This is a genomic window from Psychrobacter sp. AOP7-B1-25 (assembly GCF_052376195.1).
Lineage (GTDB): Bacteria > Pseudomonadota > Gammaproteobacteria > Pseudomonadales > Moraxellaceae > Psychrobacter.
Window position 1 is genome coordinate 1 of sequence record NZ_JBQSVK010000018.1, and the last position, 57,671, is coordinate 57,671.

50 protein-coding genes (1 of these 50 running past the window's edge) are annotated in these 57,671 nt (G+C 43.1%); 26 read left to right on the forward strand and 24 right to left on the reverse strand.

The features are described from left to right. Positions 1 to 219: 219 nt before the first annotated feature. Positions 220 to 858 carry a DNA glycosylase gene (locus ACT3QR_RS11930; protein WP_444521594.1) on the reverse strand — a complete coding sequence of 213 codons (639 nt, stop codon included), beginning with the start codon at positions 856 to 858 and terminating at the stop codon, positions 220 to 222. A 409-nt stretch (positions 859 to 1,267) separates the two neighbouring features. Between ACT3QR_RS11930 and upp the strand changes: the two genes are divergently transcribed. Both upp and ACT3QR_RS11940 read left to right on the forward strand, forming a co-directional pair. Continuing rightward, entirely contained in the window at positions 1,268 to 1,927 is a 660-nt protein-coding gene (gene upp, locus ACT3QR_RS11935) for a uracil phosphoribosyltransferase (protein WP_201600324.1), read from the forward strand. A gap of 73 nt (positions 1,928 to 2,000) precedes the next feature. Further along, positions 2,001 to 2,750: an SDR family NAD(P)-dependent oxidoreductase gene (locus tag ACT3QR_RS11940; RefSeq protein ID WP_444521549.1), complete on the forward strand. Its 750-nt coding sequence runs from the start codon at positions 2,001 to 2,003 to the stop codon at positions 2,748 to 2,750. A 69-nt stretch (positions 2,751 to 2,819) separates the two neighbouring features. On the opposite strand, the gene ACT3QR_RS11945 is transcribed toward ACT3QR_RS11940, so the two are convergent. Then, entirely contained in the window at positions 2,820 to 3,488 is a 669-nt protein-coding gene (locus tag ACT3QR_RS11945) for a hypothetical protein (protein WP_444521550.1), read from the reverse strand. 220 nt (positions 3,489 to 3,708) lie between these two features. Here ACT3QR_RS11945 and ACT3QR_RS11950 point away from each other — a divergent pair, with 220 nt between their 5' ends. Then, positions 3,709 to 4,677 carry an alpha/beta fold hydrolase gene (locus tag ACT3QR_RS11950; protein ID WP_444521551.1) on the forward strand — a complete coding sequence of 323 codons (969 nt, stop codon included), beginning with the start codon at positions 3,709 to 3,711 and terminating at the stop codon, positions 4,675 to 4,677. A 97-nt stretch (positions 4,678 to 4,774) separates the two neighbouring features. On the opposite strand, the gene ACT3QR_RS11955 is transcribed toward ACT3QR_RS11950, so the two are convergent. Together ACT3QR_RS11955 and tyrS are read right to left on the reverse strand one after the other, a co-directional pair. Next, entirely contained in the window at positions 4,775 to 5,002 is a 228-nt protein-coding gene (locus ACT3QR_RS11955) for a DUF1653 domain-containing protein (protein WP_444521552.1), read from the reverse strand. 99 nt (positions 5,003 to 5,101) lie between these two features. Further along, complete coding sequence (tyrS, locus tag ACT3QR_RS11960) at positions 5,102 to 6,313, reverse strand: tyrosine--tRNA ligase (RefSeq protein WP_444521553.1); 1,212 nt, start codon at positions 6,311 to 6,313, stop codon at positions 5,102 to 5,104. Between the two features lie 142 nt (positions 6,314 to 6,455). Here tyrS and ACT3QR_RS11965 point away from each other — a divergent pair, with 142 nt between their 5' ends. The 3 genes from ACT3QR_RS11965 to ACT3QR_RS11975 all read left to right on the forward strand — a co-directional run bounded on the left by ACT3QR_RS11965 (position 6,456) and on the right by ACT3QR_RS11975 (position 10,242). Beyond that, positions 6,456 to 7,814: an anhydro-N-acetylmuramic acid kinase gene (locus ACT3QR_RS11965; RefSeq protein WP_444521554.1), complete on the forward strand. Its 1,359-nt coding sequence runs from the start codon at positions 6,456 to 6,458 to the stop codon at positions 7,812 to 7,814. 153 nt (positions 7,815 to 7,967) lie between these two features. Further along, positions 7,968 to 9,302 carry a beta-ketoacyl-ACP synthase II gene (fabF, locus tag ACT3QR_RS11970; protein WP_444521595.1) on the forward strand — a complete coding sequence of 445 codons (1,335 nt, stop codon included), beginning with the start codon at positions 7,968 to 7,970 and terminating at the stop codon, positions 9,300 to 9,302. 127 nt (positions 9,303 to 9,429) lie between these two features. Further along, on the forward strand, positions 9,430 to 10,242 hold the full coding sequence (locus ACT3QR_RS11975; protein WP_444521555.1) for a hypothetical protein: 813 nt from the start codon (positions 9,430 to 9,432) through the stop codon (positions 10,240 to 10,242). 141 nt (positions 10,243 to 10,383) lie between these two features. On the opposite strand, the gene ACT3QR_RS11980 is transcribed toward ACT3QR_RS11975, so the two are convergent. The 5 genes from ACT3QR_RS11980 to ACT3QR_RS12000 all read right to left on the reverse strand — a co-directional run bounded on the left by ACT3QR_RS11980 (position 10,384) and on the right by ACT3QR_RS12000 (position 17,889). Further along, on the reverse strand, positions 10,384 to 12,201 hold the full coding sequence (locus ACT3QR_RS11980) for an aminopeptidase P family protein (RefSeq protein ID WP_444521556.1): 1,818 nt from the start codon (positions 12,199 to 12,201) through the stop codon (positions 10,384 to 10,386). 406 nt (positions 12,202 to 12,607) lie between these two features. Then, on the reverse strand, positions 12,608 to 14,176 hold the full coding sequence (locus ACT3QR_RS11985; protein WP_444521557.1) for a peptide MFS transporter: 1,569 nt from the start codon (positions 14,174 to 14,176) through the stop codon (positions 12,608 to 12,610). Positions 14,177 to 14,476: 300 nt separating this feature from the next. Then, positions 14,477 to 14,932, reverse strand: a complete 456-nt coding sequence (locus tag ACT3QR_RS11990; RefSeq protein WP_444521558.1) for a hypothetical protein — start codon at positions 14,930 to 14,932, stop codon at positions 14,477 to 14,479. A gap of 192 nt (positions 14,933 to 15,124) precedes the next feature. Beyond that, complete coding sequence (gene lnt, locus ACT3QR_RS11995; RefSeq protein WP_444521559.1) at positions 15,125 to 16,699, reverse strand: apolipoprotein N-acyltransferase; 1,575 nt, start codon at positions 16,697 to 16,699, stop codon at positions 15,125 to 15,127. Between the two features lie 290 nt (positions 16,700 to 16,989). Then, positions 16,990 to 17,889 (reverse strand): CBS domain-containing protein, encoded by a 900-nt coding sequence (locus tag ACT3QR_RS12000; RefSeq protein ID WP_444521560.1) that lies wholly within the window; start codon positions 17,887 to 17,889, stop codon positions 16,990 to 16,992. Between the two features lie 454 nt (positions 17,890 to 18,343). Here ACT3QR_RS12000 and ACT3QR_RS12005 point away from each other — a divergent pair, with 454 nt between their 5' ends. Then, positions 18,344 to 19,510: an Lnb N-terminal periplasmic domain-containing protein gene (locus tag ACT3QR_RS12005; protein WP_444521561.1), complete on the forward strand. Its 1,167-nt coding sequence runs from the start codon at positions 18,344 to 18,346 to the stop codon at positions 19,508 to 19,510. Between the two features lie 51 nt (positions 19,511 to 19,561). On the opposite strand, the gene ACT3QR_RS12010 is transcribed toward ACT3QR_RS12005, so the two are convergent. After that, entirely contained in the window at positions 19,562 to 20,155 is a 594-nt protein-coding gene (locus ACT3QR_RS12010) for a YcgN family cysteine cluster protein (RefSeq protein ID WP_444521562.1), read from the reverse strand. 145 nt (positions 20,156 to 20,300) lie between these two features. On the opposite strand from ACT3QR_RS12010, the gene ACT3QR_RS12015 reads away from it, so the two are divergent. From ACT3QR_RS12015 to ACT3QR_RS12040, 6 genes are all read left to right on the forward strand, one after another. After that, positions 20,301 to 21,038: a dienelactone hydrolase family protein gene (locus ACT3QR_RS12015; protein ID WP_444521563.1), complete on the forward strand. Its 738-nt coding sequence runs from the start codon at positions 20,301 to 20,303 to the stop codon at positions 21,036 to 21,038. Positions 21,039 to 21,316: 278 nt separating this feature from the next. After that, positions 21,317 to 24,493: a DUF2339 domain-containing protein gene (locus tag ACT3QR_RS12020; RefSeq protein ID WP_444521564.1), complete on the forward strand. Its 3,177-nt coding sequence runs from the start codon at positions 21,317 to 21,319 to the stop codon at positions 24,491 to 24,493. A 125-nt stretch (positions 24,494 to 24,618) separates the two neighbouring features. Beyond that, complete coding sequence (gene ylqF, locus ACT3QR_RS12025; RefSeq protein ID WP_444521565.1) at positions 24,619 to 25,575, forward strand: ribosome biogenesis GTPase YlqF; 957 nt, start codon at positions 24,619 to 24,621, stop codon at positions 25,573 to 25,575. Positions 25,576 to 25,598: 23 nt separating this feature from the next. Next, positions 25,599 to 26,537 carry a GIY-YIG nuclease family protein gene (locus ACT3QR_RS12030; RefSeq protein WP_444521566.1) on the forward strand — a complete coding sequence of 313 codons (939 nt, stop codon included), beginning with the start codon at positions 25,599 to 25,601 and terminating at the stop codon, positions 26,535 to 26,537. A 153-nt stretch (positions 26,538 to 26,690) separates the two neighbouring features. After that, positions 26,691 to 27,938, forward strand: a complete 1,248-nt coding sequence (mutY, locus tag ACT3QR_RS12035; RefSeq protein ID WP_444521567.1) for an A/G-specific adenine glycosylase — start codon at positions 26,691 to 26,693, stop codon at positions 27,936 to 27,938. A gap of 46 nt (positions 27,939 to 27,984) precedes the next feature. Further along, a complete protein-coding gene (locus ACT3QR_RS12040) occupies positions 27,985 to 29,268 on the forward strand; it encodes a hypothetical protein (protein ID WP_444521568.1) in 1,284 nt (427 codons plus the stop codon). A gap of 100 nt (positions 29,269 to 29,368) precedes the next feature. Here ACT3QR_RS12040 and ACT3QR_RS12045 read toward each other — a convergent pair whose 3' ends face one another. Both ACT3QR_RS12045 and rapA read right to left on the reverse strand, forming a co-directional pair. Next, positions 29,369 to 30,271, reverse strand: a complete 903-nt coding sequence (locus tag ACT3QR_RS12045) for an acyl-CoA thioesterase (RefSeq protein WP_444521569.1) — start codon at positions 30,269 to 30,271, stop codon at positions 29,369 to 29,371. Between the two features lie 371 nt (positions 30,272 to 30,642). Next, entirely contained in the window at positions 30,643 to 33,531 is a 2,889-nt protein-coding gene (rapA, locus tag ACT3QR_RS12050) for an RNA polymerase-associated protein RapA (RefSeq protein ID WP_444521570.1), read from the reverse strand. 438 nt (positions 33,532 to 33,969) lie between these two features. Between rapA and ACT3QR_RS12055 the strand changes: the two genes are divergently transcribed. Further along, positions 33,970 to 34,917 carry a D-2-hydroxyacid dehydrogenase gene (locus tag ACT3QR_RS12055; RefSeq protein WP_444521571.1) on the forward strand — a complete coding sequence of 316 codons (948 nt, stop codon included), beginning with the start codon at positions 33,970 to 33,972 and terminating at the stop codon, positions 34,915 to 34,917. A gap of 8 nt (positions 34,918 to 34,925) precedes the next feature. Here ACT3QR_RS12055 and ACT3QR_RS12060 read toward each other — a convergent pair whose 3' ends face one another. Beyond that, a complete protein-coding gene (locus tag ACT3QR_RS12060) occupies positions 34,926 to 36,551 on the reverse strand; it encodes a flavin-containing monooxygenase (protein WP_444521572.1) in 1,626 nt (541 codons plus the stop codon). A gap of 94 nt (positions 36,552 to 36,645) precedes the next feature. After that, a complete protein-coding gene (locus ACT3QR_RS12065) occupies positions 36,646 to 37,359 on the reverse strand; it encodes an RluA family pseudouridine synthase (protein ID WP_444521573.1) in 714 nt (237 codons plus the stop codon). Positions 37,360 to 37,798: 439 nt separating this feature from the next. Between ACT3QR_RS12065 and trxA the strand changes: the two genes are divergently transcribed. From trxA to ACT3QR_RS12080, 3 genes are all read left to right on the forward strand, one after another. Continuing rightward, a complete protein-coding gene (gene trxA / locus ACT3QR_RS12070; RefSeq protein ID WP_025651527.1) occupies positions 37,799 to 38,125 on the forward strand; it encodes a thioredoxin in 327 nt (108 codons plus the stop codon). Positions 38,126 to 38,650: 525 nt separating this feature from the next. Further along, positions 38,651 to 39,919 (forward strand): transcription termination factor Rho, encoded by a 1,269-nt coding sequence (gene rho / locus ACT3QR_RS12075; protein WP_444521574.1) that lies wholly within the window; start codon positions 38,651 to 38,653, stop codon positions 39,917 to 39,919. Between the two features lie 319 nt (positions 39,920 to 40,238). Next, complete coding sequence (locus tag ACT3QR_RS12080) at positions 40,239 to 40,472, forward strand: hypothetical protein (RefSeq protein WP_444521575.1); 234 nt, start codon at positions 40,239 to 40,241, stop codon at positions 40,470 to 40,472. Positions 40,473 to 40,609: 137 nt separating this feature from the next. Here ACT3QR_RS12080 and ypfJ read toward each other — a convergent pair whose 3' ends face one another. Continuing rightward, on the reverse strand, positions 40,610 to 41,497 hold the full coding sequence (gene ypfJ, locus ACT3QR_RS12085; protein WP_444521576.1) for a KPN_02809 family neutral zinc metallopeptidase: 888 nt from the start codon (positions 41,495 to 41,497) through the stop codon (positions 40,610 to 40,612). A 527-nt stretch (positions 41,498 to 42,024) separates the two neighbouring features. Here ypfJ and ACT3QR_RS12090 point away from each other — a divergent pair. Further along, positions 42,025 to 42,378 carry a hypothetical protein gene (locus tag ACT3QR_RS12090; protein WP_444521577.1) on the forward strand — a complete coding sequence of 118 codons (354 nt, stop codon included), beginning with the start codon at positions 42,025 to 42,027 and terminating at the stop codon, positions 42,376 to 42,378. A gap of 246 nt (positions 42,379 to 42,624) precedes the next feature. Here the strand turns inward: ACT3QR_RS12090 and ACT3QR_RS12095 are convergent, their stop codons facing one another. From ACT3QR_RS12095 to rpmI, 5 genes are all read right to left on the reverse strand, one after another. Continuing rightward, positions 42,625 to 42,924 (reverse strand): integration host factor subunit alpha, encoded by a 300-nt coding sequence (locus ACT3QR_RS12095; RefSeq protein ID WP_444521578.1) that lies wholly within the window; start codon positions 42,922 to 42,924, stop codon positions 42,625 to 42,627. A 215-nt stretch (positions 42,925 to 43,139) separates the two neighbouring features. After that, positions 43,140 to 45,539, reverse strand: a complete 2,400-nt coding sequence (gene pheT / locus ACT3QR_RS12100) for a phenylalanine--tRNA ligase subunit beta (protein WP_444521579.1) — start codon at positions 45,537 to 45,539, stop codon at positions 43,140 to 43,142. Positions 45,540 to 45,643: 104 nt separating this feature from the next. Continuing rightward, a complete protein-coding gene (pheS, locus tag ACT3QR_RS12105; RefSeq protein ID WP_444521580.1) occupies positions 45,644 to 46,699 on the reverse strand; it encodes a phenylalanine--tRNA ligase subunit alpha in 1,056 nt (351 codons plus the stop codon). Between the two features lie 328 nt (positions 46,700 to 47,027). Continuing rightward, positions 47,028 to 47,384 (reverse strand): 50S ribosomal protein L20, encoded by a 357-nt coding sequence (gene rplT, locus ACT3QR_RS12110; RefSeq protein WP_011281252.1) that lies wholly within the window; start codon positions 47,382 to 47,384, stop codon positions 47,028 to 47,030. A 116-nt stretch (positions 47,385 to 47,500) separates the two neighbouring features. Next, a complete protein-coding gene (rpmI, locus tag ACT3QR_RS12115) occupies positions 47,501 to 47,698 on the reverse strand; it encodes a 50S ribosomal protein L35 (RefSeq protein WP_444521581.1) in 198 nt (65 codons plus the stop codon). 435 nt (positions 47,699 to 48,133) lie between these two features. On the opposite strand from rpmI, the gene ACT3QR_RS12120 reads away from it, so the two are divergent. From ACT3QR_RS12120 to ACT3QR_RS12150, 7 genes are all read left to right on the forward strand, one after another. After that, complete coding sequence (locus tag ACT3QR_RS12120; RefSeq protein ID WP_444521582.1) at positions 48,134 to 48,577, forward strand: acyl-CoA thioesterase; 444 nt, start codon at positions 48,134 to 48,136, stop codon at positions 48,575 to 48,577. Between the two features lie 188 nt (positions 48,578 to 48,765). After that, positions 48,766 to 49,623, forward strand: a complete 858-nt coding sequence (gene hisIE, locus ACT3QR_RS12125) for a bifunctional phosphoribosyl-AMP cyclohydrolase/phosphoribosyl-ATP diphosphatase HisIE (protein WP_444521583.1) — start codon at positions 48,766 to 48,768, stop codon at positions 49,621 to 49,623. Positions 49,624 to 49,826: 203 nt separating this feature from the next. Next, a complete protein-coding gene (gene tatA, locus ACT3QR_RS12130; protein WP_444521584.1) occupies positions 49,827 to 50,069 on the forward strand; it encodes a Sec-independent protein translocase subunit TatA in 243 nt (80 codons plus the stop codon). 26 nt (positions 50,070 to 50,095) lie between these two features. Then, positions 50,096 to 50,782 (forward strand): Sec-independent protein translocase protein TatB, encoded by a 687-nt coding sequence (gene tatB / locus ACT3QR_RS12135; RefSeq protein WP_444521585.1) that lies wholly within the window; start codon positions 50,096 to 50,098, stop codon positions 50,780 to 50,782. Between the two features lie 149 nt (positions 50,783 to 50,931). After that, positions 50,932 to 51,669 (forward strand): twin-arginine translocase subunit TatC, encoded by a 738-nt coding sequence (gene tatC / locus ACT3QR_RS12140; RefSeq protein WP_444521596.1) that lies wholly within the window; start codon positions 50,932 to 50,934, stop codon positions 51,667 to 51,669. 216 nt (positions 51,670 to 51,885) lie between these two features. Further along, the gene (locus tag ACT3QR_RS12145; RefSeq protein ID WP_444521586.1) at positions 51,886 to 53,385 is read left to right on the forward strand and encodes a UvrD-helicase domain-containing protein; all 1,500 of its coding nucleotides are present in this window, start codon (positions 51,886 to 51,888) and stop codon (positions 53,383 to 53,385) included. Positions 53,386 to 53,460: 75 nt separating this feature from the next. Then, positions 53,461 to 54,513 carry a tRNA dihydrouridine synthase gene (locus ACT3QR_RS12150; RefSeq protein WP_444521587.1) on the forward strand — a complete coding sequence of 351 codons (1,053 nt, stop codon included), beginning with the start codon at positions 53,461 to 53,463 and terminating at the stop codon, positions 54,511 to 54,513. 27 nt (positions 54,514 to 54,540) lie between these two features. Here the strand turns inward: ACT3QR_RS12150 and ACT3QR_RS12155 are convergent, their stop codons facing one another. Next, positions 54,541 to 54,969: an MAPEG family protein gene (locus tag ACT3QR_RS12155; RefSeq protein WP_444521588.1), complete on the reverse strand. Its 429-nt coding sequence runs from the start codon at positions 54,967 to 54,969 to the stop codon at positions 54,541 to 54,543. Positions 54,970 to 54,980: 11 nt separating this feature from the next. Continuing rightward, complete coding sequence (locus tag ACT3QR_RS12160) at positions 54,981 to 55,394, reverse strand: OsmC family protein (RefSeq protein ID WP_444521589.1); 414 nt, start codon at positions 55,392 to 55,394, stop codon at positions 54,981 to 54,983. A gap of 432 nt (positions 55,395 to 55,826) precedes the next feature. On the opposite strand from ACT3QR_RS12160, the gene ACT3QR_RS12165 reads away from it, so the two are divergent. Beyond that, positions 55,827 to 56,345, forward strand: a complete 519-nt coding sequence (locus tag ACT3QR_RS12165; RefSeq protein WP_444521590.1) for an RNA pyrophosphohydrolase — start codon at positions 55,827 to 55,829, stop codon at positions 56,343 to 56,345. A gap of 97 nt (positions 56,346 to 56,442) precedes the next feature. On the opposite strand, the gene ACT3QR_RS12170 is transcribed toward ACT3QR_RS12165, so the two are convergent. Beyond that, positions 56,443 to 57,264: an NRDE family protein gene (locus tag ACT3QR_RS12170; RefSeq protein ID WP_444521591.1), complete on the reverse strand. Its 822-nt coding sequence runs from the start codon at positions 57,262 to 57,264 to the stop codon at positions 56,443 to 56,445. 108 nt (positions 57,265 to 57,372) lie between these two features. Further along, positions 57,373 to 57,671, reverse strand: the end of a protein-coding gene (locus tag ACT3QR_RS12175) for a DUF4139 domain-containing protein (protein WP_444521592.1). 1,354 nt of this gene lie beyond the right edge of the window; the window shows 299 of its 1,653 coding nt (coding positions 1,355–1,653); its start codon lies beyond the right edge, outside the window; its stop codon occupies positions 57,373 to 57,375.

Consider the following 57,671-nt stretch of genomic DNA (forward strand, 5'->3'; position numbering starts at 1 on the left):
TGTTTTATTAATGTTTTTAGGTTTATTTTAAAAGGTGAATAAATTGCTAGTTTTTTCAATGGGTTATGGTTTAATTAATTTTAATAGGTTTAGAGGCTAATTATAGATATGCTTTTTGCCATATTTCCTGATATCAAAAACGTTCAGCTTTACTAGATAAACACCTTTCATTATCTTCTAACCCTTCTTTCTATTCCAATAATCTTTTACGCTTATATCTTATAACTTACCTATTTTTTCAAAGAACGCTTTATACGCAGCGACTTTCTTATCCAATGATAGCGGATAAGCACGTGAGGTCGAAGGCAGTCTATATAAAGTCAAATCATTAACATCCATTTTTTTGTTATCCGCATTCTGCCATTTATAAGGGTAATGCATACTTTGATTGGTTTTTGGATGCTTTGATTTTGCAATTGGCTCATCTAATAATCCAAGCAGTACTTCTGTCGCCTTACCTCCTGTTGTGAACAGTGTCTTTACCTTTGGCACTTGTGGCAAGATAACATTTAGATTAACAGGTGTGACTACCGTTAGATTTTTATCCGAAGCATTACCCGTTTCACGAATGGCTTGCTTTACTGTCGGACAAGAAGCTATGCCACGTTCAAACATAAAGGCGCGAATACGCTCAGGGTCAAATCGCTTCTCATCGCCTACTCTAAAGTAGTCAGCATCATCAAAAAAGACTCGGCCATATATCCGCCACATATCATTATAAAAATTGGGATAATGAAAGCTCATTGCCCATTTATCCGCAGTCGGTGGAAAAGTGCCCATCATCATGACCGTTGCATTGGGCGGTAAGACAGGCTCAAAAGGATGGGTTTCAAGCTCTGTGGCTCTATCTTCAGACATTGTCGAGTTATTATCGATGGATTTTTGGGTACTAGGTGTTTTTATAGTCATGATATTCTTCATCAGAAAAGCGGTTTTTTTGGTATCATAGCAAGTCTAAACACTACCTCATTTATAATCACGTTATCTAGTCAAACTTAGACGGTTTAATCAGTTGACTTAAATGGCGCGATATCACCTTACTTAGCCTGAATTGCTTAGGCTTTGATGGCAACTGTGAACGTAGATATTGTTATTGCACTAAATGAGCACTGTCCTAGAGTAGTTGGTTAGCTTGGTTATTAAAGCTTTAACTTTACTATTTGTGTGCTAAAAACATGGTTAAAGTGTGGTAAGTGTTTGTATCTTTTATACTAATAGCAACCGCAGTAACTGCGCAAGCATCAGACAAGAAACCAAGAGAGTACTTATGAGTGACTTAAACAGCGATTTAAAAATTACGGTAATCGATCATCCACTAGTCCGTCATAAACTCAGCCTTATGCGCGAAAAAGACTGTAGTACTTATAAATTTCGTACATTGACCAAAGAGCTTGCGCGCTTGATGGCTTATGAAGCAAGCCGTGACTTTGAAATTGAAACCTTCCCAATGCAGGGCTGGTGTGGCGAAATCACTGGCGAGCAAATCATCGGTAAAACGGCAACTATCGTACCGATTCTACGTGCAGGTATTGGCATGCTTGATGGGGTGCTCGATTTGATCCCTACTGCTAAAATCTCTGTGGTCGGTCTACAGCGTGACGAAGAAACATTGCAGCCAGTCCCGTTCTTTGAAAAATTCGTTAGCCACATGGACAAACGTCCTGCGCTGATCATTGATCCAATGCTAGCCACAGGCGGCTCAATGGTTGCGACCATCGAGATGCTAAAGAAAAATGGCTGTACTAACATTAAAGCATTGGTATTAGTAGCTGCACCTGAAGGCGTACGTTTGGTAAATGAAGCACATCCAGACGTGACTATCTATACCGCTGCATTAGACAGCCATTTAGATGAGCATGGTTATATCATCCCAGGTCTGGGTGATGCTGGTGATAAGATTTTTGGTAAGCAGTTATCTAACAGATAAATCGCATTAGGGTAAATAAAGCCGTCATCAAAGTTATGGCAACAGCAAACAGCATCAACAATAAGGACAGATAATGAACGTATTGATTACAGGAGCAAGCGCGGGTTTTGGTAAAGCGTTGGCAGAGCGTTTGGTTGCTAATGGTCATCGCGTGATTGGTTGCGCCCGACGCCTTGATAAACTGAATGCGTTGGCAGAGACTCTAGGTGAGGCTTTTTTACCCGTGGTTATGGATGTGAGTGATACGGCTTCTATCCCACAAATAATCGCAGACTTACCTGATGATTTTAATCAAATAGATGTCTTGGTAAACAATGCTGGACTGGCACTTGGTACAGAGCCTGCCCATAAAGCCAGTCTTGATGACTGGATGCGCATGACTGATACCAATATTAAAGGTTTGATGGCGCTGACTCATGCCGTCTTGCCAGCGATGGTCGATCGCGATAGCGGTTATATCATCAACGTCGGTTCGATTGCTGGTAGCTGGCCTTATTTTGGTGGTAACGTTTACGGCGCCACTAAAGCGTTTGTAAAACAGTTTAGCTTAAACTTGCGAGCGGATCTTATTGGCACCCAAGTGCGTGTGACCAATCTTGAACCTGGCAACGTGGCTGGCACTGAGTTTTCAAACGTGCGCTATCATGGTGACGATGACAAAGCGTCCAAGGTTTATGACGGTTTTAAAACCATGACAGGTGAAGATATCGGCGATATTTTATTATGGCTAATCGAATCGCCTGCTCATATTAACGTTAACCGCCTAGAAGTGATGCCAGTTGCTCAGACCTATAATGGATTGACGATTACCAAGCAAGGTTAATACTATTTGCTGTGTTGGTAATCATACTGGCGTTAATTATCGATACATCACTTATCAACACCGACCTTGTTAGCGTAGTTCATAAGACCGAAGCAATATAGGATTGTCTATATTGCTTTTTTTTATGTCTTCAATAGCCTGCTCATTAACCAGACGCAAATCCTGAAAATCCAAAATTAGTACTTCGTTACGCAGGCGTTCGCTAGTGCGTTTATTATGTCGTATGGCAAACCCCAATACTTGCTTACCAGTGATGGTTATCTGATTAATGATGAACTTTAAATTATTCACATCTAATTTCTGTGACATTTTCTGAGCATTTATGAGTGCAGTCGCTGGATTTACAGTAGTGGTCAATGTTTTCGACTGCCTTACACTTTTGTGCATATCTCCTGCAGAAAACAATACCTGCTTAAGCGGTAAATATTGAGCATGTCGTGCCAGCTCTTGACGAAATATGGCAGGCATATCGGTATTAAAGCCATCCTCTGTCTGCTGATAAAATGCCGTGAAGTTACGATGCAGATAACGTCCGAATACTGTGGTATTAATCCATTCTTGATAAACATCATCTGCCAATAACTGCTTAGTAAAAGCACTGGCATCAATTGTGATATTTGCATCTAAAATAGCAGATAGCATCGACAGCAAAAGCGCTTGCGGACTGGCAAATGTCTGCTGCTGCCAAACTTGTGGATATAAGCTACTATCGAGTAATGGGAATGTTGATCTGCTCATGGATTTTATCCTCAACAATCATTTCAGTCATTAAATAGCATTGGTATATGCTTACTAACAGCTTTCAGCATAAGCCAAACTCTATGTTATGGTCAGATAATTGCTTTAATATAGCAGTCTTTTATTGACGGTATAACTACTTTGTAGTGACATGTTTGCAGCAAAACGCCTCTATTTAGGTTAATAGAGACAGTTTAATAAATCAAAGTGATATTACTCTATGAAAAAAAACCTCCTACCCCTTCCTACCCCTTATCAATTAAAGACGATACATATAGATACTGCTGACGGAACGGCAATGCCCGTATCTGTCATTGGCAAAGGTAAACCTGTCCTATTGCTGCACGCTTTTGGTATGGATGCGAGACAATTTATGCCATTTATTTTACCCCTGATTCAACACTACTGCTTTTACTTGCCGCATTTTAGGGGTTTTGGTTTGGCCAGTGATCTGACTTTGCCAACGTTTGATTTTATTGAACAATATGCACAAGATACTCAAGAAGTATTTGAGTACGTGAGCGAAGAAACCGGCTTTGAGGCCTTTCCTGTTGCTGCGATATCGATGGGGGCATTGGTCATGTGGGCGTATTTTCAGCGCTTTGGCACTCAGCGCGTGAGTCGTTATCTGAATATTGACCAAGCCCCAATTATTCATAACCAACCAGACTGGCAAGGTGGCGGCGTATTTGGTACACGACAAACCGAGTTGTTTGCGCAATTTACCCAGTTAATTACCGACACCGCTCCTTATCTACAAGCGGAGCAAGTGGTTGACTTCCGTCACTTGCCCTATCGACTAAAAGTAAACTTATTAGATATGGAGCGCTCTTTTTCTCTGCTGTCTGTCAGTAGCAAACCTTCGCAATTATTGGTAAAAGCCCTCAGTCATCGGGCACCACACAAAATCTCATTGATGGAACACGCGACTTGGCAGCATAAACTGCGCTGCTTATCGGCTTATGTTGCATTGCCCTACGATTACCGCGACGTTTTGCCAAGAGTCAGTATTCCGACTACCTTACTGATTGGTGCGCGCTCACAATTATATAGTGCAGAATGGCAACAGCGTTTGACCACTCTGCTACCCAATGCTCATAGCGTTACTTTGCCAACATCAGGCCATGCCGTACCAATGGATGCGCCAGTTAGTTTTTACAATATTTTAAAGCGGTTTTTGCGTAATTGAACTTTAAGAAACTAGGTCGGGCAGACATAAAAAAAGCGACTGTAAAAGTCGCTTTTTTGTTGAACGAGCTGTGAGATGTGTTCGCAGAAAACTGAAACTAATCGTTTAAGTCTTTGATCAATTCAAACCGTGGCACTTGCTTACCATCTACCGTAACCGTTTCAGTAAACATCGCAAGTGGACGTGCCCATACGCCATACTCACCATATAAGCAGCGATATACCACTAGCGATTCTTCAGTCTCTGAATGCTGTGCCGTATGTAATACTTGATAAAGGCTGCCTTTATAGTGGCGGTAGATGCCTTGAGAGATGGTTTTTGTCATAGCAAACTCCTACTATTAAAAAATGGCTGGTAATTGTCGCTTCATAAAAAAGGTCGACAATTACTGCCGACCTCGCTTTTAATCATTTTTGTAGATTATTTAAGCAACCGTCACTTTTGCGTAAGCCTTTTTGCCAGCTTGAATTACGACCGTTTGACCTGAGGTGAGACTAAAGCCACCATCAACCACTTCACCATCTACTTTAACCGCGCCACGTTTTACCATGTCTTTGGCTGCTGAGTTGTTTTTAGCTAGCTTAGCTTGGTTCAATACTTGAGTGATAAACAGTGCGTCCTGACCTTCCAAATCTAGCGTCACTTCCGGCAAGTCAACTGGTAGCTCGCCATCTGCTAAAACGTTACCAGCCGATTTATGCGCATTGGCAGCAGCGTCAGCATCATGGAAACGCTCGATCAATTCTTCGGCTAAGATACGTTTGATTTCTTGTGGATTGCGACCGCCTTCCATTTCATTCATCAAGCCTTCGATTTCTTCCATTGGCTTAAAGCTTAAAAACTCAAAATAACGGCGAATCAAAGTATCCGGCATTGATAACAGTTTTTGGTACATCGTACCTGGTGCATCATAAATACCAACATAGTTGCCCAATGATTTAGACATTTTGTTGACACCATCCAACCCTTCTAAGATTGGTACCGTGATGCATACTTGCGGCTCTTGACCGTAGCGGCCTTGTAGCGTGCGACCCATCAGAATATTGAAAGTTTGATCGGTACCACCCAGCTCAACATCCGCTTTTAGGGCGATAGAATCATAGCCTTGCACCAACGGGTACAAAAACTCATGTATGGCAATCGGCGTTTGTGCTGCATAACGCTTAGAGAAGTCATCACGCTCAAGCATACGCGATACGGTTAACTGGCTAGACAATTGAATCATGTCGCCTGCTGACATATCTTTGAACCATTCAGAGTTGAACACAATGCGCGTTTTTTCTTTGTCTAAAATCTTAAATACTTGCTCAGCATACGTTTGCGCATTGACTTTGATTTGTTCATCGGTCAGCGGAGGACGCGTGCTATTTTTACCAGAAGGATCACCAATCTTGGCAGTATAGTCACCGATTAGAAAATAAATCTCATGACCCAAATCTTGAAAATGCTTAAGCTTATTGATTAGTACTGTATGACCCAAATGCAGATCAGGTGCAGTAGGATCAAAGCCTGCCTTGATGCGTAATGGGCGATTTAGCTTAAGCTTTGCCACTAAATCCTCTTCAGACAGAATTTCTTGTGTCCCGCGTTGAATCAGGGCCAGTTGTTCTTCTAGGGTGTAAGTTTGATTGGTCATGATGCTCTCTATATATCACTTTAATTGGGATTTTTATGAATGACGGTTACTGGCTCAACACCTTAGGAAGTTTAGAACCTCAAAAGGTCAGAAAAATGCTAGAATTTGACGGATATACTAGCGTTTTTTGAGGTAAATTGCCATGACCAACCCCGCATCGATTGCTGATACTGACCATAATGCCCTTGCAGACTTGCTTATGAATAATGGTTTGGATAACTCCTCAGATGATATTGATGATTTGACCTCTGTTAATTCGAACTATGCCACTCTGACCGATGCACTTGAGCAAACGGTGTTTGAAAGCTTCGATGATGGTCTATATATCGGCATGATGTCTGGCACCAGTTTAGATGGTATGGATGCGGCCCTTTGTCAGTTTAATCCTGAGATAAGCAACAGAGATAACACCCAACCGCCGATGCGACTGCTTGCAACCTATAGCCAAGACTTTCCACCACGTCTGCGTGAAGTATTATTAGCATTATGCCAACCGAATGGTGTGAATCAACTCGTACCAGAGGCTGACGAACCAAACAGTGAATTAGATTGGTTCGGCTGGGCAAGCCGTGCGTACGCTGAATTCGCGAGCGAAGTGGTCAATACTTTATTGCAGCAATCAGATACCGATCCTGAGTCAGTACTGGCGATTGGTTGTCATGGACAGACCGTACGCCATCGTCCGCAGATGGGCTTTAGTTTACAATTGGTCGATGCTAATATCATCGCTGAGCGTACAGGCATCAGCGTGATCAGTGATTTCCGTCGTCGTGACATGGCAGTTGGCGGTCAAGGTGCGCCTTTAGTACCTGCGTTTCATCAGGCATTGTTTGCCAACCCTGACAACACGCGTGTGCTATTAAATTTAGGCGGTATTGCTAATATAACGGTCTTGCCAGCTAATGAAAAAGATAAAGTTGTTGGCTACGATACTGGACCTGCCAATTTATTGTTGGACGCGTGGACGTCTTGGCATACTGACAATGACTATGACGCAGGTGGCGCTTGGGCGCAGTCTGGAACCATCATTGAACCATTATTACAGCAACTCTTGGCACATCCGTTTTTTGCTCAGTCTCACCCAAAAAGTACAGGCCGTGAAGACTTTAACTTAACTTGGTTGCAAGATGAGCTACAGGGTTTTGAGCAAGCCAATGCTAACATCAGTTATTCAGCAGCCGATGTGCAAGCAACCTTGACGGAGTTAACAGCTATCAGTGCCAGTACGCAAATCAATATGTTTATCAGTGATTCCAAAAACAGCTCGGTCTATGTTTGCGGTGGCGGCGCATTGAATGACTATCTAATGAAACGTCTGCAAGCACACCTACCTCATTACACCGTACAAACCACTGAACATTTAGGGCTTACGCCAACGTGGGTAGAAGCTGTTGCCTTTGCATGGTTAGCCAGACAAACACTAATGGGTGAAACTGGCAACTTACCCGCTGTCACAGGGGCAAATAAAGGTGTGGTATTGGGCCAAGTATGTTTCGCCTGACCAGTTAAATTTTAGTTTACATACGTGCACCTATGTGTTTTATAATGACTTTTGAAACGCCATTCTCTTAGGACCTGTAAGTATAGGATATATCGCATGAGCCAGAATAGTAGTTCACCTGTCGACCAAGCCACCACTGATGACAAAAACAATATGACTGCAGCACCTGTACACAAATCGCGTCAAAAACCACCTCACTATGAGCGCTCTGATGATACTCGCGTTGTAGTTACTGGCATGGGCGCTATTACGCCGCTCGGTTTAGACGTCGATAGTTCATGGGCCAAATTGCTCAATGGCGAGAGTGGTATCTCACCAATTACGCATTTCGACGCCACAGGCTATCGTGCACAAATCGCAGGCGTAATCAAAGACTTCGATGCCAAGCAATATATGAATGCCAAAGATGCGCGTCGCTATGATGAGTTTATGCATTATGGGGTTGCCGCTTCTGCCATGGCACTAAAGCACGCTGGTTTCATCGATGAAGTTAGTCCTGCTGACACACCTGTGCAAGGCGTTGACCAAGATCGCTTCGGGATTATTTTAGGTTCAGGTATTGGCGGTATCCAAACGATTGAAAACAGCCGTGATACCTTACACGAAAAAGGTGCAAGCAAAGTCTCACCTTTTATTATCCCAGGCTCTATCGTTAATATGGCAGCTGGACTGGTAGCGATTAAGCATAAGTTAAAAGGTCCAAACCTTGCGACATCAACCGCTTGTACCACGGCAACTCATGCCATGGGTCTTGCCGCTCGTTTGATTGCTTATGGTGATGCCGATGTTATGTTGGCTGGTGGTAGCGAAAAAGGCTCTAGCCCACTTGGTATAGCTGGCTTTAGTGCGATGCACGCACTCTCTACTCGCAACGATGAACCAACCAAAGCGTCACGTCCATTTGATAAAGGTCGTGATGGGTTTGTCCTTGGTGACGGTGCTGGCGTGGTGGTATTGGAAAGTCTTGCCCATGCCAAAGCACGTGGTGCAACGATATTAGCAGAGCTGGTCGGTTTTGGTATGAGCGATGATGCCAGTCATATTACCGCGCCACCAGAAGACGGTAGCGGTGCAGCAAAAGCGATGAAAAATGCACTAAACGATGCTGGCATCGAATCATCAAGCGTAGGTTATGTCAATGCGCATGGCACTAGCACCCCTGCTGGTGACGTGGCTGAGTCTATTGCTATCGAAACTGTGTTCTCACCTGTAAAAGACAGCATCTTAGTCAGCTCAACTAAATCAATGACAGGGCATTTACTTGGTGCCGCTGGCGGGGTTGAAGCCATCTTCACAGTACTCGCTCTACAGAACCAGCATGTGCCACCGACGATTAATCTAGACGATGTCGAAGACAACTGTAACCTCGATTATGTGGCTAATAAATCACGCAAAGTCGATAACCTGCAGTATGCAGTGTCTAACAGCTTTGGCTTTGGTGGTACCAATGGCTCCTTGGTGTTCGCTCGCTGGCCTGTCAATCAATAGCCATCTATCTACATCTCAGCGCATAGTAATGAATGCGTTGTAACGTTGGTGTCAGATTTGCTACGTTTGTCCACTTGCAGCCCCTTATCGTACTTGCGTATGATAAGGGGTAATTTTTGGAACATTTATGGAAGATACCATGTCAAGCTACTCATTTTCCCATCAGTTTTATCAACGCTGGACGTGTGCACCTGAGCCAGTACGTGCAGCTATTACCCAAGAACTAAAAGACATCACTACTCTGCTGCAATCTGACACCTCATTTGAAGACTTTACTTTTAACACCCATGATTTAGATACTCATGTAGACGAACTATATGATAACTACAATGCAGAGCAAGCCATTGCTAAAGCGATCACGGATAAACAAGAACAAGAAGAAGCCGCTGCAAAACAAAAACTAGCAGAAGAGCAAAAGAAAAAAGAGGCAGAAGAAGCCACACGTAAAGCAGAAAAAGCTCAAGAAGAACAAGAAAAAAATGAGCAGGCAGCGTTAGAGAAAGACAACGATAAAGAGCTGCCTGCTAATGATGTAGAAAAATCAAACACAGATAGCGCTGTTGCTGACGCATCTAGTGCAAAGACTGAAAAGTTAGCATCAGAAACAACCAATACTAAGGACAACGCTAGCGATAATAAAAATACTGACAATAAAACTATTAGTGAACAAACACAGGCGCTTAGTGATAATCACATTAAAGATATCAATAACAAAGCCAGTGCAGCGATTAACTTGGCATTAAAAGACGCGAAGCTAGATGCGACACATCAACAGTTAATCCGTGAGCTGGAAACACAGATTGATGACTATTTAAGTGAGCAAATGATGCTAATGTCTGAAAATCTAAAGTCTTGGCTACGTGCCGAGGTCACCCAACACTTTAGCGAACAGAGTGACTCAACTGCTGACAACGAAGCTGCTAAGGAAAGTATTCACTAACAACAGTGTATATTTTTCAATATTAGACTTACCGTTAGAAATAACCGCTCAGTAGTAAATATTAGACAACAAACAATAAAAAGCCCCGTAAATAACTTACGGGGCTTTTTAATGCTTTTATTTAATATTTTGAGCTTAGTATTAAATGGCTTTGGTACGTTCAGTCAGCCATTCAAGCGCTGCGCCTTCAACACGATCTTTTAGCTCTGCTAAAACTTGGCTATGATAGTCATTTAGCCAATCTATCTCTGTTTGATCCAACAACGACGGCTCAATCAGGCGCGTATCGATTGGGCAATAAGTGATGGTCTCAAAGTTTAAGAAGTCACCAAACTCTGTTTCAGTGGGCTTAGCAACTGGCGTATTCACTACCAAGTTCTCGATACGGATACCCCATTTGCCTTCGCGGTATAGACCTGGCTCATTACTAGAAATCATACCGACTTTCATCGCGCGCTCTTTTGGTGTGCTAGCGCTATAGGCGATAACTTGTGGACCTTCGTGTACGTTTAAGAAATAGCCAACGCCGTGACCCGTACCATGACCATAATCCATCTGTGCTTGCCACAACGGCGCACGGCAAATAGCATCAATTAACGGTGAGGCGATACCATCAGGGAAATGCGCTTTCGCCAAGGCAATATGGGCTTTCAAGACAGTAGTAAAATCGCGTTTATGCTCAGAGCTTACTTGCCCGATACCAACTACGCGAGTGATATCTGTCGTACCGTTTTGATATTGGGCGCCTGAGTCAATCAGTAGTAATCCCCCTTCGCCCTCAGCCACATCAAGATAGCTAAAGTTTTCTGGCGTAGCGCGGTAATGTGGCAATGCACCGTTTTCATTAAAGCCTGCGATAGTCGGGAAACTTGGTGAGACATAATGTGGCTGTTGACTACGTACATCTATTAGCATGCTATCCACATCTAGCTCACTTAAACGCTCGCCGTCTGCTAGACGCTGTTCAAATGTAGCAAAAAACTCAGCCAAAGCAGCCCCATCTTGACGCATCGCTTCACGCACATGATCAATATCTGCATCTGACTTCACAGATTTGAGCAATGTACTAGGCGCCATTTGCTCGATAAAGCCGACATCATCCGCCATTTTTGAGAGTGTACCTACTGCGACTTTGCTTGGATCTAACAGCAATAAATCGTCTGGCGTTAATGCACTCAATGCATCTTGTACAGCAGAATAGTTAGCCAATGTGATACCACTGTCTTTTAGACTTTGGGCAATATCTTCATTTACTTTATCGGTATCAACAAATAACGTTGCTTTGTCTGCGTCAATCAACATATGTGATAAAAACACAGGATTATAATCAACATCAGCACCGCGCAAGTTCGTCAACCAAGCGATATCGTCTAGACTTGAAAGTAAATGATGGGTCGCACCTGCCTCTGCCATACCTTCGCGTACTGCAGCAAGTTTCGAGGTAGTAGACTGAGCAAGGAATTGCTCATCATGGGCATATAACTTAGCCGCCGGTAGTGCTGGGCGATCTGCCCAAATCTCTGTCAATACATCACGCTCTGTGATCAAAGTAATGTCATTGGCATCAAAAGCATTTAACAGGCGATCTTGTTCAGCGATAGACAGCACATTGCCATCTACGGCTACGCTATCGCCTTCTTGCAAGTGATCGGCTAACCAATCGATATGATTTGGCTGACCTGGCGCAAGCTTTTCTAAAGTAATACCTGTACCTTCTAACTGATCAGCAGCATGTACCCAATAACGGCTATCCGTCCATAAACCTGCAAAGTCAGCAGTCACAACAAGCGTACCGACAGAACCGGTAAACCCTGACAGCCATAAGCGTGCTTGCCAGTACTCTGGTAGGTATTCAGATAAATGTGGATCAGCAGAGGGTACGATGATTGCGGTGAGGTCTTGCGCTGCTAAGGTGCTACGTAAATTAGCAATACGTTCGTGAATGGCTTGTTTATTCATTAAATGTGTCCTTATAGATGTTATGAAATATGATGATGACGCGATTATTTACAATCGTCTTGTTCTAATAGTTGTCTTGTTTGAGTTATTGATACTGCTTTAGTATTAATAAGACATTTGTTATCGATAGCGATTATTCAAGCAAGCTTTTCATTTAACTATGCTTGCTTTGATAACTGCTTCTGCTGATTAAGAAGATAAAACTGAGATAAATACAAGCTTATAAAACGCTGTACTGATACTTGTCCTGAGCCATGATTAGATGTTTGGGCGGATAGTAAGCTTTCAATAGCTTGTGCCAAATATATCACTAACTAAAACAATAAAACGTGCTACCAGTCATGGTAACACGTCTCGTCATGCCTCATTTGTGCTGTTGTTATTCACAAATGTACATCAGACTATCTTATTGCTTGGCCAGTTGTTTCTCACGCTCACTTTCTTTGAGCATTTTATTGATAGGTTTTGCTAGTATCAATAATATTACAGCGGTAACTACCAAGAAGATGGTCATGGTGGTAAATAGGCCTGGTAATCCTTCAATCTTATCAGCAGAGACATGACCACCAAAGAAGGCTGCAACCAAGTTACCCATAGCAATAGAGGCAAAGAACAGCCCCATCATTTGCCCTTGCATACCCTCTGGTGCCAGCTTTGTCATGGCAGACAAACCAACTGGGCTCAATGCTAGCTCACCTAGCGTCAATAATAATAAACTACCAACCAACCATAGTGGCGATGCCAAGCCAGCACCAGGCGCTAAAATACTTTTTGAAGCAAAAATCATCAAAGCAAAACCTGCAGCTGCAAGTAGCATTCCGAGTGCAAACTTAGCCATACTGCTAGGCTCAAGACCTCGGTTGCCAAGCTTGACCCAAATAATACTAACGATAGGTGCCAACATTAGAATAAATAGCGGGTTCAATGACTGGAACCAAATACTTGGTATCTCAAATCCTAAAACATTTAGATCGGTATAACGATCGGCAAATAAGTTAAAAGACGTTGGCTGCTGCTCAAAACTTGACCAAAACAGCGTCGAACCAATAATTAAGACAAAGCAAATCAACAAGCGTAGTTTGTCAGTCTTATCCAATCGCGGTGAGATAAACATAATAGCAAAATACAAGATGACCACTGCAGCAATAATATACGTCATATACTCTGCAACCATCTCAGGATTGAACGATATCATGCCAGTAGACACTAATAGCACCGCAGCTACTAGCACCGCGACGAAACCACCAACCCAGCGACCGATATTTTTGTAATGGTCATTGGACTTTTCCCACTCAGCAGAGATACCTTTGGCGCGTGCATAACGCGTTAAGTTCTTTTGTGCGACAAAACGATAGATCAATAATGAGACCAGCATACCCAAACCACCAACGCCAAAGCCGACATGCCACATGCCTTTTTCTTTGAATACGCCAACGATAAGTGCTGCTAGTAACGCACCGATGTTGATACCCATATAGAACAAGGTAAAACCGCCATCACGGCGAGAGTCACCTTTGGGGTACAAAGCACCAACCATCACTGAGATACAGGTCTTAAACAACCCTGAACCTAAGACAATACAGATTAAACCAACAAAAAACAGCGTCATACCAAACATCGCTGAAAGCGCGATACACAAATGACCAAGGGCAATAATGATACTACCCCACCACAATGCACGCTCTTGACCTAGCCAGTTATCTGCTAGCCAACCACCTGGTACTGCTGCTAAGTATAACGAACCCGCAAAAATACCATAAATAGCAGAAGCGGTGACTTCACTGAAGCCAAAACCGCCACTGCTCACTGTTGCCACCATAAATAAAACTAATAGTGGACGAATACTATAATAGGAGAATCGCTCCCACATTTCGGTAAAAAACAATGAGCGTAAGGGCGCAGGATGTCCCATAAAGCCATTGTCTAGTGCTTCTAGCTCTGCTGCACTAGCCCCCGATTTTGTTTCTGTGCCCATAACTTTATTCCTTTAAAGATCATATTTGTAATGACCAAAGTCCTGATTGTTCAGGTGGACGGTCATATAGGCGGAACATTGTTTCACTTGGTTATGGGCAAGTAAAGAAAAAGTTGGTTAAAAATTACACAAATACTCATAAAAAAGAACCCGCTCTCAGTGGTTGAGAACGGGCCTTTTTTCTGACCATACAGGCCAGTAATATTATACTTACAGCACTGTTGATATAGGCTTCATAATACAGCTCATTTCATCATTGAGTAGTACTACTCTGAATCAGTGACATATTCATACTATAGATTACTGTGCTGCGGTCTCTTCAGTAGCTTCGCCAGTATCGCCAGCCTCTAAGTCACCGTCCGCTTGCTCAGCTGTCAAATCAGCATCGGCAACAGCAGCTTGGTTCACAGTGCCAGAAGCCGTTGCTGTACCGGCTTCTGCAGTAACAACTGCACTATCTGCATCTGTCGCTGGTGTCACGGTTGCATCTGCTGCAGTATCAGGTGCTGCAGCATCTGACGGTTCTTCTGTTGTTGCAGCTGCTGCATCGGCTGGAGCCGCTTCTTCAGTAGCAGTGGCTTCTGCCTCATCTGCCGCAGCTGACGCTTCAGTTGTCTCAGCAGTGATATGCTCGCCTGCTGGACGCAAAAATGCAGAAATACCAATAAGTAAGACAATACCTAAGAACATGGCAATGCCACCTAAAGCGAATAACAGCTCTTTTTTTGGATTGTTATTGACGATACCTTCTGACATACCTTATCCACCTTGCACAAAATATTTGAAATATTGACCTATTATATCGCAATTTATACTGATTTGTGAAAACCCTTAAGTATTTAAAGGGTTTATTATTCACAATTCTAACATTCGTTTTTGGCACTTGTGACAGCCAACTGCTTAATAAGCTGCCCATCACTCGATACCCATACCTCTCACATCACAATATTACTTAACCAAACGTACTGGAGTTTTTGGCCTTTTACCCAAATAGCTAAGTATCAGCAACAGTGCCATGATAAACAAAATAGGATACTGACCAAAGCGCATGAATGGCGTGTTGCCAACTCGTGCCTGAATATCACCGCGCAAGACAGTACGCTCAAACTGCGGTGCGCGCTCTACGATACGACCTTTATGGTCGATAATAGCCGTCACCCCTGTATTGGTCGCACGCATAAACCAGCGGCCATTTTCTAACGCACGCATCTGTACCATCTGTAGATGCTGTAGTGGGCCTGCTGACGTACCAAACCAAGCATCATTTGAGATGGTTAATAAGAAGTCTGTGCCAATCGCATTTTTGCGCGTGGTATCTGGATACGCCACTTCGTAACAAATAGCTGCACCTAAATTATGCCCTCGCACACGTAGCGGTGACTGCTGATCACTACCGCGACTATAGCTCATAATATCTTGGCTACCTGCTAGATTAGGCAAAATATCAAGCACGCCTTCAAATGGGATATATTCACCAAATGGGACTAGGCGCTGCTTTTTATACAAACCCTCCGCCTCTGCTCCTAGCGCGACCACACTATTATAAAATGGTGGGTATTTATCTGTACTGGCATCAAATGCTGCTTCGTCCTTATAAGGAATACCTGTCACCCATGTTGTGTCAGTCTCTTTGGCCATCTCTACCATTTCACTGATAAAACCAACGGCTTCTGTCTGAAACATAGGTATCGAAGACTCAGGCCACAGCACAATGTCACGCCCCCATTCGTCACGAGTCAATGTTGCATAGATTTTTAGGGTTTCTATCTGATATTCGGTGAGCCATTTTAGGTCTTGTGGGATGTTACCTTGAATCAAAGACACTGATAAATCAGGGGTACCTTTTGGTTTGGTCCACTGCGGATTGATCAACCATAGTGCGCTACTAACGATTAACAATGCTATCGATGGAATCATATAACCAGCGCGGCGACGTAGTAGCTCAACGACACTGGCAGCTAATAGTACCGCTACAAAGGAAACCGCAAAGACGCCAGCCACAGGTGCTAGCGAGGACAGCCAGTACTGTTCAGTAAATGCATAACCGACAAACAGCCATGGAAAACCTGTAAATAGCCAAGTTTTCATCCACTCTTGAAGTATCCAAAGGGCAGCAAAAGATAATGGCTGCTTGCCAACCACGCGATTAAATATTAGCGCCAAAAATCCATGGAACAAGCCCATACCCAGTCCCATAAGCGCAATCATAATCAGCGCAAGCCATGCAGGTGTATCACCATAGACATGAATAGACGTGTACAACCAAAACGCACCAACACACCACAGCCCCGTACCGTAGGCTTGACCAATTAGAAAGGCGCGGCGACCTGTCATTGCTGGCACTAATAACGCATATAAAATAGCAGGTGATACCAAAGCAACTGGCCAAATACCATAAGGCGCGAGCGCGAATATAAAAGCTGCCCCTGCCAGCCAAGCTATTAGTACCGTCAACCCCATATGTAAGCCTTTAGGCTTATCGGGGTTCAGACGTTTTTGCAAATCAACAGTAGACAGACGCATAGCAGTTATCCAAAACCATATTTTCTAAAATTTCTCAGCTAAGCTGTGAGATAAAACCCACACAAAACCTGACTGCATAATGCTTTATGCAGAGCCACAAATAAAACCCACCCATGATACCAGTCAAAATCTACAAGTGGGTAAATTTGCGTAGCTAAAACCTCATTCTAAAAAGTTAAAGGCGGAAAGCAAAAAACACGATTTTTAATCGTGTTTTTTATTGAATTTGCTAGAAACGAGATAGTCAGGAACTGTATTCATTGTTTATTTGTTATAACCATATGGGCACATTAGTGGCTACCTATCAATATCTGTTGCTCGTCATTGATTTTAGTCAGCTCTAAATTTTGGATAAATCGCCCTTCTACATCAGTAATGGTAATTTGCCAGTCATCTATCATGACGCTTTCGCCTTCTAAGTCACCCACGAAGCCAAGCGCTTGCATGACCAAACCACCCATCGTATCGACATCGGTATCGTCAAAACGGCTACCAAGCTCATCATTACAGTCTTCAATCACTGTAGACGCTTGGACGCGCCATGTATTTGGCTTTTCTGGATCAGGAACGATATTATTAATATCGCTGTCTTCATCAAAGTCATCATGCTCATCGACGATGTCACCGACGATCTCTTCTAACAAATCTTCCATGGTGACGACACCACCAAAGTTACCAAACTCATCAACGACAATCGCCATATGCACTTGGGTGCGCTGCAATGAGCGTAGCAAAGTATCAGAGCGCGCCGTTTCACTGATGTACAATGGTTGGCGCACCAAATCTCTAAGACGCTTACTGTCAATTTTGTCTTCTTGGTTGCGGACCATATGTACCAGAATCGGAATCAAGTCTTTTGCCAATAAGATGCCGATAACTGCATCATCATCTTGACTGTCAAAAACGGGGTAGCGCGAGTGAGTGGTATCAAGAATGATGTCCATCACTTCGGCAAGACTGGTGCTCTCATGCAGGCCAACCACTTGTGGTCGCGGTGTCATGATTTCGCGAACTTGTGTCGCAGGCAAATCTAGCACGCCTTCTAACATATCGACCGTATCAGGCTCTAAAAACTGGCGCGAGTCTTGTACCAGACGAATCAATTCATCACGGGTTTCGGGGGCGGTCGATAGCCAGCGTTTTAAGCCGCGCATCGACCAACTACTCGGGCTGGGAGTGTCGTCAGACATGATGGTGTGATTTAACCTCTTTAGTTAATAAAAATTGGAGTTATATTCGATAAAAAACGAACAATACTCAATAAAAAACAAGTAGAGCCTAGATGGGGATAAAAGTAATAAATAAAATAGCTGGTTTATTATTAATTAATGGATAAATAATAAATTTGCTAATACAAATTAGCTTCACTTTATCTCAAGGCTCACCGACATTCAACGACAAATTCACTCAAATTATATTGTCAGCGTGTTATAAACTTTGCTATGGTCAAAGCCTTTATTTATCAAAACAAACCTTATGTCGCTACGTTCCGTTTTTTCTCGCTTGCTTTCGTCGCGTTCACGCAGTCGACTTATAGACAGTCGCGACTCAGAGAGCCAAAAATTAGAAAGTAAAATATCAGGAAACCACACACCAGAAAGTAGGCAGCCAAAGTCTACATGGCGACAGCGTCTTGTGACTTTTATGACTGCCGTTACGTTGTTGTTATCAGCAATTTGGTTGCTATTAGCGATTTGGTATCAGTACGGCATCAGCTCAGTATTAACTTGGCTTGCGACAATAGCGATTACAAGTATATTAGCCGCATTGTTGAGCACACGTTATTGGGATGCTGTCACAAAATTATTGCAAAATAACTCATGGCCTAATAAAAAATCAATTAGCAAAGGCGTAGCAACCAAGGTACTTATCGGCATATATAGTGCTGTTTGGCTGCTGGGTTTAGGTTGGTTTTTTTCTATCGAGCCTAAACAAGATCGAGAATGGATGGCTGAGGTCGACCAGCGAGTTTCCTATGAGCGCGATGCGACCAATCCTGATTTGGTTACTTTAACCAATGTTCGTAACTTTGATTGGCAGACCGAAGCAAACGCTAATGAGCATTGGGATACCCGTACGATTGATTTGTCTAAACTCTCAGGTGTCGATGTGACCAACTCTTATTGGATGGGGCCGCTAATTGCTCATACCTTGGTTAGCTTTCGATTTGAAGATGATAGACCGCTTGCCTTTTCATTTGAGATTCGTAAAGAAGACGGCGAGTCTTTTTCGGCGCTAGCTGGGTTTTTTCGACGTTATGAGCTGAGCCTAATTGCCGCAGAAGAGCGCGATATTATCTATACCCGCAGCAATGCGCGCGGTGAGCAGGTTTATCTGTTTCCTATCAGTAATTTGCAACAGCACGAAGTGAGATCACTGTTTGAATCTTACCTAACGGCGGCTGATGATTTGAACGCTAAACCTGCTTGGTACAATACATTGGTCAGTAACTGCACCAATATTATCTTTTATATGGCGCGTATCGTGAGTGGCGATCGCTTACCATGGGATTATAGAATTTGGGTATCTGGTTGGCTACCAAACTATTTATACGATGTAGGTATGTTGGATGCGGCGCCCGAAAAAGACAACCAGCCTTGGTCAATGAACACATGGTATGAACGTACCCATATCAACCCAAAAACAAAGGGCTTTGATAATCAGACTAACTCACAGTCTAGCGCTGGTAGAGATAAAAACAGTAGCGAATTTTCGCAACAGATTCGTCAAGATATACCGATACCATCATTGGCAAACTCACAAGCCAGTGCTGAAGCAAAAGCCAAATCTACGGCCCAAGCGTCTAACTAACACTGGTAGAAATGCTTCCTTGTAACTAAATCATCTTAGGACAATTATGAACTAAGGGTTAACCCAATTAATTACTCGCGTTTCCATCTCTTCATCAGACATGCCGAGCTCAGTGACACAGCGTCCAGCGACACCTACGTTGGCCGCTCGCATTTGCTGCTGTGTCACCACAGCGTCCTCGGTCAATAACAAATGCCAACTTGGTAACCCCTGCCCCTTATATAAGCGCTTATAGGCACAGTGTGATGGTAACCACATCATGTTTGGCAAGTTTTCCATAGTCAGCTGAATACAATCTGGTACGTACTCTTGACGCGTTGCATAGTGACTGCAATATCCGGTTGAGCAGTCCATCAGCTGGCACGTAACATCGGTATATTCAACCAATTCTTCATCGTCATCATTGTCGATATACTTGATCAGGCAGCAACTGCCGCAACCATCGCACAATGCTTCCCACTCGCTATGATTTAACTCATTTAGTGCAAATCGCGACCAAAACTGCGAGCGTAGTGGCTCAGGCCTAGAATCGACATCAGCACTATCAGGAAACAAACTTACCGACTGGACAGGCGTGACTGCTGAATCGAGACCTGAGTTCAAGTCTGATTGGTCATGATTTTTGTTTAATAAGTTTATAGTCATAGAGTCGCAGTAGCATTTTGATAAAGAGCGTTACAGTATTATAGCTGTTTTTGCTAGACATGGGCGTTAAGGTAGTACGAGTTAAGAAAATGAACCATCACAATGACAAATAATTAAAACTCACAACATAAAAAAGGACAATAATATGTCAATTAAGACTTTTGAATTAATCAGTACTACCGAGAATGGTGTTGAACTTATCAGCTATGCTGCACTACCAGAAGATGCATCAGATGAAAAACCAGCAGCAGGCATCTTAGTTGCACCAGAATGGTGGGGCGTCGTCGACCACCCAAAATCAGTGGTTGAGCGTTTGGCAGAAGCAGGCTATGCGGCTGTGGCAATGGACGTATACGGCGAAGGTAAATTAACCACTGATGCGGCAATGGCAAATATGTGGATGGAGCAAGTACTTGCCGATCAAGATATGCTAATGTCTCGCTGCCGCTTAATCCTCAATGATTTCAGTGATCAGCTATCAGTCGACGGTGACAACTTAGGCGCAATTGGTTACTGCTTCGGCGGTAAAGTAGTACTAGACATGGCCCGTGAAGGTATGCCACTAAAAGCAGTCGCAACTTTCCACGGCAATCCAGGGGCAAAACAACCAGCGGACAAAAACTTCGCCGCAAAAGTGTTAGTCGCTCATGGCCGTGATGATTCAATGGTATCAATGGATGCTATCGAAGGTTTAAAATCAGAGCTAGACGCAGCTGATGTTGACTACACTATCGACGTCTATGACAATGCTAAACATGGCTTTACCAATCCGCAAGCCGATGAGCGTGCTGCCAAAAATGAAGTAGATCTTGGCTATAATGAAGCGGCTGCTAAACAAAGCTGGGAAAACATGCTTGAGTTCATGAAAGCTAACTTGGCATAAGAATCATTGTTAGAATCGTCGTTTATAAGATTTTATTTTAAACAACAAGCCATTTGACGAGCCTATTAAAAGTCTTTTTTTAAAATAGATTTATACGACAAGTAAGAAAATAGTCATTACCAAAAGGGTAGCTTAATTATTAAGCTGCCCTTTTATTTTGAGTGTCATTCAGCACTTGTCTTTTAGTCCAGTAATCAGAGTAGTCTTGTGCTTCTTATCAAATCACGTCATTATCACTTTACTATAAACTGGATTGAGTGACGAGGATGTTATATCTAATGGTGACCCAGTTAGGTTGGCTGGCTTTTACGATTTTATTGCTCGTAGTGGTCGCGTTATATACTAGGATAGCTCGAAAAATCGAGCATCTACGCCGTGATGTGACGACGCTGCAAGCTGAGCTTGAGCAACAAAGACATCGTAGTATGATGCCTCCGTCTGCACCTTCGGCCGATAAAAGCGATTATGTACGCACAACTGCTACTGACGACAATGCTCTTAAAGACTATGACGTTAAAGACCATGATGCTAAAGCTACAGCTTTTGACTCACAAAAACTTTCTCCAGATAATCGTCCGCTTGTATCGCCACCACCGCTTCCTACCGTTACTTCAGACTCGACCATACACGCAGAATCAATCATCTATGATGATAAATCTACAGACAATCATGCTTCTATAAATACGCAAAATCCAACGTCTACCCCATCTATTGAGCCTGACGAACGCTCATTACCTATCGTTACCTCACTAATTCATTCAATAAAAAACTGGTTCTTCGGCGGTAATTTGGTCGTGCGGGTCGGCGTACTGGTACTACTGGTAGGTGTGGTGCTCCTGCTTCGATTGTTAAGCGAATATATCGAGATTTCGATTGCAACAAAACTGATAGCAGTTGGTGTTACAGGGTTAGCATTGGCAGCACTTGGATTAAAGTTAACCGCAAAACGTTTTTCTTACGGTATCACGTTACAAGGCGCAGGCTTAGCAATTACGTATCTAAGCACCTTTTTTGCTTATAGTGTTTATAAAATCCTTCCTAGTATCTCAAGCTTTATCGGGCTTGGGTTGTTATCTGCTATTACCGTTGCCCTCGCCGTACGTCAAAATGCCTTCCCATTAGCATTACTGGCGTTATCTGGTGGGTTTTTTGCACCGATTTTGACGAGTGAGGATACTGGTAGCTTGACCACGTTATTCAGCTACTACTTATTATTAAACGTCACGATTGCCGTCATTGCTCACTATCGACCGTGGAAAATACTCAATATATTCGGTGTGACAGTGACATTTGGTTTGGCATACTATTGGGGTATCAGCGAAAACCTGAGCGCAGTCATTGAAACGCAGCGCTGGTCATTGGTAGCATTAGTTACCTTACACTGGCTGCTGTATTTATTTGTCGTCATTCGTTATGCGCAGCAAATCATCACCTATAATGCGCTAAATGAAAAAGACCGCAGTCATGCTGTTAATACGAAGCACTTGAACAAGGCCTATGTCGGCAGCCCCTACGTATTCCCTATTGATACTGGCTTATTGTTTTCAGTACCGCTACTGGCTTTTGGATTGTTTTCTACTTTACTAAACGACATCTCTAATGCCTTAACCATTACCAGTGCCATCTTGGCGGCAGTTTATCTTGGGATAGGCTGGTTGTTCATCCAGCGTAGTAGACGCTATGCTTTAATCACCGAAGGGATGCTGGCGTTAGGGTTAGGATTTTTTGCACTCGTTATTTCGTTGGCGCTAAATGCTGAATGGATTGCTTTCGGCTGGTCTGTACAAGGATTAGCGCTAGTATGGTTTGGACGACGCTCGCTGCGATCATGGTCTGTGTTATTTGGCTTACTATTACAGCTAGTCAGTATTGGTATGCTAGTGACAACAGCAACACTCTCTAGCAAAGACTACCCCGTTTTAGCCTTTAGTATTTCAGCGCTCAGCTATCTAGCGTCCATTTTTATTTTACGTGCTAGTAACTCTCCTTCTGCGCTGATTAATACGATAGACGGCAGTAACAACTTTAATAGCCTTAATAATAATGGCGCTACATCCTCCTCAGTCATACAGTCACAAAAACTGGATGTCACATCAGATGCATTAACCAGCTATGCACATGCGCTAGGTGTCAGTACGCAAGCTGCACAGCAATGGCTGACTTCTATCAATAGTCAGAGCCGCGTGTTCAAATTCGTTTGGCACAGCCCTAGATTAACCAAACTTTTAACATTGACAGCGATGGCTTGGATGCTACAAGTATTGATGCTTGATTTGCATCATTGGTTTGATATCTGGCAGTCAAGCACAACCATAATTGCACTAGCAGCACTCATCAGTTTAATCGCTTATTGGGTCATCAATTGCTATCGTTCGTGGGCGGAGATTAGACAGCTTAATCATGGATTATTAGCTCTATTTTACTTTATGCTAATACTGCAACTGCCACAAAAGTTTGAGCAGAATTTGACGTGGGTAACAGCGGAATGGTTGGTATTCATAGGGTTAATAATTGGCTGGTTAGTCGTGGGTCAGCTATGGCTAAAAACATGGTTTGATACATGGCCTGATAATAAAAACGCCTCACGCTATACTGCTGCAAGCTGGCTAGGGACAGGTATCTTACTTATTGCTACCGCTGCATATTATGGACTGCCAGACTCTGATGGCGTGATGGCCTTCTTGTTTTCAGCAGCTCTCATATTATTTGGGTTATGGTTAAATCATCGTTATATTGGTCAAAATAAAAAAAGCACATCAACTAATAAAACGTCAAAACAAGGTCTGCTATATTGGTTTGATTGGCAACAGACATTATTAGGGTGTGCTGCCATCTTTGCTCCCATTGCCTTACTATGGGTTGTTCTCACCAATTGGTCTTACGATGGTGTGATTTGGGGACTGTCTTATTTTCCGTTATTTAATCTGTACGACATCACATCGTGGCTGACTCTATCGGTTGGTTTTAGTCTGTATTACATCAGACAACGCCGTCACAATGAAACTCTTACCGAGACGAGTATAGCGGCCAAAACTAAGCGCGTATTCACCGCTGAAAATATGCTAATTATATTGGGACTGATCAGCTTTTGGTTGATCTCTAGCATGTTGGTCCGAACGCTACACGCCTTTATCAGCACGCCACTTTGGAATGACTATCAAGGCGGCGCATGGCAGAGTGAGCAAGTACAAACAGGACTAACAATTTTATGGACACTCTTGGCATTGGTTGCCACCATTATGGCGAGTCGCTACTGGCAGCGCGCGCTTTGGTTTATGGGTATTGGGTTATTAGGTATTGTCGTACTCAAGCTGGTCTTGGTAGATTTATCACAGACTGAGGCAATTTGGCGAGTCATATCATTCCTTGGCGCAGGCAGTTTAATACTTTTGATTGGTTACCTTGCCCCATTACCACCCGCGCACAAGCACACAGAAAGCCAAAATCATAAGTAATGACAAGTCGGGTTAGGTGAAATTGTCCCGTGAGCAATATGGTTCTGTAGTAAACTGGGTACCATTAGAAAGTAAACGTCGATTGTTTTACTTTTAGCATTTTTTATAAAAGGTTATGAAAGCAGATGGATAAGAGAGCAAGCATTCAGTGGTTCCCTGGGCATATGAACAAAGCTCGTAATGAAATCAAAGAAACCATGCCGCAGATGGATGTGGTCATCGAAGTCATCGATGCGCGTATCCCTTATAGTAGTGAAAACCCAATGGTTGCGGCACTACGTGGCGAAAAACCTGTTATCAAAATCCTCAATAAAGCCGACCTTGCCGATCCTGAATTGACCCAAGTATGGATGGATTATCTCGAGCAGCAAAGCGGTGTAAAAGCCATCGCTTGCGATACTGAGAAAGCCAATGATGTCAAACGGATCACCGCCATCTGTAAACATCTAGTGCCTAATAAAGTCGGTACAGGCCGCCAGATTAAAGCCATGATTATGGGTATTCCAAACGTTGGTAAATCCACCTTGATTAACACTTTAGCAGGGCGTGCGGTAGCAAGAACTGGTGATGAACCTGCCGTGACCAAATCGCAGCAGCTGATTAAACTAGACGATGACATCATGCTCTACGACACGCCTGGTATGCTATGGCCAAAGGTTGAAAATGAAAATTCTGGCTATCGTTTAGCGGCAACAGGCGGTATCCGTGATACAGCTTTTGACTTCGCTGATGTGGCAAGTTACACCGCTGAGTACTTAATGCACGCCTATCCTGAGCTATTAAAAACTCGCTATAAAATTGAAGAGCTACCGAGGACTGACTGGGAGTTTTTTGAAGTGGCTGGACGTAATCGCGGCTGTGTACGTGCGGGCAATCAAGTCGATACCTACCGTATGTCTGAGATTCTCATCAATGAGCTGCGTAGCGCGAAGATTGGCCGTATCACGCTAGAGACACCAGCGATGACTGAAGCTGAAGAAGTCGTAGTCGCTGAACAACGACTCGCTGCTGAAGAAAAGAAAAAAGCCCGTGAGGAAGAAAAACGCTTACGTCGTTTAAAAACGCGGAAGAATCGTAAGTAGATTCACCAATAATATAAGCGACTATGAATCCATTAATACCATCAGCTAAAACCATTCAAATTTATCTGCCAAAAGGTAACCCTCGTGGGTTGCGTTTGGCAGAGATGACTACGCGCACAGTAAGATTGATTGAGATTCCACGTATCCACATTGAAGACTTTTTTGCGATGCCCGATGCCAATCAAGTTGGTTTATATTTTTTGATTGGTGATACCGATAGTGTAGAGAAGCCGTTACTCTATGTGGGACAAACTGGCGATCTTAAAAGACGTCTTAACCAACATGATGATAAAGATTTTTGGACACGAGCTTTTGTTATGCTCTCGACCAATAACTCTATGACGCAAACCCATGCGTTATATATGGAACATAAGGCTATCGCAACTGCTATTGAGGTAGGGCGTTACGAACTAAAAAATGGAAATAATGGTAATAAACCGCATACCCCTGACCCGTTGAAAGCTGATTGCGAGGAATTATTCCACACCCTTGACGTTTTACTATCCACCTTAGGACAGCCTATTTTCGAGTCCTTAGCGATTCATGATAGCCTTTATAGTAACGAGACTCATAGAAATAAACCGACTGGCTCGACCATTGCTAAAATCGCACAGATAACTGATAAAACTCCAACGAAACCTATTCCAGCCTTATTTTACTACAAGGTAAAAGATGGTGATGCTAAAGGATACTACGACGACGATGGCTTTGTAATATTAGCAGGTTCTCTAATTAGACAAACACAAACGTCATCAGCTCCGCCATTTGTGACTAAACTAAAAGATAGCTTGCTTAGTAGTGGAAAACTCATAGCCATAAACGATAAAAGCTATAAACTCACTGAAAACCATTTATTCAAGACACCCAGTGGAGCCAGTGCTTTAGTATCAGGACGTTCAACCAACGGATGGATCGAATGGAAAAATGAGTCGGGCGAAACTTTAGACAGTGTTTATCGATAAGCCTTTACTTCTCTATAGCGACCCTATCTATCCCCTTTATTTATAAACAATTAAGCCTCATATACTGGTAAATAGTTTTATCTATTTACCTTCTCGCTTACCAACTATAAATCTAAATCCTATATATCCCTGTTCAACTTACAAGGAATACTTTTGCCTACTCAATTTTCTCAATCATCTACTGCTCTAAACACTTTCGCCCCACGCCTACTTGATTGGTTTGCCGAAAATGGTCGCCATGACTTACCTTGGCAACAACATAAGACCGATACGCCCAATCCTTATATCGTTTGGTTATCGGAAGTCATGCTCCAGCAAACGCAAGTGACTACTGTACTGCCCTACTTTGCACGCTTTATGGCGTCATTTCCGACCGTGCAGGATTTGGCCGCAGCAGATTGGGATTTGGTCGCCGAGCATTGGGCAGGGCTGGGTTACTATGCACGTGCACGTAATTTGCATAAAGGTGCCAAGCAGTTGGTTGCGGTCATTAATGAGACAGGCGAGTTTCCGCAAACATTAGCAGGATGGCAGGCTATTTCGGGCGTTGGACCATCAACGGCTGGTGCCATTATGGCCATGGGCTTGCATCATTATGGCGTCATCTGTGATGGCAATGTCAAACGAGTCATCACACGTTGGGCAGCTATCGATGGCGATATTACCAAGTCTGCTACGACTAAAGAGCTATGGGCACTGGCAGAGCGTTTGACGCCGACAGAAAACTCAGGATTATTCGCGCAAGCGATGATGGACATGGGCGCGACATTATGTACCCGTAGCAAGCCTGCCTGTCTATTATGTCCACTCAAAGAAGACTGCCTCGCTCATGCACAAGGGCGCGAGACTGACTATCCCGTCAAAGCAAAGAAACAACCCAAACCCAGTAAATTCAGTGATGCACTGCTAATCGAAAGTGCAGACGGTGAGATATTGTGGCTACAACGTCCTGACAATGGGATCTGGGGTGGATTGTGGAGCTTGCCCTTAAAGTTCGTAGAAAAAGTTGATGGTAAAACGAATAGTAAGGCTACTATTAAACAGCCGCTAGCTGACGATGATAAGTCATCAAACGTAGCAAATGATGTACGTAGTAATGAAAAAGTATACGAGGCAGAGTTTACTACCGCTGAGCAAATCATTAATGAGTGGCTCATAAAAAACAAACTGGTCGCAAAATCAGTTAGTAAGTCATTGCTCGATGATGCCCCTATCAAGCACTCCCTGACACATTTTCACTGGTATTTGACCCCATGTAAATTGACAGTCGATACGACGCAGGTAACTGAGCTAAATAAGAAATTAGCAGCGGCTGAGATTGACTTCAAGTGGTTAACCACACAACAAGCGCAAGATAGTCTAGGGCTACCCCGTGCGATGGAAAAAGTTATTGAGCGTTAAGTAGTTCTATCCAAAGATATTTTACATCTATATATGGAAGTCATCTATGAGCGAGCCTAAAAAGATTAAAGACAATCCGTCGTTTGTTAAAGCAACAAATCAAATAAAAGGTGTAGAAGCTCTATACAAAATTTCTCCACTTTTAAAAATATTCTCTCCAAAAATCAGTAAAGCCTTTGAGAACTTCCCTGAAATTAAAGAACAATCTAAAATCTTTGAAATACCTGATAAGTTTAACGAGCGATTTTCAGAATTGGGCTGGGTTGCTTATGAATCGATGAGCTTAGAGGTTATGAACGAAGCTATTGCTAAATATGATACCGAAGGTGTAAAAGTCGCTGAGCAATTTCTTACTGATTCATATGATGCCGATTGTCTAAGATGCGGGATACTTAGGTTTCAAGGTAATCAAGAATTTCGACGTCGTATCCGCCTTACTGAGCTTGCAAAAGAAGATTACCTAGCAAACCGCTATCACGCCTGTATTCCTCTACTACTTAGCTTGCTTGATGGTATTGTGAATGATATCTCAAAGCATGTAGGTTTTTTTGCCGATTCAGCAGACATGACAGTATGGGACTCTATGGCTGCTCATGAGACAGGATTACAAGTAGTAGCGTCTCTATTCACTAAAAGTAGAAACAAGACTAATGAAGAAACTCTTACGATTCCTTATAGGCATGGAATTCTTCACGGTAGAGAGTTAGCTTTTGATAGTAAATTAGTAGCGGCAAAAGTTTGGGCAGCACTTTTTGCGACTAGGGATTGGGCTGAAGCATTAACAAGTACTAAAAGTTCTAATTCAATGGAAGAAAAAGGTTGGAACGAAGTTTTAAGTGATTTTGCAGACACTCAACGCCAAAAAAAGCTAATAGAAAACTGGACACCACGCTCAAGCGAGAATATCACTTATCTTCCTTTTGTAGGTAAAGCAGAAGAATTACCTTCAAACACTCCAGAGCGCGCCGTAGCCGAATTCATCGAAAACTGGATAAATAGGAGGTATGGGTTACTATCAGAATCGCTTGTATATTTTGTTGATAAGCCTAGAGGAAAAAAAGCAGGGTTAGCCAAAAAGGACTTCGGAAATTACACACCTCTATCATATAGGCTAACTTCTATCGAAGATAGAGCAGCAGCCATAACCCTCGTGACAGTTGAATTAAAGTTTGAAGACGATGAGCAAAGGATTAGTAAAATAGTTAATGTAACCACTAATTATTTAGATAGCGAAAATAATATCCGAGTAAGAACAGAAGATGAAGGTCGATGGAAAATCATGCAAAACTCTTTTACGAATATTCTGTATGCCTCCTCTCTTTCTAAATAGTAGTGAAACAAATATATTGCAATAAAAAAAGCGACTCACTATTAATAATGAGTCGCTTTTTTTATGATGACAATATAAAGATAGCGGAGTCTACAGTACCCTAAGACTTTGGCACACGTAGACGCATGAGACCTTCTTGTTGTACGGTAGCGACCAGTTTACCATCTTGCCAAAATTGGCCATGGTTCAACCCTTTCGCGTTAGACGTAGTATCGCTCCACATATCATAAAGCATCCATTTGTTCAAATCAAAATCACGATGGAAATGCATTGAATGATCAATACTGGCAGCTTGTAGTCCACTAGTCATAAAACTAACACCGTGTGACATCAGCCCTGTGCCAACCAAATAAAAATCAGACGAGAACGCTAATAACGCCTGCTGAACAGCCGTTGGCTGACTTCCCAACTCACGAATACGTAGCCAGTTTGCCTGTTTAGGTTTCATAGGTTCTGGGCTAATCGGATTACGCGGCTTAACTGGCTTAATCTCAACATGACGGCGGCGCATAAATCTCGCTTTCAGTGCTTCTGGCACTTTTCCGACATTCTCTTCTTTTAACTCTTGTTCTGTTAGTAAGTCTTCTGGCGGTGGATAGGCAGGCATATCTTCTTGATACTCAAGCCCTTCTTCCATCGGTGAGAACGAAGCAATCATTGAAAATATCACTTGCTCAACAGGCGGCTTACCACGTACTTCTTTGTACTGAATAGCGGTGACTTCGCGTGCAGATAAGCTGCGACCATCACGCAATCGACGTACTTGGTATATCACGGGTTGGTTAATATCACCACCTCGCAAAAAGTACCCATGCAACGAGTGACAAGGTTTGTCTTTATCTAATGTATGCGCTGCTGCCATAATCGCTTGGGCGAGTACTTGCCCACCAAATATACGACTGCCCACATAGTCATGGCTTTTACCCTCAAACACATCAGGGGTAACTTCAATAAGTGCGATAGTAGCTAGCAGCTCATCGATCAGTTGTAGATTATGGGACATGACGACATGTTTCCTTATTTTTATCAAAAACGCTCAGCATCTGAAAATAAGCACCTGACGATATCGATGCTATATAGCCGCTGCTCTTGAATTTAAAATAATACGGGATCACTTGCTAAAATAAGCAAGAAGACTTTAGAACAAAAATACAGCTGTAGCTATGTTCGCTAATGCTACACATTTATTTTCAATAGAAAAGGTAAACATCTTACCCAATATTGATGGTTTTGACTAGTTACTGTCGACTTACTCGTAAGTATTGCTTGTCCGTGCTTGCCAGACGAATCGTAACTAATTGATAGATAAAGCAAACTGAACCATAAAAAACGAGATGTGTAACAACATCCCGTTTTTTATACATACGTCGATGTTTATGGCTTAACTGCTACCAGTACGCGAATAGAATCCGGCACTAGCGATAAGTTACCAAGCGCTTGTTCGCCTTGAGCTTTAAGCTGCTCTAAACGTTCAATCTCTTCAGGACGTACGTTCGGATTGATCGTCTGTAGATGTTTTAGACGCTTGATTTCGCGTGACCACTGCTGGCTAAAGCGGCTACTTGCTTGCTCACCAATCTCAGCTATCTGCTGACGAGCAATGTCTTCGGCTTCGTAATAACGCTGCTCAATCACGTCGCCGCGCACTTTAATGACTTGGCGGGCACGGTTTTTATCCAAGCGTTCAATATGAGGCATAATCATCTCAGCACTGATACGAGACGATAAATCACTGCCCTGCTCACTGATAAAGACACGGATATTTTGCGTGGACAAAGTCGCTGGCAGATTGAGCACTTTTGGCGCAATCGCTTCAACACGGAAATTCACTTCTAGCAGTACCATACCTTGAGGAACAGCAGCACTTTTAAGCATGGCAACCGTGGTATTACCAAAAGTGCTGGTACTCGCTAACTCGTAGATAGCGCGCATCAATGGATGCTCATGTGTGACAAAGTCGATCTCTTCACGCTGCAGTGCTTGCTCACGCTCAAAGGTCAACGTCATACCATCTTCATCGCCAAGTGGTAAGCCATCAATATAATCGCTAATCTCGGTACTATCGATAGGTGCGATGACCCACGAGCCATCACGTTGGATACTATGGTCAATGTTAGCAGACGCAAAGAAACGCTCAATAAAATGCGGCAGCAAGTTATTACCATCAAAATCACGCATGGCATCAGCGATACGACCTGCGACACGCGGACGGCATGAGTTATACTCTAGCAGGCGATCGCGACCAGCCTGTAGCTGTGCCTCAAGTCCCATTCGGGTCTGTGACGCTTCTGAAATGATCTCTTGTAGCGTTACATTATTTTCAGCGGTATCAGCACCCTCAAGCACTGGTTTGAGCTCTTGGATATACTGCTCTTGTACGCTTTGAGCGGTTGGCGATATCTGATTGAACATGTTCAGCGCATCGTTATACCACTGATACAGACGCTCTTGCGCGGTACCCTGCACATAAGGCACGTGCAGCATAATTTGCTGAGTCTGACCGATACGATCTAGACGACCGATACGCTGCTCTAAGGTATCTGGATTAGCAGGCAAATCCCATAGTATTAACTGGCTTGCAAACTGGAAGTTACGGCCTTCTGAGCCAATCTCTGAACATAGTAATATTTGTGCGCCTTCGCTATCTGCAAAGAAGGCAGCCGCTTGGTCACGCTCAAGTAAAGTCATCTGCTCAGTAAAGATAGCTGTTTTGATACCTGCATGCAGACGCAATACCGCCTCTAAACTCTCTACCGTCGCGCCACTACGAGCAATTAATAGCACTTTTTGATGCTTAAGCTCACCGCGTAAGATATCAATCAACCAAGAAACGCGTGGGTCATCTTCTAGCCAACCACCATCTGGTTGATTTTCTTCGCCCCATAGCTGCTCACGCAACTTGCCATTGGTTTGATAGCTGTCTTTCCATGCCTCAGGCAGTGGCAATGGATATGGTTGGCTACTACGACCATAAAAGCCTTTGACACTCTCACGAGTATTACGGAACAAAATACGGCCTGTACCATGACGATCTAATAATTCATTTAGCGCATGTGTCCGCAGCTTTTCATCTTCATTGATTGAAGACAGCTCATCAATACTAATGTCTAGTAAGCTACTCAAAGCAGCGATTTGACCTTCATTCAACGGCTTTTCTTCTATCAAAACGCCAGCAACTGCTGCTGTCTCTGCAAAAGCCTCTTGACCATCAATAAATTCATCCAAATCATCAAAGCGATCTGGATCAAGCAGACGCAGACGGGCAAAGTGACTTTGCGCACCAAGCTGCTCTGGCGTTGCTGTTAATAGCATCACGCCTGGTGTTTCTTCAGCAAAATCTGCAATCAAGTCATACTTATCATTGCCGCCTTGCGCTTCATCCCAATGCAGATGATGCGCTTCATCGACAACCAATAAATCAAAGCCTGCATCCATCGCTTGGTCATATAAGTCTGGGTGGTCGAGCAACAGATCCATACCACCAATGATACATTGTTCAGTAGCAAAGACGTTTTGCTCAGGATCATGTTCTTTAATAGCCGCAGTACGTACCAAATCAAACAAGGCAAAGTTTAGGTTAAAGCGGCGACGCAGCTCAATCATCCATTGATACTGCAAACTATCTGGCACTAGAATTAATACACGTTCAGCTTTACCCGTTAGCAATTGCTGATGAATAATCATGCCCGCTTCGATGGTTTTACCAAGGCCAACCTCATCAGCCAGCAGTACACGTGGCGCGATACGTTTGCCAACTTCATGCGCGATATAAAGCTGATGCTCGATGATATCGACACGTGCACCCATCAGGCCTTTGAGTGGATGACCTGCCAACGCTGATTGCATACGCAAAATATCTTGACGCAACTCATACCAGTCACCGCGCTCAATACGTCCAGCAAGCAAGCGTTCAAGCGGCTTGGCCAATGTGATATTGGCAGCAAGGCGGGTTTCCATAATACCGCGCTCATGCTCATCGACGCCATATTTGAGTACACCCATGACTTCATCGACAGCATTGACTGTATAGCTTTTGCCATCTTGATCATAGATACTATCGCCGACCTTAAACACCACGCGCGACAATGGCGCAGAGTTCTTGGCGTAGACGCGTGTCTCTTCACTTTGCGGGAATAAAATATGCACACATCGGTCGTCAACATCGATGACCACACCTAAGCCAAGCTCAGACTCCGTATCAGATAAATAACGTTGACCAACGGCGAATTCAGTACTGTGCAATGAAGCAATAGAGATAGTCATAAGGCGATGTCTTTTGTACTCAGGTAGTAAGAAATTAGATAGATAACAGTGGTAACTGGTGACAGCGAGAGGGTGACAAAGTGCAAATCGTAACAAACTTACCAACGCAGCATCGTAACCTCAATAAAGCCAGCATCCAAGCTGCACCATTATATAACGTTAGCGTGTAGATGAGTGCGTTAAGTTACATTTTCAAGAGCCATCTGATGTTACTTTTCTATTTATAAAGCCTATAATCAACACTATATCAGGGCCATATTTAGGACAATGTATTTTGCGAGTTATTGTCATACTGCATTGTAAGGTTGTCAGAAGGCCACTCTAGTCATTTTGTTTTTAATTAATAATGACAACGTGCTACATTAAACCGATAAGTATTCATGCGATAGCCAGTTATTCGCCAACTATCTATAAGACAACAATAAATAAGGACTCGCCATGCAAGCCGTTTTTTTAGATAAAGGTACATTTTCTGAAGGTATTGACTTGCCTGCACCCGCAAGTGTGAGCGACTACATCACTTACAACGATACGCCAAAAGATACAGACGTCATCGTTGAGCGTTGTAAAGATGCTGACATTATTATCACTAACAAAGTGCAGATTAGTGCTGAAGTGATAGAGCAATTACCAAAGCTTAAGCTTATCCAACTCACCGCGACGGGTATGAATAACGTCGATCAAGAGGCTTGCGATAAGCATGGCGTGACACTTTATAACGTTGCAGGCTATGCTGTAAAAAGCGTCCCCGAGCATACCTTTATGTTAATGCTGACCGCAATGCGCGCTGGTATTCATTACCATCAAAAAGTCGCTGATGGCACGTGGCAAGCAAAGGGTGATTTTTGTTTGCTTGATATTCCATTGATAGATTTGGAAGATAAGACGCTCGGCATCATCGGTATTGGCACAATCGGAAAGCGCGTGACCGAGATTGCTCGTGCCTTTGGTATGACCGTATTATGGGCGGAGCATCAAGGACGCGAACCGCGCAGTGACGACTATACCGCGTTTGAAGACGTACTTGCACAATCTGACGTGATTAGCCTACATTGTCCACTAACCGAACAAACCAAGCATCTTATCAATACAGATACATTGGCAAAAATGGCCAAACAACCGCTCATCGTTAACGTCGCGCGTGGCGGTATTGTCGATAGCCAAGCATTAACTGACGCGATTAATAATGAGCAAATCATCGGTTATGCTAGCGATGTGTTTGAACAAGAACCTATCGCTGATAATGACCCATTGCTCAGTCTCAGCGACCATCCGCGTGTTATCTTTAGTCCGCACAACGCTTGGGGCAGCAAAAGCGCCCAAGAAAAGTTATGGCAAATATTAAGCACACAAGTCACTGACTTTATCGATAACCACCATCAATAATCAAGATGCTAACGACTAAACCGTAACCAGTCGTCTTTTATTTTGCGATACTTAAGCATGATTCGGTCGCTTAGATAGTTGTTGGTCACATACCAAGGATAGCGATCGCCCTGCTTAGGTAGCTTGTCTTTGCCGCGTCTAACATACCCAGACGACAGCGAACCCATCACAGTATCTGCCTGAACATATGCTTGCGCCTGTTCAGTTTTTGCATAGGGTGTTACCACTTGGTAGCGCCGTTTATGCATATAATCCAGCAGTCGCACCACATATTGACAGGCCAAATCAATTTTTAGCGTCCATGAGGCATTGGTGTATCCAAACAGTACCGCCATATTGGGCACACCTTCAACCATGACCGCTTTATAGGTCATACGCGTGCCGATATCGACAGATTGACCGTCGATATATACCGCTGCCCCGCCCAACATCTGCAGCTTTAAACCGGTCGCAGTAACGATGATATCAGCGTCGAGATGTTGGCCAGATTGCAACATAATTCCTGTTTCGGTAAAGTGACTGATTTGATCGGTCACCACTGTTGCACGTTTATCCTGTAGGGCTTTGAATAAATCACCGTCAGGTACCGCACACACTCGTTGGTCCCACGGGTTATAATCAGGCACGAAATGATTGCTATCAACACCGCTACCCTTTAGCTCTTTCTTCACCCCACTTTTCAAGACTGCTTTCATCACCTTGGGCACGTGAGTCGCAACTTTATATAGACCCTGTTGTCTCAACACATTGCGCGCACGTAGTGCCGTATAAGCTTGCTCTTTTGATAATGGTGAAAACTTGCCTGATAGCCAGTCAATCGCATAGTCATCACCCGGCACACTTGCCACATAGGTCGGTGTACGCTGTAGCATTGTGACATGACGCGCACACTGCTCGCCATCCTCATCTACTAGCGCAGGTAACAACGTCATCGCTGTGGCACCGCTACCAATAACGACGACTTTTTTATCGTCGTAGTCTAGATTATTCCAGTGCTGCGGATGAACAATACGACCGCGGAAATCCTCCTCTCCATCAAAATGAGGGCGATAACCTTGCTCATAATCATAATAACCAGTAGCACCTACGATAAATTTAGCAGTCGTAACGAAAACCTCACCACTAGCGTGGTTCTTAACGGCTACTGACCACTGTTGATCGTCACTGGACCATGAAATCTGCTGAACTTCGTGCTGATAATGGATATGTTCGGTCACCCCAAATTCGCGTGCCGTATCGGCAATATAGCGTTTGATATCACTGCCTGCTGCTAACATTCTATAATCAAGCCACGGCCTAAAGTTATAACCAAAGGTCAAGGCATCAGAATCAGAGCGAATCCCTGGATAAGTAAATAAGTCCCATGTACCACCCAAATCAGCCCGCTTTTCGAAGATAGCAAAACGCTGTGAACGTTTGTTTTTCTTATTCAGTTTTGCCTGCTTTTGCTTTTTTGGGCCTTTATGACCGAACAGGCCTTTATTCTGCTGTTGCTGTAAACGGCAAGCCATACCAACGCCTGCGATACCCGCACCGATGATCAATACTTCATAGTCAGCTACCTTAGCCGTCTTTGATTTTCTACGTTTAAGACGGTTTTTAATGGCCTGTTTGGTAGTAGTGATATCAAGCATACTTTCATCCTTGTATTTGCATGACTGGCATTTTATAGCTGGCTTTAGAGCCATTTATCGCGGCTATTAACAACAAGCGGCAAAACCTAATGACTTAAAACGGGCAGGGACTTTCCCAGTCCATCCAAGCACCTAAAACTGGATGCTTTAAACGCAACTGCTGCGCATGCAAGTTCAACCTTGGGGCTATCTCTAACGCGGTACCTTCAGCATAAATTGGATCGCCAATCATCACATGGTCGACATGAACCATGTGTACACGCAGCTGATGACTGCGACCTGTAACTGGCTTTAACATCACTCGTGTGACTGGTTCACCATTGCAAGTTTCATGATCCACGACCTCATATAGCGTGAGCGCGTGTTTTGACCAGTCATGATCGACGATATGACGCGGTTTGGTACTTGGCTCATAGCGTACTGGCACTGATATCTCGCCAGTTGCACCGACCTGCTCCCACTCGCCAAAGACACGTGCTTGGTATTTTTTTTGCGGTAGACGTTCGATAAATTGCTTACTGATATTAGTTTGCGCTGCCGCGTTTTTGGCAAAAATCAGCAATCCCGAGGTATCCATATCTAAACGATGAATCAACTTGACAGCTGGATTGGCACGCTCAAGACGAGCAAGCAGACTGACTTTGAGTGTTTTGCCATCGACACTCAATAGTCCTGCAGGTTTATCAACCACCCAAATATCATCGTCTTCATAAACTGTAATCTCTTGCGCAAAATTTTTAAAAAACTCAAGCGGATAAGCGCTTTCTTGGATATTGAGGGCGTTGACTTCTTCATCAGTAAAAGGCATAAATTTAACTACTTCTGTAAATTGGTTTTGAGATAAGAATTTTTGATGGTTACTCTTTTGAACGTGATAGCCATGTTGGGGACGATAGCCACTTTATAAATGACAGCAAAATCTAGCTAAGTTTTAAACTTATCAATATTGCTATCTGCTAACATAAAATACGACTTCTATCTTACTGAGATACGTACTTTGACAAAGATAATCGTACTAAATAGCAGACTGAATTCTCTTGTGTGGCACCGTTTCGATTTATTGTGCTAATACTAGTTGTTAAACAATTTAACCAGCCTGTATCTAACAAGTTAGAGCAAACATGTTAATATAATGGCACATTTTCACCGCTTCTAAACAATTCTTTGACCACCAACTGATTTATTATTAAACCAATATATACGTTGATGAGTAGTGATAGAAGTAATAAAACAAGAGAGATAAAATTATGTCAGACCTTATTGTACATACTACCGATACAGATTTTGATCAAGACGTTCTACAGTCAGACGTACCTGTACTAGTAGATTTCTGGGCGCCGTGGTGTGGTCCTTGTAAAGCCATCGCTCCTATTTTAGAAGATCTAGCGACTGAGTACCAAGGTAAAGTCAAAATCGTTAAAGTAGACGTGGATAGCAACCCACAAGCAGCTAGCCGTTTCGGTATTCGCAACATTCCAACGCTATTTGTATTTAAAGACGGCGAAAAAGTTGATTCAGTCATGGGCCTACAGCCAAAAGCTGAATTGGCTAAAGTACTAGACAAGCATTTATAAGTTAAATTTGCCCGCTTTGGACTGTCATAAGCGGACAAAACAGAATAACCGAGAAGGCCATTATCTGACTAAGATAGTGGCTTTTTTGCTTGTTTTTTGTGCAAAAAACTCGATAATTCGCCTTTTTTAACAAAATTTATTGACAACGCTATTGTGAAGACCGTATAGTCTGCTGACAAGAGAAAACTAACTGTTTTCCTAAGTATCTTGTCGCTATTCTCCTCGTGTTTATCAACAAAAACACAATCGTCATTATAAACACCATTGCTGAACAAAATGACTAAACGCAATTACTGATATTGAGTTTTTGACGCAGACTCCTATGTAGCCTTTTTTATCCTTATTTCTTATTACCTTGCATCCCATAACGGCAATGCGTACATAAGCAGACATACAAAGCCAAAACTACATAAACTACAGCGCTGTGCACATACCTATATCATCATATTATCGTTATTCTAATCACTGTCGTGACTTGTGCTGCTAATGGCATCTCTCATCTGATCAATTGCTAATGACCTATCTATGAATCTTACTGAATTAAAGAAAAAATCAATCTCTGAGCTATTGGCTATTGCTAAAGAAATGGGTCTTGATAATATGGCGCGTAGCCGTAAACAGGACATTATCTTTGCTATCCTAAAAACCCATGCGCGTAACGGTGAAGCCATTTATGGTGACGGCGTACTTGAGGTTCTTCCTGATGGTTTTGGATTTTTGCGCTCATCAGAGGGCTCGTATTTAGCCGGTCCCGATGATATCTATGTTAGCCCTAGTCAAATTCGCCGTTTCAGTTTAAAGACTGGTGATAGTATCGCTGGTACGATTCGTCCACCGAAAGACTCTGAGCGTTATTTTGCGTTATTAAAAGTTGGTGAAATTAACTTTGATACACCAGATCGCTCACGTCATAAGCTTATTTTTGAGAATCTGACGCCCTTATTCCCAACTGAGCACTTGAAACTTGAGCTTGGCAATGGAACTACTGAAGATTTGACTGGACGTATCATCGATCTCATCGCTCCGATTGGTAAAGGTCAGCGCTCTATCATCGTCGCACCGCCAAAAGCGGGTAAAACGATGTTGCTACAGACCATCGCTCAATCAATTACTCGTAATAATCCCGAATGTTATTTGATCGTACTGTTGATTGATGAGCGTCCAGAAGAAGTGACCGAGATGGTACGTACGGTACGCGGTGAAGTCGTTGCCTCTACCTTTGATGAGCCGCCACAGCGTCATGTACAAGTTGCTGAAATGGTCATCGAAAAAGCGAAACGTTTGGTTGAACATAAGCAAGACGTAGTGATTTTACTTGATTCAATTACTCGTCTAGCGCGTGCTTATAATACGGTTATACCTTCATCTGGCAAAGTGTTAACAGGTGGTCTGGATGCCAATGCCCTAGAGCGCCCAAAACGCTTCTTCGGTGCCGCTCGTAACGTTGAAGAAGGTGGTAGCTTGTCTATTATTGCCAGTGCCCTTATTGATACTGGTAGTAAAATGGACAGTGTTATTTTTGAAGAGTTTAAGGGAACTGGTAACCAAGAAATTACGCTTGAGCGTGACTTGGCTGAAAAACGTGTTTTCCCTGCGATTAATATCAAAAAGTCTGGCACACGCCGCGAAGAGCGTCTCTTGGGCGAAGACAAACTGCGCAAGATATGGATTTTACGCAAATTACTTCAACCAATGGATGGCGTGCAAGCCACTGAATTCCTGTTGGACCGCCTAAAAGAGGCGAAAACCAATGACGAATTCTTTGAACAGATGAAGCGTAAATCTCAAAACTAATGTTTGATTGGTTTACTAGATACATTCGGCTTTGATTCAATATTAAGACTACCTACAGGTGGTCTTTTTTAATGACAGTGTCTAAATATTCATATTTAGACTGGTTAGGATTCACCCTTCACCATCGTTCACAGACATTGCCAATGATACAGTACGGCAACATCGCTTACATCTCGTTTGCAAAGTTTAGCTTTTTTACTACGTCTATATTATCGGTAACCGACTATTATGATAGACAGTAGGAACGTACTTGAAAATATCATGGACATAGTATTTTGAAGGTATTGATTTTAAACTTGATGACTTAATAGGTGATAATATGAAATTTGCTAAAACGTTCGCAATGACTGCAATTACTAGCTCGGCTCTTATTATGGGTGGCTGTAACGGATATAACAGTGGTTTGAGTAATACTACTAAAGGTGCTGCTGCTGGCGCTGCTGCTGGTGCTCTTATCAAAAGTGGTGGCGATAGCAAAGACATTGCTCGTGGCGCACTTGGTGGTGCTGCAGTCGGTGGCGCTGGTGCTTACATTCTCGATCAAACAAGATAATTTGCGTTAGTTAGATAATTATCATGTGATGGTTGAGGTTACTTGAATCACTGGTTAGCTATGAAATTAAAAGCCTGCAATTAACTGCAGGCTTTTTTGTGTTTAGGATTTGGTTTATTAGCTGGAAACTAGTGCCCTTATAACGCCTCACTAAAAGTATCACAAGATTGTACATTACCACTTTCTAGGCCACGAGTGAACCATTCGACACGTTGCTGACTGGTACCATGGGTAAAGTTATCAGGCACTACTGCACCGCCACTTGCTTTTGCTAAACGGTCATCACCGATTTGACCAGCAGCATTCACTGCTTCATCAATGTCACCAGCTTCTAAAAACTGTACACGCTCTTGGTTGCGTTGCGCCCATACACCCGCAAAACAATCCGCCTGTAACTCTTGCAATACCGATAACTTATTAGACTGTGCTTGAGTCACTTGCTGACGGGCTTCATTTACCTGCTGACTAATACCAAGTAATGTCTGTACATGATGACCTACCTCATGTGCTATTACATAAGCCTGCGCAAAATCGCCAGCTTTGCCTTGGTTTTCCTGACTACCAGACCCTTGCTGATCCCCTGAGATACCAAGGTTTTGACGCATTTCTACGAAAAACGACGTATCCAGATAAATAGTCTGATCTCCTGGACAGTAGAACGGACCGGTTGCAGAGCTCGCACTACCACATGCCGAGCTGACCTGACCATTAAACAAAATCAATGATGGCTCTTGATAAGTGCTACCAGCTTCATTAAAAACCTGACGCCAGACTTCTTCTGTATCTGCCAATACAACTTTTACAAATTGCGTGTCTCGGTCTGTGCTGGTTGCAACTTCAGTAGATGACTCACTACTACCTCCAGTGACTGCTTGACCTGTCTGTAAAGCAGTCATTGGGTTTACCCCAAATACCAACCATAAAATGCCAGCGATAATAATACCACCGATACCCCCACCAATCATCTTACCGCCACCTGTGCTAGAGCGCACATTCGAGCTGCCTCGTCTACCTCGCCATTTCATAATTCCATTCCTCAAATATAGATTAATTCACTATTTATATTAATCATTACTGCTATTAATCATTAGCTTTGTTATATATTATTTAGCCAACTAACTCACGTCATGAGCTCGTCTATTATCTTAAAAATAAATAAAAACATGTAAAATTACTAACTCAATTGTGGTTAATATCATTCAGCATGATATTCGGTTTATTCGACTTCTTTTTACCCAAAAAGCAAAGCCAACAGCGACAAATTATGATGAAAAATAAGGACCAAAAAAACCTCTTAACCTCTCGGATGTCATTGATTATACGTTGATTAGTCTGGCTTCTTGTATTAAAAATTATATTGAACAGCTAGAGTAAAATATCATTATAAGTTTTATTGTTACTTAATTGTACAGACTATTTCTATTTACTTAGAAAACCTATAGAATGCGTGGAAGCTGAGTAGCTGTGACTAAGACTAATTGAACTCTGAGAAATCTCGGTTTTCAACCTTCGTTGCTGCTACTGCTCATTTCATTTTTCCGGAGAAAACCATATGAAACTTAAATTACTTGCTCTAGCTGGTATCATGACTGCAACTATGGGCCTTACTGCCTGTGACAGCAGCACAGAAAACGCCGCTGAAGACTTATCTGACGCGCAAGAAGAAGTGCAAGACGCTACTGAAGAGCTAAACGAAGCTGATGCTGAAGGCGAAATGACTGCTGATGCTGACGCTGCTGACGCTGAAGCTGACATCGCTGATGCTCAAGAAGCAACTGCTACTGACGAAATGGACGCTGAAGTTCCTGTAGACGGCGAAGAAACTACTAGCATGGACGTAGCTAGCGAAACTGATACTGCTGCTGTTGACGCTTCTGACGAAGTAGTAGTTGAAGAAGCTCAGTAATTTATTGTTCATACAATAGATAAACTGTAGTAAAAAAAAGAGAGCCTATGCTCTCTTTTTTTATGTCTATCATTTATGATATTAGTAAGGTTTTGCTTTATATACAATCATCGTGTTCGATGCAGACTGCAACACCTAAAGACGTAGGTGTACACAAAAACAACTCAGTGCAAATACGCACTAGTATTCTTATCAACTCACGATAAAACAGGCACGCAATCGTTTAAGACAGTGCGAGGCTAGGTATTAGCTATCAAACAAACGCTCATCAACCTTCTGACGAAATTTTTGTCCTGTTTTAAAAGTAACCACACGGCGTGCAGATACAGCCACAGGCTCCCCTGTCTTTGGGTTACGGCCTGGACGGCTATTTTTATCTTTAAGCTCAAAGTTGCCAAAGCCTGAAAGCTTGACCTCTTTGCCATCAATCAAGCTCTCTGATAGTTCATCAAAAAAGTTCTCTACCAGACAGCGACCTTCTTGGCGTGTTAGGTTCATGTGACTCATCAAATGCTCAATCATGTCAGATTTGGTTAAGGTGCTCACAGTACGACTCCTATGCTATGTCGTGATGTCGAATATCATGGTTTAGCGGTATGAGGGTTAAGGCTAGCTATTATAAAGGGTTTTTGACCGTTTTTTAACAAAGTCTTCATTAAAATCCTTTATTAATAACCACTTAACTTATTCTATGAATAGCAATGCTCCGTAGCCTCAGGGTAAAAAGACTACAGAGCATTGGGTATAATACATACTAAATGTTAGCTATCGCGCAGCTGTACTGAATGCTGATCAGTTAGCGCTTGTACCACTTTATCTGTGGCAGTTTTGACGGCTTCATCAGACAATGTTTGCGTACTGTCTTGCCATATTAATGCAAATGCTAATGAGCGTTGCCCTGCTGGTACTTTATCACCTTGGTAAACATCAAATAACCAAAGGTCAGTCAGCATATCACCTGCCGCGGCTCGCACGGTTGTCTCTAACGTCTGCAAACTGATGTCGCTATCTACCAAGATAGCAATATCACGGCGTACTTGCGGGAACTTACTTGGTGTCGTGATGGCTTGCTGCTCACGCGCGACTGTCAATAGCGGTGCAAGTGACAATTGAGCGACCCAGGTAGCAGGTAGATCTAACTGCTTAGCAGTAGTTGGATGCAACTGGCCCAACCAACCAACATATATATCATCGATATATAACTCAGCGCTTTGTCCTGGATGTAAGAAGCTTAGCGTACTACGCTCATAGCGAATACGTGCGCTATCGATTTGAGCTGGTAATAGCTGCTCAATGTCATGCTTCAGGTCATAAAAGTCTAAGGCACGGTTTTGATAAGCTTGCTCACTCCATATATCACCAACTGCGACGAAAGCAATACTTGGCGTCTGTACTAAGTCACTGATACTTTGTCCAACAAAGCTAAGTCCTGTCTCAAAGAAACGTACACGTGGCTGCTGACGATTCAGGTTGTATTGCACGCAAGGCAGTAGGCTCGATAGCAAGGTACGACGCATAACGGCCAAATCACTAGAAATAGGGTTTGCAAGTGCCAATACCTCCCCTAGCGCTTCGTCATCAAGTAATGCTTCTAGTTTTGCATCACTAAAGCTAAAGCTAATCGCTTCCATATAGCCGTTGTCGACCAATGCTAGCTTCATCTCATGAGTCAAATCTGCGGTATCATCATAATCCATGCTTACTTGTAAATGTGGCAAGACGCTTGGAATATTGTCATAGCCATAAATACGAGCAATTTCTTCGATTAAGTCTTCTTTGATACTCATATCAAAACGATAAGATGGCGGTTTACAAACCAATGCATCGCTCTGCTGCTCTACGTCAAAACCCAATTGGGTTAAGATACGTACCATCTCAGATGGATCAATATCAATCCCAATGACATCACGAACTTTCGCGATTGGTAATGTAATCGGTGTGCGTGCTGGTAAATGCTCAAGGTTTTCAACCGTGGTTATCTTTCCAGCTTCCCCACCAGTGATGCTGGTGATCAAATCACAAGCTCGTGCCAACGCCAATGTTGGCAATTCAAAGTCAACGCCGCGCTCGAAACGCTGTGATGCGTCCGTATGCAGCCCGAAACGGCGTGCACGTGCAGCAATAGCGAGTTGATCAAAGAAAGCACTTTCTACTACGATATTGGTAGTGCTGTCAGTGACGCTGCTACGCTGACCACCCATGATACCAGCTAAGGCCAAGGCACCTTTATCATCAGCAATGACAAGCTCATCACCCGTCAAGGCAACGGTTTGCTCATTTAGCAAAGTAATGGTCTCGTCAGGCTGTGCCAAACGTACAACGATATCACCTTCGATCGTGTCTGCATCAAAAGCATGTAACGGCTGACCCAACTCCATCAACACATAGTTGGTCACATCGACCAAGAAATTGTGTGAACGTAGTCCTGACTGTACCAGCGCATCTTGCATCCATTTTGGCGTATCGATGCTACGATCGATATTGCTAATTGATTGCAACAGATAGCGAGGACACGCTTTCTTTGCAGCAACTGACACAGCTGGCGTTGCAACAGTCCCATCAATATTGACAGAAACTTCTGGCAGTTGTACAGGTAAGTCGTTGATGACTGATATTTCACGAGCAATACCACGTACACTAAAGCAATCGCCACGGTTTGGTGTGATAGAGATGTCCAGTATTTGGTTATCCAGACCTAAGTATTCACGGATATCTGTACCAACTGGTGCATCTTCAGGCAACTCAAGCAAACCGTCTATATCATCGACTAGGTCAATTTCAGAAGCGCCGCACAGCATACCGTTCGAGGCCACACCGCGTAGCTTGCTTTTTTTGATCTTAAAACCTTTGCTATCATCACTTGGTAATACCGCACCAACGGTAGCAACAGGCGCTTTCATACCGACGGTCACGTTAGGAGCACCGCAGACAATTTGTAATGGCTCAGCATCACCGATATTTACCTGAGTAACACGTAATTTATCTGCATCAGGATGCTGTTCAACGCTGATGACTTCACCGACGACCACACCGCTAAAAGTACGGGCAACCGCATAACGATCGTCAATCTCAAGCCCTGCCATGGTCAACTGTTCGGCTAACTGCTCGCTAGTGTTTGTAGGATTTACCCACTGACGTAGCCACTGTTCGCTAATTTTCATAAATATCTCGGATCAGAATTTTATAATAAAGATGTTGGAGTAAAGCTTGGCGAATTCACTTGTTATATTAACAAGGAGCACTTTTTATATTTAAAAAGCGAACTCTAGCCAAATTGCTTTAAGAAGCGTACGTCATTTTGGAAAAACAAACGCAAGTCATCGATACCGTAATACAGCATTGCAAAGCGTTCGATACCCATACCAAAAGCAAAGCCAGTATATTTATCGCTATCGATACCACAGTTGGTCAATACTTGTGGATGCACCATGCCGCAGCCCATCACTTCAAGCCATTTGCCATTATCATCTAAGATATCCACCTCTGCAGAAGGCTCAGTGAATGGGAAAAACGAAGGACGGAAACGTACGGTCAACTCTTTGGCAAAGAATGCTTCTAGAAACTCACTAATTAAACCCTTTAGCTCAGCAAAAGTGCTCGACTCTGTGACCATAAGGCCTTCTAGCTGATGAAACATCGGCGAATGAGTTTGGTCTGAGTCATTACGGTAAACACGGCCTGGACAAATGATGCGAATCGGTGGCTCATTTTTTTCCATAGTACGAATCTGTACAGGACTGGTATGCGTACGCAATAGATAATGCGCATCAAAATAAAAAGTGTCATGCATGGCACGTGCAGGATGATGCGACGGAATATTCAATGCTTCAAAATTATAGTAGTCGCTCTCCACTTCAGGGCCCGTTGCAACGTTGAAACCCGCTTGAATGAAGTACTGCTGCATACGCTGAGTAATCATCGTGACTGGATGCAGATGACCTTTTTGACCACCACGCGCAGGCAAAGTGATATCAATACTTTCGGCCTCTAATTTGGCATTGAGCGCTGCTACTTCTAGTTGCTGCTGCTGATCTGTCAATGCTTGCTGAAAGCGACTACGCACTTGATGCAACCAGCCGCCATAGGTCTTTTTATCATCAGCATCGAGCTTGCCCATCTGCTTTGACCAACCCGTTAATGGGCTCTTTTTACCAGTCAGTTGCACACGTAAATCTTGCAGTGTACGCGCATCAGTTACTTGTAGGATTAAAGTTTCAGCAGCACTTGCAAATTCGGTAAGCTGAGCTTCGGTAAGCTCATTGAGCTCTGAAGACAAGGTCGGTAGCGCCGACAAGTCGTTGGTGGCAGCAGGGTTAGTCATAAGACGCATTATTCCTGATTTGAACGGACTATTAATTGTAGGGATTTGACCAAATATTGCAAACCATTTATCCAGCTATGTTTATATAAAAAATTGATATAAAGGCTGGTTATAAGAATGGCTTGAATATTTAGACGATGATAAGCGTATTTTAAATAAACAAAGTTTTAGTAAAGAGCGCACTTAGAATAATTCAATATAAAAAAAGCCACCGACCAGCGGTAGCTTTTATTAATATCATACTATTAATCAATATTAGTCCTATCCATTTAGACAATTGCTTATAAATAATTATTTAAAAGCATCATACCTAAAGGACGGTTAATATTTAGGCCAATTCCGCTTTTGCTTTTTCGACCAATGCTGTGAAAGTCGCTGCATCATGCATAGCGATGTCTGCTAGAACGCGACGATCGATTGCGATGTTTGCTTTTTTCATACCATTGATGAAGCGGCTATAGCTTAAGCCGTTTAAGCGTGCACCAGCATTGATACGTGCGATCCAAAGACGACGGAAAGTACGTTTTTTGTTGCGACGGTCACGATAAGCATATTGACCAGCTTTGGTCACTGCCTGTACCGCTACGCGGTAAACACGTGAACGGGCACCGTAGTAGCCTTTTGCGCGCTTTAAGATTTTTTTGTGACGGCGATTTGCCTGTACACCACGTTTTACACGGGCCATAATTTACTCCAAGATTTTTTAATCACTGTTAAGCGAGTGATGATGTTAAATAACAAACATCATTGTCAGATTGCAAAGTCAAATATTTTTAATCAAAGATAAATGACGATAGGCTATTAAATGTATGGGCACATACGACGAACTGCTGCTTCGTCAGATTTGTGCACTAACTTAAGACCACGCAACTGGCGAATACGCTTAGATGATTTCTTGGTCAAAATATGGCTTTTGAATGCTTGCTTACGCTTGAAGCCATTCGCTGTTTTTTTGAAGCGTTTAGCTGCGCCGCTTCTGGTTTTCATCTTAACTTTCATGATGAGCTGCCTCTTTTTCTGTTTTAGAACCTGGTCGTCAAATAGTCACACTGAATAATCGTTATATAAATAACAACTAAACCTCTATTTGCCTCGAGGTGGGAGGCGCTATTTTAGCAGATAGCGCGTTGTTTTGCCAAGTAAAGTTTTGGCGAGCTTTTAGTAGACAATAAAGACAAATAACCAGCATTAAATAAGCGATAGCTCTCCTCTCAAAAGCCCTAATAAAATGGCTGATTTTTCTCCAAATAGATTGAATGTCAGCGTAAGCTGTGCTTAAGTAGAGACTGAGCCATATCTTCATATAAACGCTATTAAAATTATCATATTCACCATGAGTGTTTAGGCTGGAATGTATCATCATAATGACAATAAAGCTGCTAACTTAGGGCATGATAATTAAAATAATCTTTGGTCATCACTCTAGGAGATAGTGTGTCAAAACAAGAGTTAGTATTCGACGACGACTTGTTTGTTTTTGAGACAGTGATGCGCGTGCGTTATACGGAAGTCGATGCAGGACAACATATAACTGTAGAATCCCTGACGGCTTTATTGTCCGAAGCACGGTTAAGGTTTCTACACGCTAAAAGTGTCAAAGAAATCAACGCAGACCATCAAGGCTTGATTATTGATAAATTGCAGCTAGATATTGTTAAACGTATCCGCATAAGGGAAGAGCTGCTGTTTGAAGTTGGTATCGAGCCAATATATGATAATGGCGGTAATATAATCATGAAAGTCACACGGATGCACACGGGCGAAACAGTAGCAAAAGCACGACAGCATTTTAGAGGTTATGACTTTAACCTCAATAAAGTGACTAAGCTTGATAATATGATCAAAGAAGCGCTATATCCGCATTTATTTAGACTGTAAAATCGCTTGTTATAAACAGTATGCTTTCATTTAGTATAATTGCACTCTATAGCGCATTTAATTAACATCATATTGCGAGCTGTCAGTATACGACAGAGTATTTCAGATAACCTCCCCGCTTTAATCATAAGTAGTATAATTGCTTATCACTCTTTTTCACTTTCTACCTATAAGACGACAAATACATTATGACTTTACCTGCTTGGCTGACTGCCGTAACTTTTAATGATGATGGTTTGATTCCTGCAATTGCTCAAGATCATCAGACAGGTCGTATTTTGATGATGGCGTGGATGAATGCAGAAGCATTACAGCTCACCGCACAAACACAAACAGCGGTGTATTTTTCGCGCTCGCGTGCCAAACTCTGGCACAAGGGAGAGACGTCAGGTCATACGCAAATTGTGCATGACATTCGTCTAGACTGTGATGCAGACGTAATTGTGCTTGAGGTTACCCAAAAAGGTGGTATCGCTTGCCATACTGGCCGCGAGTCTTGTTTCTATCAGCGTCTAGATCTATCAGGCCAAACACCTGAGTGGCAGACCGTCGATAAAGTATTAAAAGACCCTGCGGATATTTATCATTCTCAGAAATCTACTAGCGATACTCATGAAGCTGAGAGCACTGTGGCGAATACTGACTCTGACACTATCCAAACACAATCTGACAGCGCTCAAACACAAGTCGATAAAGCCTCTGTGCTACAGCAGTTAGATCAAGTGTTAGCAGAGCGCAAACAAGCCGATGCCGACAGCTCTTATGTAGCCAGTCTATATGCTAAAGGATTGAATAAAATATTAGAAAAAGTCGGTGAAGAGAGTACAGAAAGTATCATCGCTGCCAAAGATTTTGCTAACTGCGACGAGAGTACAGACAAAGCAAACTATGATGAAGCCCGTCATGAGCTGATCTATGAAGTAGCAGATGTCTGGTTCCATACCTTGGTTGGACTGGCCTGGTTTGATATAGAGTCGGATGCCGTATTAAACGAGCTTGGCAGACGTTTTGGGTTATCTGGTATCGATGAAAAAGCCGCTAGATAAGCCTAAATAAAAAATAAACGTCTATTTTATTGGATTATTGTTGCTTTCACCTATTTGTAATAAGTGCAGGTTATAATATAGCTCTGTTTTATCTTGCATTATATGTCGATGCTTTTTGTTTAATAGATAGACTTTTTTAAACTCAAAGCAGACATATCAAGACTGAAAACCAAGTCACAAAACCAAGTCACAAGGATACCATTATGGGTAGTTTTTCTATTACACATTGGCTGATACTATTGGTCGTTGTCGTTGTCGTGTTTGGCACCTCAAAACTCAGAAATGCTGGTAAAGATTTGGGCGGTGCTGTCAAAGGTTTTAAAGAAGCGGTCAAAGACGAAAATACAGAACATGCTAAAAAACACGCAGTTCTTGACCACGATGCGACGGCACACACTGAAGAGCGCTCAACAACAACCAAGGTTGATGATAAGCATAACGTATAGCATCTAAACAGTGACATCGGACCATTATGTTTGATATCGGGTTTTCTGAATTACTCCTCTTTGGCGTTATCGCCCTAATCGTACTGGGCCCAGAAAAACTGCCACAGGCAGCGCGTACGGCTGGGCAATGGTACGCCAAAATTCGCCGTACAGTCTCAACATTGCAGTCTGAAATAGAGGCTGAGCTTGACTTGGCTGAGACACGCCAGCAAATGCAGAAAGAGCTTGCCAAAATTCGCCAGACCGAAACTGAGATGAGGCGTGAAATGGCTGAGATGCGCGGTAATATGAAAGCTTTTGAAAGCTCACATAGTCCTTCTTCTATAGCGTCTGAAACGACTATGAATGCTGAAAACAGCAAGGGCGACGAAGCTCATGAAAATAGCCGTACACAAAAGCATCAAGCAGCCACGCCAAAAGCATTCGACTATGCTTATGCCACTGACGAGCAGCCAAATACCTTAGAAAATGGTCAATTATCGAAGCCCAGTCACAGCGATGACGATGTAGGTGATGTAAATGATGCCAATACAGCGCCAGTTGTTCAGACCATCACTACCCGTCCGTGGGAAAACATGTGGTTTCGACTTGGTGCTTATGACAAAGCACGTCGGCTCCCAATGCCGCCATATGTGCCAAACTATAAAGCTGACGCCCTACTCAACAATCCTCTCAACATGCAGACTTCTGACCCTAAGCAGGAGACTGACTAATGCAATTATTCAAACGTAAAAAAAGCCGTCAAGAGAAAATCGCGGTTTCAGCTACTACAGAATCAAATACTATTCATCAAAACCCTGAAGCGACGTCAGATGCTCACCAGAAAAAAGAGTCAGATGATGTTTTAAGCCCTTTAGCTGATATGCCTATTACCGAGCATTTGGTTGAGCTGCGTCGGCATTTGATCAAAATATGTGTGGCGGTACTGATAATATTTTTAGGCTTGGTCGGCTATTCGCGCGAGCTATACAACTTTTTATCTGACCCACTGGTTGCGCAGTTACCCGCCAACTCGACCATGATTGCCACCGATATCACGTCAAATTTTATGGCACCGATACGTCTGACCGTATTCGTCGCCGCATTTTTGGCGATGCCTTATATCCTTTATCAAATTTGGTCATTTGTAGCGCCTGGTCTGTATAAAAAAGAAAAGAAGATCGCTATTCCAGTGCTGCTATCTTCTATATTTTTGTTTTATGCTGGTGTGGCTTTTTCTTACTTTATTGTGCTTAAAGGGGTCTTAAAGTTCTTTATCATGTTCGCTCCGCAAAACGTACTGCCAATGACGGATATCGACAGCTATCTCAGCTTTGCCTTAAAGTTATTTATGGTATTCGGCTTAACATTTGAGATTCCAGTCGTCACTTTGCTATTGATATTGGCAGGCATTGTCTCCATTCAGAGCTTAGAAGAGAAACGTCGCTATATCATTGTGGGCTGTTTTGCTGTGGCTGCCGTTGTCACGCCGCCCGATGGCGTATCGATGCTCATGCTGGCGATTCCGATGTGGTTATTGTTTGAGCTTGGTTTATTTTTGGCGAAAATTTTAATCAAAGAAGAGCCTAGTCATACTCAGGTGTCGACAGACAAAGAATAAAACACTTATCAGTCTAGTCTAGATCAAAATAAAGTTATTGATTACATATAGCTATGCGTTAAACTACCATTACACCGTTTTATTCTTGCCTCATTAGTAAGCTGATTGCTTATTATCACGTTTTAGCACCACCATCATCTATAAGCCATTGTTTACCCAGTGGCTTTTTTTGCCCCTTTTATTTTTAATCAATTTTTGTATTTAGGTAGCTTTATTATGTCCGCATCTATGCCAGCTTATATGAGCGATCCCACTAACGAGCAGCTGAGTGCGCTGAATATGGCGATGGATCACAAGTCGTTTAAAGTGGTTGCTTATGCGGGCGCCGGTAAGACAACGACGCTCAAGCTAATCGGTGAGCGCTTACGTGGACGCGGATTATATCTGGCTTTTAACAAAGCGATTGCCAATGATGCTCGCTCAAAGTTTCCGCCGCATGTAGAATGCCGTACTTTTCACTCATTAGCTTATCGTCATGTCGCTCGTGATATTACCGCCAAGCTATCATTACCGCGCTTTTCACCTAAGCGTCTCGGTGATGATTTGGGACTACAGCCTGTGCAAGTGCGTCGGCAAATGGATGGGATTAATAAATACATCACACTAACACCAGCGCGATTGTCTCGGTTTGTCAGCGATGCGGTAAGTAACTTTTGTAGTACGCATGCTAGCTATCCTGCGCCAAGGCACATACTGTTCCCAAGTTGGCTCGATGACTCAGATGCAGAGCAATTACGTGAGCTGCTCTACCCTGCCGTCGAACAACGCTGGTTACAGTCGATTGACGCGCGGCACCCTGCTGGTATTGGCCATGATATTTATCTCAAGCTTTGGGCGTTGTCTAAACCAAGCATTCCAGCGGACTTTATCTTATTTGATGAAGCACAGGATGCTGATCCCTTAATGATGGGTATCTTGACGCAGCAGTCGAGACAAGTCATCTATGTGGGCGATGCACACCAGCAGATTTACGAATGGCGTGGCGCTGTGAATGCCATGAAAAAACTGCCATTGCCGCAGACTTTATTGACGCAGTCTTTCAGATTCGGTGAGCCGATTGCAGAAGTGGCCAATACCTTATTAAAAGCACTACAAGAGGATGTACCGCTAAAAGGTAATCCGAACAAACAGTCTTCTACCGATAAGGGCATGGTACATAGTAAAAAAGATGCTATTTTGTGCCGCACCAATGCGGCTGCCATGTCGCAACTGTTGACAGGATTAAAGCACGGGCATCGCGTGGCGTTACAAGCGGATACCGACCGTATGCTCAAATTCTGCCAAGCAGCCGAAAACTTAAAAAATGGTAAATCGGCTTATGGTGTACCTGAGCTGGCGTATTTTTATAACTGGGGTGATGTGCAAGAGTACGCCGAAACCAATGAGGGCAGCGATCTCAAAACACTCGTCAAACTAGTCGATGACCACGGCACCAATGTATTGAGCCAAGCAGTCAATAGTCTGACTAGTATTGAAAACGCTGACTATGTCATCTCCACCGCTCATAAAGCAAAAGGGCTCGAGTGGGGAAAAGTACAGTTAGATGATGACTTTTACTACGATGTGACCACCAACGCCGTCAAGATCAGCCCAGAAGAGCTACGTCTGCTCTATGTCGCCTGTACTCGCGCGCAGAGCAATTTGGATATTCATAATATTAAAGACTTGATATCAGGATTACAGACGGGCAAAAAAGTGATTTTTGGCAATACTTAACTACCTTTCATTTCTTTCAGTCTCAAGCTTTACTCTATCTTTCTTATAATGACCCTTTAGCAGTGAACCACCAGCATGAATAATAGCCAGCAACTTCAAACGCGTCAAAATACTATTAACCAACTATTTGCGGCTCCCGTGCGTTTGCTCGCCCCGATGGAGGGCTTAACCGATCCATTAATGCGCCAAATTTTAACGCAAATTGCGTCTGACTTGGGGCGGCCTTATGATTGGTCAGTGAGTGAGTTTATTCGTATCACTCAACATGTACTGCCTGCGCATGTGTTTTACAAATATGTGCCTGAGCTACATCACAATGCCAAAACAGCCTCTGGTACGCCCATTCATGTACAGATTTTAGGTAGCGAAGCGCAGCTCATGGCTGAAAATGCCGCGTACGCTTGTGAGCTCGGTGCGCCTGCTATCGATATCAACTTTGGATGTCCGGCGAAAACAGTCAATAGCCATCGCGGTGGTTCCGTATTGTTAGATGAACCTGAAACCATGTATCAAATTATCAGTGCCGTACGTCAAGCCGTTCCCGCCCACATACCAGTATCAGCTAAGATTCGTCTGGGCTATACAGATACTAGCCGAATGGATGATATTCGCGGCGCAATTAACGATAGCGGCGCCGATTGGCTGACTATTCATGCACGCACTAAGACCCAAGGCTATAAGCCGCCTGCCTATTGGGACAAAATCCAAAGTTTTAATGCGCTCGATATTCCAATCATTGCCAACGGTGAGATATGGAATGTAGAGCATGCGCAAAACTGTATGACGCAAGCAGGTACACAGCACTTGATGTTAGGTCGCGGCGCAGTGACTCGCCCTGATTTAGTGGCGCAAGTTGGCAACCGCATTGAAAGCAATGCTGACAATGTAGAGAATACGGCTACATTGCTATGGAAGGATTTGATTGCGCATCAGATTAAGTTTTTAGAAGGTGCGGCAAAAAACGATGTGGTGTTAGTCGGCCGCTATAAGCAATGGCTAGGTATGCTCACCAAAGGCTATGTTGAGGCGCAAACCGTGTGGGAAAGTATCAAACGAGAGAAAAATAAAGCGGTGATTATTAGCGCATTACAAGCAAGCGTACGAGATTGGTCACCTGCTTGTATTTGAACGTTTTGGTAGTTACAGGTATTTTTACTAGACGCTGACTCGTATTGCTAAATAAAATAGCATTAGACAACAAGCCATTGACAATCCCCATAAGATAGAGCGGAACATTGCCAAATTAGTAATATACGCCACACAAAAACCAATGCGTATCATCACATACAGCCACGCCAATACGTTGATAATCGATTGCGGTACAAAAAGCAGCATAGCAACTATCACTGCTGCCAAAAACACTGGCAAAGTTTCATAACTGTTCTGCTGTGCAGCATTAGCACGTGCCGCCATTCCTGTCGCATTTTGAAAAAATTCGCGAGGATGTGCATTATTTCTGATTTTAAAGCCACCAGATACTTTTGCAACGATTGACACCATCCATGGCATTAGGCTTGCTACCACCATGGCTAAAATGGCAGATGCCACTTTGTCAGTTACCAACTCAAAGAATGCACTTATCATTATATAAGTCCCTACCCTGCAACCACTTCAAAATCATGGGTGATATTGACCCCACCTGCTACTAACATACGGCTGGCAGAACAGTATTTCTCTGCTGATAAATGGATGGCTTTTTCGACTTGTTTTTCTTTGACGTCTTGACCAGTCACAATGAAATGCATATGGATATCGGTATAGACCGCTGGTACGGTTTCAGCGCGCTGAGCGGTTAGCTCACAACGTACATCCGTCACTGCTTGGCGTGATTTTTGTAAAATCTCTACGACATCATAACTGGCGCAACCACCTAGCCCTAGCAAAATCAGCTCCATTGGGCTTGAGCCTTTTTCTTTATCAGCATCAATTTGTACATTATGCCCTGATGGTGACACACCCATAAAGGCTTTGTTCTCTTGCCATATGACGCTTGCTTTTGATTCTGACATTGTAGATGTTCCTCGTTTTAAATGGCGTATCGCCTATTATTATTGTGTGAATGATATATTGCCCAGCTAGTGTAGCACAAGCCAAAGCAAGATTTTATAGGCGCATTGTGTTGCTGCTCGCTTACCGATGACGAGTATGTTTGGACTATTTACTACATGACGAGATATTACACTCCGATAGTATACGTGCGTAAAAGTTCTACTTAAAAACCTACAAAAGTTCGTTTATAAACAGTTGATTTTAAAAGGTAAAACTCGTGAAACATTTTATAGCAAAATACTGTTACACATTTTGCTTGTTTCTTGGTTTAATAACGGTAATGAATCTTGTTTTGAGCAGATATCGATAACAATCACCTTATAATAATTACGATTGCTGTCACGGTTTCAAATCAGAACAAGCTATTTTTAAATAAATTAAAAGGTTTAGTCATGATAGATGCAGACGGCTTTCGCGCCAATGTCGGCATCATCTTGGCAAATACACAAGGGCAGGTTCTGTGGGCAAAACGTATTGGTCACAACGCTTGGCAGTTTCCGCAGGGTGGTATCGACCGCGGGGAGACGCCGATGGATGCGATGTATCGCGAGCTCTGGGAAGAGGTCGGCTTACATCCGCGTCACGTAGACTTACTGGCAGTCACGCAAGACTGGTTGCGCTATCGTTTGCCAAAACGTTATGTACGTCATGGCCAGCACCCCTTATGTATTGGGCAAAAACAAAAATGGTTTTTGCTACGCTTAGATGAGCCAAATACTCAACATATTCGCTTCGATGAAGGGAAACCTGAATTTGACCATTGGCAATGGGTCAGCTACTGGTATCCACTTGGACAAGTGATTCACTTTAAACGAGGGGTCTATCGTCGCGCTTTACAAGAATTAGTACGCGAACTTCCCCTAAAGCAAGAGCTGATCCTTCCTGAACAAGATAACCATTTGCTTATGTAATGAGTCACTCAATAGCACAATGCAAAACACCCACGATAATAGCTAGAATGTTAGCAATTACCGTGGGTGTTTTTTTATGGTTTACTAATGGTCATTTTCAGTGATTATTGAACTCACGGCTAATAATACTAGCGGCACAACTTGCACCCGTACCTTTCTCTTTGCGCAATGTCAAAATACTTTGAGTGCGGGTACCATAAGTAGGTTTGCTGGTTTCAGTAACGCCAAAAGCGACGGGTTCAATATAAACAGATGACAGCATTTGCTCTACCTCAACTGCTACGCCAGTCATAGGCAGCTTATCTTCTGGTGCTTTGGTACTATCTGACAAAACATTAAAGGCCGCCGCTTGCCAGTACGCAGGTGAGCTATCCTCCGCAATCAGTGGCAGCACCTCTTGGCGTAGTCGTCCGCGTAAGCGCTCTGTCTTAAACCAGCTGTCCTCTGGTTGTCCATTAGAGATGACATGCAGACCTGTATATAGTGGCGTGGGTGCATGACCGCGATTATTGACGATCACAGCTTGCGCAGCGTCACCAATGATCAGATTAAAACCCGCATAACCTTGCAAATCAATCTGCCGTGCAAAATCCATCGGGCTTAAATCCCCTGTTAAAAACTCGGTGACCAGTGCTCCACGTGAACGCTCATCACTACTTGCCTGCACACCATCACGAAAATTTAATACCGCAGCCCAACGACCATTTTGGTGATGATACTCTGGCTTCTGAGCTTGTGAAGCTTGCTGATGAATACCTAACCACGTGCCACTACTTTGTTTATCGCGTCCAGCATAAATAGGTTGATCAGCCCATTGATGTAACGGCTCAGTTGGCCGCTGCAAAAACTCATCACGGTTCGACAGTAGCACCAGTGGTAGATCATCAAATAATTGCCAAGCAATAGCAACAATACACATAGCTTTCCTTTTATAATCATTTTCGTTATGCGGGTCATTCTTAATAGAGGCAAAGATATTATTTCAGACGTCTCTTGTTAATAAGATAGTACTGACGGGCAGTACTTATTAATTACCGGTTAATAACTTATTGGCAGGGTAGCTGATTTGGGAAGTCGAACGTATTACTTGTGACTGTTTACTTGGTAAGTCAAACTCCCATGCCACCATGCCTTGATTGTCATTCCAATCTTGCTCAGTCACAGGCGGCGTATGCGTTATCGCCACTTTTAGACTGTCATCACGGCTGATAGGCTCACTGCCTAGCACTTGTAAGCTTACGCTACGATTGTGCTGATTGGTAAATTGATAGGACTTGGTGGTTGTCAGTGTTTGCATGCGGTTTATCACACCTTTTTCACCTTGCT

Coding starts and splice junctions, on each gene's coding strand:
- ACT3QR_RS11930 (WP_444521594.1), bottom strand. CDS start 858: ATGTCTGAAGATAGAGCCACAGAGCTTGAAACCCATCCTTTTGAGCCT.
- upp (WP_201600324.1), top strand. CDS start 1,268: ATGAGTGACTTAAACAGCGATTTAAAAATTACGGTAATCGATCATCCA.
- ACT3QR_RS11940 (WP_444521549.1), top strand. CDS start 2,001: ATGAACGTATTGATTACAGGAGCAAGCGCGGGTTTTGGTAAAGCGTTG.
- ACT3QR_RS11945 (WP_444521550.1), bottom strand. CDS start 3,488: ATGAGCAGATCAACATTCCCATTACTCGATAGTAGCTTATATCCACAA.
- ACT3QR_RS11950 (WP_444521551.1), top strand. CDS start 3,709: ATGAAAAAAAACCTCCTACCCCTTCCTACCCCTTATCAATTAAAGACG.
- ACT3QR_RS11955 (WP_444521552.1), bottom strand. CDS start 5,002: ATGACAAAAACCATCTCTCAAGGCATCTACCGCCACTATAAAGGCAGC.
- tyrS (WP_444521553.1), bottom strand. CDS start 6,313: ATGACCAATCAAACTTACACCCTAGAAGAACAACTGGCCCTGATTCAA.
- ACT3QR_RS11965 (WP_444521554.1), top strand. CDS start 6,456: ATGACCAACCCCGCATCGATTGCTGATACTGACCATAATGCCCTTGCA.
- fabF (WP_444521595.1), top strand. CDS start 7,968: ATGACTGCAGCACCTGTACACAAATCGCGTCAAAAACCACCTCACTAT.
- ACT3QR_RS11975 (WP_444521555.1), top strand. CDS start 9,430: ATGGAAGATACCATGTCAAGCTACTCATTTTCCCATCAGTTTTATCAA.
- ACT3QR_RS11980 (WP_444521556.1), bottom strand. CDS start 12,201: ATGAATAAACAAGCCATTCACGAACGTATTGCTAATTTACGTAGCACC.
- ACT3QR_RS11985 (WP_444521557.1), bottom strand. CDS start 14,176: ATGGGCACAGAAACAAAATCGGGGGCTAGTGCAGCAGAGCTAGAAGCA.
- ACT3QR_RS11990 (WP_444521558.1), bottom strand. CDS start 14,932: ATGTCAGAAGGTATCGTCAATAACAATCCAAAAAAAGAGCTGTTATTC.
- lnt (WP_444521559.1), bottom strand. CDS start 16,699: ATGCGTCTGTCTACTGTTGATTTGCAAAAACGTCTGAACCCCGATAAG.
- ACT3QR_RS12000 (WP_444521560.1), bottom strand. CDS start 17,889: ATGTCTGACGACACTCCCAGCCCGAGTAGTTGGTCGATGCGCGGCTTA.
- ACT3QR_RS12005 (WP_444521561.1), top strand. CDS start 18,344: ATGACTGCCGTTACGTTGTTGTTATCAGCAATTTGGTTGCTATTAGCG.
- ACT3QR_RS12010 (WP_444521562.1), bottom strand. CDS start 20,155: ATGACTATAAACTTATTAAACAAAAATCATGACCAATCAGACTTGAAC.
- ACT3QR_RS12015 (WP_444521563.1), top strand. CDS start 20,301: ATGTCAATTAAGACTTTTGAATTAATCAGTACTACCGAGAATGGTGTT.
- ACT3QR_RS12020 (WP_444521564.1), top strand. CDS start 21,317: ATGGTGACCCAGTTAGGTTGGCTGGCTTTTACGATTTTATTGCTCGTA.
- ylqF (WP_444521565.1), top strand. CDS start 24,619: ATGGATAAGAGAGCAAGCATTCAGTGGTTCCCTGGGCATATGAACAAA.
- ACT3QR_RS12030 (WP_444521566.1), top strand. CDS start 25,599: ATGAATCCATTAATACCATCAGCTAAAACCATTCAAATTTATCTGCCA.
- ACT3QR_RS12040 (WP_444521568.1), top strand. CDS start 27,985: ATGAGCGAGCCTAAAAAGATTAAAGACAATCCGTCGTTTGTTAAAGCA.
- ACT3QR_RS12045 (WP_444521569.1), bottom strand. CDS start 30,271: ATGTCCCATAATCTACAACTGATCGATGAGCTGCTAGCTACTATCGCA.
- rapA (WP_444521570.1), bottom strand. CDS start 33,531: ATGACTATCTCTATTGCTTCATTGCACAGTACTGAATTCGCCGTTGGT.
- ACT3QR_RS12055 (WP_444521571.1), top strand. CDS start 33,970: ATGCAAGCCGTTTTTTTAGATAAAGGTACATTTTCTGAAGGTATTGAC.
- ACT3QR_RS12060 (WP_444521572.1), bottom strand. CDS start 36,551: ATGCTTGATATCACTACTACCAAACAGGCCATTAAAAACCGTCTTAAA.
- ACT3QR_RS12065 (WP_444521573.1), bottom strand. CDS start 37,359: ATGCCTTTTACTGATGAAGAAGTCAACGCCCTCAATATCCAAGAAAGC.
- trxA (WP_025651527.1), top strand. CDS start 37,799: ATGTCAGACCTTATTGTACATACTACCGATACAGATTTTGATCAAGAC.
- rho (WP_444521574.1), top strand. CDS start 38,651: ATGAATCTTACTGAATTAAAGAAAAAATCAATCTCTGAGCTATTGGCT.
- ACT3QR_RS12080 (WP_444521575.1), top strand. CDS start 40,239: ATGAAATTTGCTAAAACGTTCGCAATGACTGCAATTACTAGCTCGGCT.
- ypfJ (WP_444521576.1), bottom strand. CDS start 41,497: ATGAAATGGCGAGGTAGACGAGGCAGCTCGAATGTGCGCTCTAGCACA.
- ACT3QR_RS12090 (WP_444521577.1), top strand. CDS start 42,025: ATGAAACTTAAATTACTTGCTCTAGCTGGTATCATGACTGCAACTATG.
- pheT (WP_444521579.1), bottom strand. CDS start 45,539: ATGAAAATTAGCGAACAGTGGCTACGTCAGTGGGTAAATCCTACAAAC.
- pheS (WP_444521580.1), bottom strand. CDS start 46,699: ATGACTAACCCTGCTGCCACCAACGACTTGTCGGCGCTACCGACCTTG.
- rplT (WP_011281252.1), bottom strand. CDS start 47,384: ATGGCCCGTGTAAAACGTGGTGTACAGGCAAATCGCCGTCACAAAAAA.
- rpmI (WP_444521581.1), bottom strand. CDS start 47,698: ATGAAAGTTAAGATGAAAACCAGAAGCGGCGCAGCTAAACGCTTCAAA.
- hisIE (WP_444521583.1), top strand. CDS start 48,766: ATGACTTTACCTGCTTGGCTGACTGCCGTAACTTTTAATGATGATGGT.
- tatA (WP_444521584.1), top strand. CDS start 49,827: ATGGGTAGTTTTTCTATTACACATTGGCTGATACTATTGGTCGTTGTC.
- tatB (WP_444521585.1), top strand. CDS start 50,096: ATGTTTGATATCGGGTTTTCTGAATTACTCCTCTTTGGCGTTATCGCC.
- tatC (WP_444521596.1), top strand. CDS start 50,932: ATGCCTATTACCGAGCATTTGGTTGAGCTGCGTCGGCATTTGATCAAA.
- ACT3QR_RS12145 (WP_444521586.1), top strand. CDS start 51,886: ATGTCCGCATCTATGCCAGCTTATATGAGCGATCCCACTAACGAGCAG.
- ACT3QR_RS12150 (WP_444521587.1), top strand. CDS start 53,461: ATGAATAATAGCCAGCAACTTCAAACGCGTCAAAATACTATTAACCAA.
- ACT3QR_RS12155 (WP_444521588.1), bottom strand. CDS start 54,969: ATGATAAGTGCATTCTTTGAGTTGGTAACTGACAAAGTGGCATCTGCC.
- ACT3QR_RS12160 (WP_444521589.1), bottom strand. CDS start 55,394: ATGTCAGAATCAAAAGCAAGCGTCATATGGCAAGAGAACAAAGCCTTT.
- ACT3QR_RS12165 (WP_444521590.1), top strand. CDS start 55,827: ATGATAGATGCAGACGGCTTTCGCGCCAATGTCGGCATCATCTTGGCA.
- ACT3QR_RS12170 (WP_444521591.1), bottom strand. CDS start 57,264: ATGTGTATTGTTGCTATTGCTTGGCAATTATTTGATGATCTACCACTG.